This window comes from Exiguobacterium sp. SH5S13 (assembly GCF_004337085.1).
Taxonomy (GTDB): domain Bacteria; phylum Bacillota; class Bacilli; order Exiguobacteriales; family Exiguobacteriaceae; genus Exiguobacterium; species Exiguobacterium aurantiacum_A.
Genome location: NZ_SJUS01000004.1, coordinates 1 through 56,674, shown reverse-complemented (window position 1 = coordinate 56,674; position 56,674 = coordinate 1). Strand labels below are relative to the sequence as shown.

Here is a 56,674-nt window from a genome sequence, read left to right as displayed (position 1 = left end):
CGTACTCGAACGCCCCGACACCGAGCGTCCCGAGAATGAACACCCCGCACGTGTTCCACGGGATGAACACTGACGTCAGCGTGCCGCCGTCCTCGAGCGCCCGGGACAAGTTCTTCGAGTGGAGCCCCATCTTCTCATAGGCCCCGGCAAACATGCGTGCCGGCACGACGATCGATATGTATTGCTCGGAACACGTCGCGTTCGTCGCAATCCCGGCGAGAATCGTCGATGCGATCATCGATCCGGCCGTCTTCGCCAGTTTGACGATCTGGTTCATGATTGATTGCAGCATCCCCGAATACTCCAAAATCCCCCCGAACGTCATCGCGACGATCGTCATCGAGACGGTATACATCATCGCGTCGAGCCCACCCCGACTGAATAAGTTATCGACGAGCTCATTGCCGGTGTCGATCACATAGCCGCTTTGAAGCGCACCGACGCTATCCGAGAGCGATCCGCCTTGAATGACGACTTGGGCCAGGAAGCCGAGCGCGATCCCGACGACGAGTGCCGGGATAGCCGGTACTTTTTTCGTGACGAGCACGATGACCGCGAGCGGAATCAGTAGCAACCAAGGCGAGATGACGAAACTGTCCTCCAAAATGCCGAGCGTCTGCACGATGTCTGAAGGATTCGTCGCCGTATCATTGAAACGCGTCCCGAGCCACCAATAGACGCCAAGCGCGATGATGAGTCCCGGAATCGTCGTATAAAGCATATGACGGATGTGGACGAACAAATTCGTATGCGTCAAACCGGCCGCAAGGTTCGTCGTATCCGACAGCGGCGACATCTTATCGCCGAAGTAGGCGCCCGAGATGACGGCACCTGCGACCATCGGCGCCGGAATCCCCATGCTGAGCCCAATGCCCATCCCGGCGACACCGATCGTCCCCATCGTCGACCACGAACTGCCGATCGACAAAGCAACGACCGCACAGATGAGACAGATCGTCACGAGGAAGTAGGCCGGCGAGATGATCTTCAACCCAAAATATATCATTGTGGCGACGACGCCTCCCCCGATCCAGGCGCCAATCGTCAAACCGACCAAGATGATGATGACGACCGCCGGCAAGGCGAGCCGTATCCCCTTGTACATCATCTCCTCGATGTCTTTCCATTTGTAGCCGTGACGCCACGCGACAAGCGAAGCGGTCGCCGTCCCGACGATGAGCGGGATGTGTGGCCCTTGCTCGAGTTTGACGATGGCGACGAGCATGACCCCGATCATGACAAGTAGCGGTAAGAGCGCCCAACCAAGCTTCATGTCTTGCCTGTTCCCCTGCAGTTCCATGTAAATTCCTCCCCGTTAGCGAAAATTCAGAATTGTCGTTATATTGTCGCTAATGAAATTATGATAACGCTTACATGAGAAGTTGGCAACAAAAAAATGGACGGCAAGCTCACGCCCCGTCCATTTCGTTTCACTTTGTCATAGCGTTGCTGCTCGTCTTAACGTCTCAGCGAGCAGAGCCGCCCCTTCAGGCAAGACGTCGCGGTCGAACGTCATCTGCGGGTGATGCAGTCCCGGCGTCAAATTTGCCCCGATCCCGATCATTGTGGCATCGAGTCCCGGTTTCTCGACCGTGTAAAAATGAAAATCGTCACTTCCTGACGTCACGATGCGATTGACGAGCGCGTCCTCGCCATGGAGTGCGATGATCGCTTCCGCTGCGATCCGGCTCGAGTGTTTCCCGATCTCGGCACCCGGCGTGAAGTCTTGCCATTCCAACTCGATCTCGACGCCATGCAGCACGCTAATTTGATGCAACATCGTCTCGAGACGGTCACGAAGCTCGAGCAGTTCTTTATTTTGCTGGGCCCGCACGTCAATCGAGAACGTGGCGTTGCCCGGAATGATATTTATGTTGTCACTTCCTGCCTGGACACCGGTCAGCTTGATCGAATGCGGCTCAAACGGCGACAGATAGATGCTTTTCAACATCTGTTGGATCGTGAAGACAACGTCGAGCGCATTCTGACCTTGGTGTGGCCTCGCACCGTGGGCATCGTCTCCGATGATTCGTCCTTTCAAGAACAAAGCGGCGCCGTGTTGAATCGCAGCGGCGTATTGGCCGCGCTTCAGCTCTTCGAGTGGGCGCAAATGAATGCCGTATAAGTGGCTGACATCGTCAAGTGCCCCTTTATTGATCATCGCGAGCGAGCCGTTACCTTGTTCTTCCGCCGGTTGGAAGATAATGCGGATCCGTTTCGAGAGCGCCTCGTCCTTCAACAGCTCGAGCGCGCCGAGCACCATGCTTATGTTGGCGTCGTGGCCGCACGAATGGTTGGCCCGGAACTCTCCGTCGACTTGTTGCCATAAGGCATCGATATCGGCTCGGACGGCGATAACGTCGGCACCGGTGCCGATTTCAGCGATGACACCCGTCACGTCGTCAAACGTCTCGTGACGCACGTTCCATGACGCCAAGATGTCCGCAATCGTCTTCGTCGTCTTTTTTTCTTTCCAACTCACTTCCGGATGAGCATGAAAATGCTCGAACCAGCTCAGTACGTTCATAGTCATGATTGATTCCCCCGTTATGTAGTCACAGTTTCTTGACACCTTTGATCAACACCCATTGCAGCGGCAGTCGACCCCATGTCACCCATTTTGGTAACGTCTTGCCACCGATCCGAGACGGTTTGAGTGCCATATTGATGTTTGCTGGGAACACGGCAATCAAAAAAGCTGGCAACGTCTTCTTGACGAAGCCGGTCCCTTTGTCCAAGAGCAACAACACGCCATAGACGACTTCAATCACACCGCTAGCCTGTACCATGAAGCGCTTAAACGGCCATGATTTCGGAATAATCGATATGAAGGCGCGCTCTTGAACGAAATGCATGATGCCGGCCCCTAAAAATAACACACCGTATAACTTACGAATCACGTTATCCCCTCCTTTTTCTAAGCATAACAAAAAAGATGGGCATCGTGCCCATCTTTACAACGCGTCTCCGTTCGCATTTTGAATCTCGACATCGACCGTTTCGGTCTTGCCGTCCCGGACGTACTCGATCATGACGACGCCGTCCGTGTCACGAATCAATTCGCTCCGCAAATCGATGAACGAGGACACGGGTTGATCGTTGATTTTGACGATGACGTCACGAGCCTCAAGGCCCGCTGCCGCCGCCGAACTGTTCGCCTGCACGTCGACGATAATCGTCCCGGCCGTCACCGACTCCGGTAGGTTGATCTGTTCAGTCAAATAACCAGGCGGGAACTCATTAACGTCACGCAATGAGACACCGAGCGACGGATGGTTCACTTCGCCGGTCTGCTCAATTTGATTGATGAGCGGCAACGCGATGTCGACCGGAATCGAGAAGCCGACCCCTTCGACAGAATCGGTCGCGATTTTCATCGAGTTGATCCCGATCAACTGACCGGATTCATTGATCAACGCCCCACCAGAGTTACCGGGGTTGATGGCCGCATCCGTTTGGATGACTTCGGCATTGAAGTCGGCTTGTCCGTTCTCGTCCGTATCGACCGGTACGAGGCGCGACGTCGAAGAGACAATCCCTCGTGTGACCGAGTTCTCAAACTGTCCGAGCGGGTTACCGATGGCGATGACCGTCTGCCCTGGTTTCAATTCGCTCGATTTTCCGATTTTAATCACAGATGGTACGTTGTCCGCATCGACTTCGAGCACGGCCAAATCGTACGTCGCATCGCTTCCCATGAGCTTCGCCTCAGCAGTTGAGCCGTCGTTGAACGTGACGGTCAGACGGTCGGCGCCATTGACGACGTGATGGTTCGTGACGATGTAAGCCGAGCCATTTTCTTTTTTATAGATGACCCCTGATCCGACCCCCGCTTCGACCGCTTCGTTCGAGAATCCGCTCGCCGCGAAGTTGTTCACGGTCACGACTGCCGGTTGTGCCACCGCGACCGCATTGGTGACCGATGTGTCTTTGATGTTCGATGAGGTTTGGACAGGTGTCCCGTCTGGCGTCACATTCGTATTCGACGTAACGTCAGGTGCTTGATCAATAAACGGTAACGCAATCGCACCGGTCAACAACGCCCCGGCGACGCCGCCGATGAACCCTGGGAACATCCGGCTCATGAAAGAGGGCCGAGTGACTTGTTCCGCTTGCGGAGGCTCAGTCGCCCGCTTTGACGAACCTAGCTCTGTATCTAACCAATCTTCATGTCGATTTTGTTCATTTGGCCGATCATTTCGTTCCATAACATGTCATCTCCTCAATGATGTTTCCTCTAACTTCTACCCTGAGTATAATAGAAGCCGGCACCGTTTCATGGAATTGACGGAACGATTACAAGATTCTTCACAATTTGCGTCAATTTCGTCAGACGATGTCGTTCCGTAACGTGCCAAGCCCGGAAATCGTCACTTCGACCCGGTCTCCGGACTGGAGGTAGACTGGTGGCTTCATCCCATGTCCGACCCCGGCTGGCGTCCCGGTCGCAATGATGTCACCCGCTTCGAGCGTCATCCCTGTTGAGAGCGTCCGAATCAGTTCATCGATCGGCCGGATCATGTCATCCGTCGATCCGAGCTGACGGTTTTCGCCGTTCACGTCTGTGCGGATTGACAGTGGAAACTCGAGTTCTTCCGGCGTGACGATAAATGGTCCGAACGGACAGAACGTGTCGAACGACTTGCCGCGGAAAAACTGGACGTGCTGTTTTTGCACGTCTCGTGCCGTAATATCGTTAATGATGGTATACCCAAAAATGTGGTCCTCGACGTCTTGAATGTCGCGTCCTGACTTTCCGATGATGACGGCGAGCTCGCCCTCATAGTCAAGTTGGTCGGTAAGCGCTGCATGACGCTCGACGATGGCGTCAGGACCGACGACCGAGGTCGGTGCTTTCGTGAAGATGACGAGCTTACCGGCTCCCGCCGTATCCATCTCTTTCACGTGCTCCTCGTAGTTTTTCCCGATGCAGATGACATTTTTCAGCGGTCGGTAAGGTGCGAGCAGTTTGACGTCTTCGAGCAATCGTACGCTTGCGACGTCTAAATCGATATCTGGCTCGAATTCGCGAGCAATCACTTCTAACAATGAGTTCGTATGTAGTTGATCACTGACGTCATATACTCGGTCCCCTTCGACCACCCCGACTCTTGTCTCCCCTTCGACTTCATAGCTACACCATTTCATAATGATTTCCCCCTTTTTTGTTAGTATACAAAAAATCGGGGCGTTGTCGCCCCGATCATGCTTTGTTCAGAAAAATGATCCGCTGGTTGCTCGACCCCCGGAAACGGAGCGAGCGGTCCATGAGCGGCTGCTCGAAACGCCCGTCGACGAGGACGTCGGCGTGGTCAAGGACGGTGTCGATGTCCTCATTTTCTAGCTGTTGTAGCGCCTCGAACGTGTAGCCAGTATAGATCCAGACGTTCTTCCCGAGTGTCTTGCAACCGCGCACGACCTCCGACAGCTCAGCCGGTTGCAGGAACGGTTCACCGCCCGATATCGTCACACCTTCCCATGCGGCCGTCTCGACACGGTCTAACAACTCTTCGACCGAGATGTCGCGACCGCCTCGCGGATTCCACGATTCAGGGTTGTGACAGCCCAGGCAACGATGCGGACAGCCCGCTGTAAAAATCACGGTTCGAATGCCCGGACCATCTACGACCGATTCTTCAAGTACGGATAGGACGCGCATGATGTTTCACCCTCGCTCGTTCTTCTTCTCGTTTTGCCGAGTTCCATCGATCCATCGTCCCGACCAAATAACCGGTGATACGACGGATCCGCTCGATCTGATCTCGTTCCCCGCACGTCGGACACGACTCGTCGATGATCCCTTCTAGACCGCAACTCCCGCAACGATCGACCGGATGATTGATCGATCCATAGCCGACGTCATGCGCCCGCATGAGCCGCACGATCGATTCAACCGCTTCCGGGTTATGGGCGAGCGAACCGTCGACCTCGACGTACGTAATATGTCCGGCGTCACATAAGGCGTGGTATGGCGCCTCGATTCGAACCTTGTCCCGGATTGAGACGTGTTGATAAACCGGGACGTGGAACGAATTCGTGTAAAACGCGCGATCGGTCACACCGGCGATCATCCCGAAATCGTGTTGATCGTTTAACACGAACTTCCCGGACAATCCTTCGGCCGGCGTCGCCAGTAGCGAAAAGTTTAAATCATGATCGTCCGCCGCCTGCCTCATCCGGTTCGCGAGATGGGTCACGATATCAAGCCCGAGACGTTCTGCTTCTCTTGATTCAACGTGCGTCCCGCCAACGAGGACACGTAGCGCTTCGGCGAGACCGATGAATCCGAGCGACAACGTCCCTTGTTTTAACACGTCTCGTAATTCCGATTCAGGCAAAAGCGTCTCACTCCCCCGCCAGACATGCTGCGCATAAAGAAAGCGGAATTCGTCCGCATGTCGCTTACATTGATAGTCGAAGCGCTCGAGCAATTGCTCGATGGCGATGTCAACGAATCCATCCAACGTCTTATAAAATGACTCGATATCGGATGACACGAGTGCCATCTTCACTAAATTCAACGTCGAGAACGATAAATTACCTCTTCCGATCGACGTCTCTGCCCCATGACGGTTTCCCATCACCCGCGTCCGGCAGCCCATGTAGGCAACTTCCGAAGCATGTGTCCCGTCATAGTACTGAAGGTTGAACGGCGCATCGACGAACGAGAAGTTCGGGAACAACCGCTTACCCGTCACGCGGCATGCGTGGCGGAACAAATCGACGTTCGGGTCCCCGTCATTGAAATTGACGCCTTCCTTTACTTTGAAGATTTGAATCGGGAAAATCGGCGTCTCCCCGTTGCCTAACCCTCGCTCTGTCGCTTTTAACAACTCGCGGATAAACACTCGTCCCCACCGACTCGTGTCGGTGCCGTAGTTGATCGACACGAACGGAACTTGACCACCGCCGCGCGAGTGCATCGAGTTGGCGTTATGGATGAACGCCTCGCACGCCTGGTACGTCGCCGAGACGGTTTCCTCTTCAGCGATCTGCTGTTTTTGCTCCAACGTCAGCTCAATCGGTAATCCGTTCAACCGCTCGAGTTGACGTTCATACGTCTTCTCGACGTAAGGAGCGAGATCGACGTCAAACATCGGGAACGCCTGTCCCCCGTGCTGCATGTTCTGATTCGCTTGAAGAATGATCGAGGCGAGCGCCAGCGCCGAACGAATGTCCTGCGGGGGACGAATCGTCCCGTGTCCGGTGTGGAACCCGTTCGCGAGTAACTCTCCGAGCGGGATTTGACAACACGTCGTCGATCCGGTCACATAGTAATCGGCATCATGCACATACAAGTAGTTATCACGGATCGCTAGACGTGACCGTTCCGACAATAGGTACGTGGTCGATAATTGTTTTGACACTTCTGAAGATAAGCGCGCTAGTTTGCCGAGTGGCGACTTCCCGTCGACGTTGGCGTTCTCTTGGATCAAATCTTGATCTGGTAGCACACAGACATCATTATAAAGCTGGAGCATGTTCACTCCGCATCACCTCGCTATATATTGATTATTTAACGGCTGATAACCGATAAAAATTCTATATATAGATTATGTCACGTTTTATCGATTTGAGGCACGTCGATATTGTGACAGTTGCAACCTATCCCGAACGCAAAAAAACAGCCGAATCCCTGATGCGGGCTCGACTGCTCGTTTCGTGATGTATGTCATACTTCTTTGGCTGGCTTGACGATTTTTAATTCGACTTCTTCTTGCTCTGACTCTTGTGCTTCACGCAATCCTTTCGCGTTCAACCATGTATAGATTGCTCCCATGAATAACGCGCCTCCGATAATGTTTCCGAACGTAGCCGGAATCAAGTTGTGGATGGCTCCAGCAAAGCTGATTGCTTCTGGATGCGGGACAACGAGTGTGAGTGCGAACAAAACGAAGTTGGCGATGACGTGATCAAACCCTGAAGCGAAGAAGACGGCCACTAGGAAGATCATCGAGAAGATTTGGGCAAATTCATTTTTCATCTGTTTCGGCAAGAAGATGGCGAGACAGACCATCCAGTTACAGAAGATGGCTCTAAAAAAGATTTCGACTGTCGTATGGTGCATCTTGCTCTCGACGATGGAAAATAACCAGTTGTTCATGCCGAGCTCTTGAATGACCCCGGTCGGCGCGAGCAACAAGGCGAAAAGAATGCCGCCGAGCGCGTTCCCGATGAAGCAAAGCAACCAGACGAGCATCGTATCACTTAGCGTCGTATAGCCACGCATCGTTGAAGTCGTAAAATACATCGTATTCCCGGTAAATAGTTCAGCGCCTCCGTAGATGATCATGACGAGCGCGATCCCGAACGAGAATCCCCCGATGAGCGTCGTAAATGGTGAATCTACAAGATACATGCCATTGACGACTTTTAATGTGAAGATTGATGCGAACCCGATAAAAATCCCCGCGAGCATTGCCCGTAAAAAATATTCCATCGGCCGATAGTGAATCATCGCTGAGGAAGCTTGTGCTTTCTTCCGTAATGATTCGAGTGCATGGATTTCCATTGATGCCATGTCACAAACCCTTCTTTCTGTTTAAATGAACCATATAATAAGAACAAACATGTGAAATCATTAACAATATAAGCCCGGAGCGACATTTTTGCAACTGCCCATTCGAACTGTTGACATACTTTTCACATCGTAATCGGTTACATTTGTCGGATTTGTGACTAAAAAAAGCGACCCTTCGTAAAGGGCCGCATGAAACCAATTATTCTTTCTCAGAAGACTCTGTCGTCTCATCAGTCGATGCTTTAGTCGATTTTTCTGGAGCTGAAGCTTCTTCACCTTCAGTTTCCTCTTCTTCGACTGCTACCGGCTCGTTCACTGATGCGATTTGAAGATCGCCTTCAGATAAGATTTCGTAATCTTTATTCTTCGGAATATCAGCAACTGTGAGTGAGTCACCGATCCCTAGCTCGCTGACGTCGAGCTCGATCCGCTCTGGGATGTTAGCAGGTGTTGCCGAAACAGTGACTTTATAGAGTGCTTGCGACAAGAAGCCGCCTTCTTTGACACCTTTCGCGTCGCCGACGAGTGTGACGTCTGCTTCAACTTCAGTTGCCTCATCCATTTTGACTGCCATGAACTCGACGTGCTTGTATGTGTTCGTGAACGGGTCAACTTCCGTCCCGTGAACGAGTGTGTTTACTTTCTTGCCGTCGATGTTGAGTTCGATCAAGGCGTTGTCACCGTGTTCCCGGAGAATCTTGCGCAATGCCATTTCTTCAAACGCGACTGGTGTGCTTTCGACTTTGTAGCCGTAAACGACACCAAGTACTTTTCCTTCTTTACGTAAGTTTGTTCGAACCGAACGTGGTCGTAATTCTCGTGTCGTTACTTTAAGCGTGTCTGTCATAATCATTTCCCCCTACTGGTTTATGAATCATGTCTACATCTTGAGGGTGAGGCAGTGTGAACTCCACCTCTCAACCTCGATGCGTTTGACGACATGTGTATATTGTTCCCATAGCTAAGCATCCATAAACGTTACAGTCGGTTAAATTAAGATTACAATGTTTGTCACATGACACGTTTGAACAACTTCTCGAGTTCATACGTACTCCACTTCACTAAAATCGGACGTCCGTGTGGACACGTATACGGAGACGTCGTCTCGCCAAGGTCGCGGATCAACTGTCGCATCATCTCGAGGTTTAACGGATGGTTCGCTTTGATCGATCGTTTGCACGCCATCAGGATCGACGCCTGTTCGCGATATTTAGCGATATCGATTGATCGGTCCCGAATCGCCATCTCGATCAAATCACGGACTGTCCCTTCGAGATCGTGCTGCGGGTACCATGTCGGGATTTCCCGGACGAGAAACGTATTGCCTCCGAACGCCTCTAAATCGAGGCCCGCTTCTTTAAGAAGCGGGGCGACTTCTTCGATCGCAAGCGTCTCTTGTTGGGTGAACTCGAGCGTGAGCGGCAACAGCAACAATTGATACTCTTTTTCCGGCTGGCCGAGTTGGTCATAAAATAACTCGTACTTGATGCGTTCTTGGGCGGCGTGCTGGTCGATGATGTACATGCCATCGTCTGCGCCGCAGACGATGTAACTCGCATGGAGCTGGCCAATGACATCGAGCGCCGGTAGCCGCTGTCTCGTCTTTTCAACCCCCGGTTCTTCTGGCAGCACTGTTTCGACCGGTGTTTCTTGAACGAGTGGTGTCGGTGACCAGCGACTCGGTGACGTGACCGGCTCGCGTGGGATCGGATAGTTCCATGCGTTCGGCTCAACTGCTGTGTCTGAGCGTTCGACGGTGAGATCAAGCTTCGATTGCGCTGTCTGAACGGACGGCTGTCTTGGTTTGACCGACGGGATCAACCGTTGCTCCCGAAGTGTCAGCTGAACCGTCTCCCGGATCAGTTGGCAAAGTTCTTTCTCTTTTGACAGCCGCACTTCCCGCTTCGTCGGATGGACGTTGACATCAATCAGCATCGGGTCCATGTTCACTTCGAGCACGGCGATCGGGTAACGTCCGATCGGCAGGAGCGTATGATAGCCTTCGAGCACGCTTTGCGTGAGCGCGAAATTTTTGATGCTCCGCCCGTTCAAGATCAGGGTCACGTACTGTTTATTTGAACGCGTCACTTCGGGCCGCACGAGGTGAGCACTCAAGCTGTAGTCATTCGTCTTGCTCGACGCCGTCACGATTTGGGCGGCGACTTGCCGACCGTAGATCGCGAGCATGACTTGCTTGATGTCCCCGTTCCCGTTCGTTCGGAGTAGCTCCTTGTCTTCATGGAAAGCCGTCAATCGAACTTCTGGGTGTGACAAGGCGATCCGGTTCAACGTGTCGGTGATGCTCGCGAGCTCGGTCGCAGACGTTTTCAAGTATTTCAAACGGGCTGGCGTATTATAGAACAATTGACTGACCGTGATCTCTGTCCCGACGTTAGCAGCAGTCGGTGTTTGCTCGATCACGACGCCGCCATGTAGCGTCATCTCAAAGCCGGCCTCATCAGCCCGGCGCGACTTTAACGTGACGTGACTGACCGATGCGATCGAGGCGAGCGCCTCGCCCCGGAATCCGAGCGTCCGAATCCGGAACAAATCATGTTCGTCTCGTATCTTGCTCGTCGCATGTCTTAAAAAAGCACGGGCCGCGTCATCCTCGTAAAAGCCGTGGCCGTTATCCCGCACTTTGATGAGCCGGATCCCGGCCTCTTCTAGCTCGACTTCCACTTTCGTCGCGCCGGCATCAATCGCGTTTTCGACGAGTTCTTTCACGACCGATGCCGGTCGTTCGACAACTTCCCCGGCCGCAATCCGGTTGGCTAACTGTTCTGGCAACTCTTGAATGATTCCCATCGACTCACCCTTTCTTCGCAGACTGTTGGAGCGCATAGAGCGCCTGCATCGCCTCGATCGGGTTCATCGCTAAAAGATCGAGCTCGAGCAATTGTTGTTTTAACTCATCTTTCGTCTCGAACAAAGAGAGCTGAGCGGTTTCATCGCTCGACTTCTTCGTTGTCGGGGCAGCGATCGGCTCTTTCTCTTGTTCGAGCTCTGTTAAGATCGTCCGGGCTCGTTCGATGAGCGATTGCGGCAAGTCGGCCAGTTCCGCGACGTGGATGCCGTAAGACTTGTCGGCCTTGCCTGGATGAACTTCATGCAAGAAGACGACGCGTCCGTCGCGTTCGATGGCGCGGACGTGGACGTTCTCGAGCGTCGGGATCGTCGTTTCGAGGACGGTCAGCTCATGATAATGCGTCGAGAACAGTGTCTTCGCGCCGATTGAGGCGGCGATATATTCGACGATTGCTTGCGCAAGCGCCATCCCATCATACGTCGACGTCCCGCGCCCGATTTCATCTAGCAAGATCAGGCTGTTCGCCGTCGCCTCGGTCACGGCCTGGCGCGTCTCGGTCATTTCGACCATAAACGTGGACTGACCGCTCACGAGGTCGTCCGCTGCCCCGATGCGAGTGAAGATGCGGTCAAACAGCGGCAGTTCGGCCGCCTCGGCCGGGACGAACGATCCGATTTGGTGCATGATCGCGATCAACGCGAACTGGCGCATGTACGTCGATTTACCGGACATGTTCGGTCCGGTGATCAACAGCATCTGACGCGAGTCGTCAAGCGTCAAGTCGTTGGCGACATAGTCACCGCGTGGCAGAACCGTCTCGATGACCGGGTGCCGGCCGCGATCGATTTGAACGTTTGCGGACGCTGTCGGACGCACGTAGTCCCGCTTTTCGGCGACGATCGCCAAAGCGAGCAGGACGTCAAGTTCACTGAGCGACCGTGCGAGCTGTTGCAACCGTTTCGTCTCAAGTTTGACTCGGTCGCGCAGTGTGACGAACAAGTCATACTCGAGCGTGCAGCTCTTCTCTTCCGCACCGAGGATGAGCGCTTCTTTCTCTTTCAGCTCGGGCGTGACGTAGCGTTCGGCGTTCGCGAGCGTCTGTTTCCGCTCGTACCGACCTTCTTCGAGTAAACGGGCGTTCGCTTTCGTCACTTCGAGATAATACCCGAAGACACGGTTGTAGCCGATCTTTAATGACTTGATTCCGGTCGCGATCCGCTCTTGTTGCTCCAGGTTCGCGATCCACGACTTCCCGTTCGCTTTCGCTTCAAGTAACTGATCGAGCTCTTCTGAATAGCCTTTACGAATCATTCCGCCTTCTTTCGTCGAGATCGGTGGAGATTCGACGAGCGCCGCTTCAAGGAGCGCCGCCAAGTCTTCGAACGTGTCCAAGTCCTCATGGATATGATGCAACCGGCTTGATGCGACCGCTTCGAGCATCACGCTCAAAGCCGGGATGCGTGCTAGTGTGTCGCGCAATTGTACGAGATCGCGCGCGTTCGCCGTCCCGTAGCCGACTTTCGCGACGAGCCGCTCAATATCATAGACGTGTTTCAATTCGTCCCGGAGTTGGTCGCGCAGCATGAAATCGTCAAGTAAGTTCTCGACCGCGTCTTGACGCTCATGAATCGCTTGCTCTGTATAGAGCGGTTGTTCGAGCCAACGCTTTAAAAGACGTCCACCCATGGCGGTCGTCGTCTCGTCGAGCAGTGATAAGAGTGAGCCTTTCCGTTCTCCGGACCGGGCCGAGCGGAACAGTTCTAAATTGCGTGCCGTATTCGGGTCGAGCTGCATGTGGGCTTCGACCTCATAGGCGATCGCCGGCTGCAAGTGGTCGAGCGCCCGCTTTTGCGTCCGTGTCAAATAGGCGTACAGCAAATCAAACGCGCTCACTTGGGCGTCGTCTTTCGCCGATGCGGACAGTTCGCTCGACCGGCGTTCGACTTGAATCGACAGCGGGATCCCGAGCGGCTGCAACATGTCCGCGAGCTGATCGTCATCGACTAATATCTCACTCGGGATCAATCCTTCGACTTCACGGAGGACCGCTTCTTTCGTCGGCAACGTCGTCAGCCAAGATTCACCTGTCGTCACGTCACCACGGGCGACCCCGTAGGTTTCACCAACTTTGGCGACGGCGACCAAATAACGGTTGTCTTTGTCTCCGAGCGCGGCCATGTAAGTACCTGGCGTAATGACTTGGATGACTTCCCGCTTCACAAGGCCTTTTGTCGCTTTCGGATCTTCCATCTGCTCACAGATTGCGACGTTGAATCCTTTTTCGATCAACTGCTCGATGTAGACGGCTGCCGAGTGATGCGGGACTCCACACATCGGGATCGGATGCTCGGCGTTTTTGCCGTTTTTCGCGGTGAGCGTCAATTCGAGTTCTTTCGCCACGATTTGGGCGTCTTCAAAAAAGAGCTCGTAAAAGTCACCGAGCCGGTAAAATACAAAGGCGTCAGGATAATCCGCCTTGATTGAAAAATATTGCTTCATCATCGGTGTCTGATGTATCGCTTCCATTTCGTCTCACCTCTATAAAGTAGAACAGCTGACCAAAGGCCAGCTGTTGTTTTTTAGTATCCGCAACCGCCGCGTGATTTCTCCGCTGCCATGCCGCTTCCTGTTTTACCTGCGAGTACGTCGCCTTCCGTCGCTTCGATGATTCGGTCCGTCACCGAGTTGGCGAGCGTCACCGTCACGTATTGAAGGAGGTCGTTCACTTCGACTTGTGTCTCTTGGAACGCCTGGACGACCGGAATCGAATCGAGTTCGTCCATTGCCTTGTCGATTTTTAGTTCGACTTTGGCAAGCGCTTCGGTCTTCCCGTAATGTTTGCAGTTGACCGCTTCTTTTTGTAAATATTTGATCCGTTTGATCAACGTTTGGACGCGTTCACTTTCGTTCACTTTCGTTTCCGCTTCTTTGAAGCGGGCCACTTCTGGAGTCTTTGCCAAAAGGTCGGCTAATTCTTTCGCTTTTTCAATCACTTGTTGGTCAGTCACCATCGTAAACCCCTTTGCACGCTATAATGTTATCGCACGTTTTCATGTGCGCATGTATTCCTCAACATTCTACCATGAACTTCTGGCGAACGGTACCGCACTGCTTTAGGAAGATTTTGTTCTTTCCCGCGTCATATCGACATGCGGGATACCGTCTTCTAAGTATTCTTCACTCGTTCGCGAAAAGCCGAAACTCGCATAGAACGGTTCGACGTATGTCTGGGCTTGTAAGTAGAGCTCGTCATTTCCAAAATCAGCGACTGCCGCATCCATCAACCTGCGAGAATAGCCTTTCCCCCGATGAGTTTGTCTCGTAACGACACGACCAATCGCGATCGGCGTTTCTTCGGCGAGCACCCGAAGTGCGGCGACAATCACACCGTTTTCTTCGATCCAGTAATGATGCGCCGTGACATCTTTCCCGTCGACTTCCTGATACGGACAATCTTGCTCGACGACGAACACCTCGGTCCGCAGCGCCAACAGATCATACAGTTCTTTCGTCGTCAGCTCATTAAATGTTTTCTTATGCATGACACCGTCTCCTTCATTATAGCTTTGCACCGAGCGCACGTCCGACGTGCAACCCGCTCGTCATTGCCCCGATCGTCCCCGCTCCCGGGAACACCGTATCCCCGCACACGAAAAAGTTCGGTAGCGTCGTCCGATAGCTCGCGGCATGGAACAGAGCCTGACGCGATGTTTGCGCATAGCCGCCGACAGCACCGTGCGGTCGTCTCGTATATTTCACCCACGCTCCTGGACCCCCGGGAAGGAGGACCGCTGATTCGCCCGTCCAGTCCGGAAACGCCCGCTTCACGGCCGAGATGAGACGCTCGGTCCATATTACTTCTAGTTTCTCATAGGTGGCCCTGTCTTTCCAATCGTCCCACTCTGATAAATCGATATGCGTCGAGACCGTCACGGTCCGTTCGGGGAGAGACGTCCGTAACACGTCGTCCGGAGCCGACATCGAGATGAAGGCATGGCCGGACGGCAAGTCGTCCGTATACACTTGTTGGAATAAGGGCCGGTCCAGACAGACGCGCTCGGGCAACGTCACGTATAGACTGAACGTGCCCCATTGCGATTGCTTCAACTGACGTCGATATTGCCCGGCAAATCGACGCTCGTCAGCACCGTTGAGCAAGCGATGTGTCGCCTCGAGCGGGATTGCGGCAACGACGATGTCGACGATCTCAAGCCGGCCCCGGCGATCGGTCAATAACCAGCCGTCGGCGACGCGCTCGATTTTCATGATTTGACGACCGAGCAGCGTCGTGCCTCCGCTATGTCGAATCGAGCGTTCCAAGGCGTGAGCGAGTGTGTACAATCCACCTTCGACGTAAAATGCTCCTTCATGATAAATCGATAGCGCGACGGTCGCGAGCAAGTGACTCGCCTCGCGTGCTCCCGTCTGTAAACTATCGAGTAAAATGCCATCGATGAATTGCTCGAACGGTGTCCCACCCAACCGATGACGTCGCAACGTTTCATGTAGCGGACGATATAATTTTACGAGTGCCGCTACTTGATTCGGCTGAAATCCGCGTAATGCGGTCAGCGCATCGTCTATCGTCCGGAGCGGTAAAGCCGGCAATCGCTCAAACAGCGGTCGGATTCTATCAAAATCCGTCCATACTTCTCGAAAGAATGACCGGATATCCGACTGCAGTTCCGGAAACTTTACGCTCAGTTCATCGAGAAACGCTTGGCGCGCTTGATAATAAACGACCGTTCGATCGTTCAAGTGGACGTGCATCACTTCGTCGAGCTTCTCGACTGCGACCGACTCGTTCAAATAGTCGAGCACGCGCTGATGGAGACCGCCTCGTTCGAAGCCCATCCCGAGCGTCGCCCCGGCCGGGAAGCGGTAGTCCCCGCGGTCGAACTTGCCGGCACATCCACCCCATTCGCGCGATGACTCAAAAACAATCACGTCATGTCCCGATCGACTAGCGAGAGCCGCCGCCGTCAACCCGGCGATCCCCCCGCCGATAACCCCGATTTTCATCTCCATCCCCTCCTGACTTCATCATACATCCGGTCGTCCTATTTTTGACGATTGAACGTGCTGCTCGTGACATTTTTCAAGTGTTAGGCAGGGTTCTGACAAACTATGGCGAAAAAACTCGATAAAGGACAGGTGAAGCCATATGCAAAGTCGGGTCATCATTTATTTGCTCATCCCTATCTTGATCTTTATCGGGATTCTCATCACGCCGCCGTCGGAAGAATCGCAAAAACTCGCGACGATGACGGCCGTCAACATTCAAGAGATGATTCCATATGAACGAGAATACACGGCGCAAGAAGTTTTATTCGAAGCGAATCAAAACGATCATGAAGCCGTGATTGAGGAATGGCGGCTCGAACGTGGGGCCCGAACGACGTACAGTTACGTGCTTCGGCTGCAAGGTTTCGAAACGGTGCTCCAAATCGACGCCGGTGCGGCTAATACCCGGTCTGACGGCTATTACGCGATGCAGGCCCACAGTCCGATTTATGAGGCTGACGAGCCGTTGTCGATCGGCTATCCGCTCGTCCTTTTTGCCTCGGAGCAACGGCTCGTACTGAGTCAGATGGAAGTCCGAGTCATTTACGAAGAAGACGGAGCGTTGAAAAAATGGAACATCACCGCAAAAGAAGACATGAACAAATGAATGAGATTGACGACCTCGTCCGCTTCGTTGACGAGGCGTTGCTCCCGTTCGGTGGCAGGTTATTCGCCGGTTTCAGCCGTGGTAAATCAAACGAAAAGTGAGGTGAAACAATGTTCTTTTTACAAATGTCCGGATTTCCGGGTTCCGGCAAATCGACGCTGGCCCGTGCCATCGCGCCTCAGCTCGATGCGATCATCGTCGACCATGACGTGACGAAGACAGCGTTGCTCGAATCAATGGTGGATCATCCGCCCGACCCGGCACTGGCCGGAAAAGTCGCCTATGACATCGATTAGGCGCTTATTTCGTTCAATTTGTCACTAAGGCGGAACGTCATTCTGGACAGCCCTTGCCTGTATGATGTGATGCTTGAACGCGGATTGCCACTCGCCGAAAACTATGGCGCCACTTATCGCTACGTCGAGTGTGTCGTCGACGACGTCGATGAAATCAATCGCCGACTTTCCGAGCGCTAACAAACGATTAGTCAAATCGAATCCGTTTCCCCGAACGACTTTCACCGAAGCATCGCCGACAGTAAAAAACCACCTTCCATAAAAACATTGACCATCGACACGAGTCAGCCGCTCCATAGTTATATAGAGAACGTCGTCGATTACGTCAAAATGGAAGAGTAACTGCTCCATGAGTCGACGATCTCACAACCGTGGATTCATTTTTTTTGCGAAGATTGTATTTTTATGCTTTACAATTAATAATTATGCAATTACACTTAGTCTCATATCTTGAAGGAGGAATTTATACATGAAAAAGTGGATCGTTACTGGGGGACTAGTCGCAAGCGCATTATTAGCGGGATGCAGCCAAGAGACAACGGGAGAAGAAAAAAAGACACTCGTCATGGGCACAAGTGCTGATTACTTCCCGTATGAGTTCGTTGATACGGCGAACGGGGATGAGATTGTCGGCTTCGACATCGAGATTGCCGAAACCGTCACAGAGCGTCTCGGCTATGAGTTAAAGATTGAGGACATGGACTTCGGCAGTTTGCTCGGAGCCTTGAACGCTGGACGGATCGACTTCGTCATGGCCGGCATGACACCGACCGAAGAGCGGAAAGAAAACGCGTCGTTCTCGGACATCTATTTGTCGGCGACGAACTTGATTATGACAAAAGATGAATCGTTAAAAGAAATCGAAGCGCTAGCCGGTAAGAAGATCGGTGTCCAGACCGCTTCAATTCAAGAGAATATCGCTAAAGACCAAGCGCCAGACGCTGAACTCGTGTCGTTGAACAAGATTCCAGAAATCGTTCAAGAGTTGAACACGGGCCGCATCGACGCGATGGTCATCGAAGACACGGTCGCTCAAAAATACTTAGACCAAGACGCGGGTTTTTATACGTTCGCGCTTAAAGAAGACGGCGAGAAAGGATCGGCGGCCGCTTTCAAATTGGAAGACGATTTGCGTGATCAGTTCAACGACGAGTTGAACAAGATGATCGACTCAGGGGAGATCGATGAGCTCGCTAAAAAATGGTTCTCGATGGAGCCGACGGAATGAGGCAAGTCGACCTCCCAATCTATCCCGTCACTTACCCGGAAGGATATCGATTGAATCAAAACGAAAGCCAGTTCCCGGCGCCGAAGCGGTTGCATGAACAGCTGGCAACGATCTCTTTCCATGACTTGCACGAATATCCGGTCCAACCGATCGATGAACTGTTCACCCGCTACGCGGCCTATGCTGGCGTCGAACCGAACCAGTTGCTCGTCGGCTGTGGCAGTGACGAAATGATTCACGTCGTCACGCAGGCGCTCTTGTCACCAGAAGACGTCGTCTTGTCACCGAGTCCTGACTTCTCGCTGTACCCGATCTTCACGACGATTGCGCACGGTCGGCATGTTCAGGCGGACGATTTATCGTATGAGGCGCTCGCCCTGGCGATTCAGCAACATGCACCGAAGCTGTTACTGTTGTCGAACCCGAACAATCCGACCGGTAAGTTGTGGACGGTCGGTGAGTTGACCGAACTGGCAGGCCTCGTCCCTTATTTAATCGTCGACGAGGCGTATATCGATTTCACGCCTGCATCGAGTATCGTCAAGCACTTGAATGAACTGACGAACGTGATCGTCTTACGGACGCTATCAAAGGCGTTCGGCTTAGCCAACGCCCGTCTCGGGTTTATGATCACGACGACCGAACTCGCTCAGTATTTCCGGCAATTCGTCCCTCCGTTCAATATAAGCGGTGTGAGCGCGAAAATTGCCAACGTCTTTTTGGCTGATGCGACCTACTTGAACGAGTCAATCGCTTGGCATCACGATATGCGGGTCAAGTGGTCGGAGTTACTCGGGACGATCGGTCAAGTCCAGCCAGCTGAGGCGAATTTTTTATACGTCACACTCGACCAGCCCGAAGCGGTTTGGTCTCACTTAGCCGAACACGGCATCCATACGTCGCGTCAACCGGACGGGATCCGCGTCACGCTCGGTAACGAGCAAGCACTTGCCCTTGCTCGACAAACATTGATTGCTTGGGCGCACACATCAGAAACAATTTCATAGCTAAAACTAAAAACAGGACCCAGGTCCTGTTTTTAATTTGGGTCAATATTTTTTATGCACGACGCATCATTTGTTGACTTTATAAGCATTCCCCATCAAAATTCAATTTGCTGTCTGTATATCTAACTTGAACGATAAATTTTCAATATTAGACAAGCTCGTTTCCATTGAAACAGAATTGAGGACATCACATGATTTCACGAAATGAACCGGTCGAATCGAGATGGGGACGCAATCGCATCGGGAATCGTTGGTATTGGACGATTTTGACTCGCTTTTGGTTGGCGCACGGTTTTTCATGGCTCTGGTTATTGTTTTCTATCTACATTTCTTTACCTTGGTTGACCGATTTGGCTGCACTGACGAATTGGGTGCTCGCCTTGTTCATCATCGGTGGTATCGCTTACGTCCCGGGCTATTTGATGGCATTCTTGCTCGCGAGTCTCGTTCTCGATCGGCAGCCGCCGTTCACAAACGAACATCCGGACGAAGCCGTGACGGTCATGATTGCCGCCTACAACGAACAATCATCCATCTACGAGACGATTCGTTACGTGACACTGCAAGACTACACGGGACCGCTCCAAGTATTCGTCATTGATAACAACTCAAGCGATGCCACGTCGGCCGAAGTGATACGGGCGCAAGAAGATTTCGCCTTACAAATCGAGCTATTGCATGAACCGAGAGCCGGGAAGTTCCAAGCGCTCAATTACGGTTTAACGAAAGTGACTACCCAATACATCATCACGCTCGATGCCGATACGTTGATTCATCCGTCCGCGATTCGCTATTTGGTCGCACGGCTCGTGTCGAGTCCGAAAGACGTCTGTGCCGTCGCCGGCAGCATGCTCGTTCGCAATAGCCGCAGTTCGTTTTGGACACGGCTTCAAGAGTGGGATTATTTTCTCGGCATCGCATCAATCAAGCGGCTTCAAGGGCTTTACCAAGGGACACTCGTCGCTCAAGGTGCGTTCAGTTTGTACGAGACCGATGCCGTCAAACGAGTCGGTGGTTGGCCAGATGCGATCGGGGAAGACATCGTTCTCACGTGGCGACTCCTTGAAATGAAGCGTCGCGTCTATTTCGAACCGCTCGCCGTCGCGTTCACGGACGCACCTGAATCGTTCCGCCACTTTGCGCGTCAACGGTCGCGTTGGGCCCGTGGGATGATCGAGGGATTGCAAGAAGTGAAACCGTGGCGTCAGCCCCAGCTTTATACGAAGTACTTGACCGGGGTCAATTTGATCATGCCGTATCTCGATATCGCCTTCACGTTCTTCTGGATCCCAGGTCTCGTTCTCGCTCTGTTCGGTCATTATTGGATCGTTGGACCGATGACGCTCCTCGTCCTGCCATTGACCGTCCTTAGCTATGGACTGCTCTACTTCTACCAACGGGACTATGTATTCAAGAACTTGAACTTACGGGTACGTAAAAACTTCTTCGGATTCATCTTTTTCGTACTGAGCTATCAATTGTTCATGTCCCCGATTTCCGTTTGGGGTTATGCCCAAGAAACGCTCAACGTAAAACGAGTCTGGAAATGAACAATGACCTTTCCGAACGAGTTCGGAAAGGTCATTTTAAGATTCATGGAATTAGCTTGATCACTCGGGCCGGATTGCCTCCGACGACGGCACGGGCCGGCACGTCTTTCGTCACAACCGCACCTGAGGCGATGACTGTGTCATCCCCAATCGTCACGCCCGGATTGATGATGGCCCCGCCACCGATCCAGACGCGATGGCCGACCGTAACCGGCTTACCGTACTCGAGGCCAGAAATTCGTTCTGTCGGGTCGAGCGGATGGGTCGCCGTGTAGACGTGGACACCGGGACCGAGCATACAGTCATCCCCGAACCGGATCGGACAGATATCTAAAAACACGCAGTCGAAGTTCGCAAAAAAACGGTCCCCGAGATGAATATTGTATCCGTAGTCACACTTGAACGTCGGTTCTAGGTAGAACGATGCCCCGGTCGAACCGAACAGTTCACCGAGTACTTGCTTGCGGACGTCGAGCTCATCGATCCCGGACTGATTGAACCGCTCTGTCAGACGTCGCGCCTGTCGCCGGTCAGCGACGAGTTCCGAATCAGCGGCCAGATAAAGTTCACCTTGAATCATCTTTTCTTTTTCTGTCATGTTTTCGCCTCCATTCTGTTTTATTATAGAGGGATATTGGCACGAATAGGGAATAGGAAAATGGACGAATCTGAGGAGGTAGTTGACTATGAAACGCATTCTTGATTGCAAAGCGAGTGATTTCTTGACGTTCAACCGTAACGATTTGATTGAGTCGATCCGAAAAGCCGAAGGCCGGACCGTGCTCGCCGAGGTCATTCCGACCGTGCAGCCGCTCTATCCCGAAGTGACGAACGCCGAGCTCGCCCGGGCGTTCGGCGCCGACATGATCTTGCTCAACATGCTTGACGTGTTCCATCCGTACATAAAGGGACTTGAAAGCCACGCCTTATTCGGCGACATCCCGGGTGAGACGATGTCCGACAATCCGATCACGGAATTAAAACGGCTGATCGGACTGCCGGTCGGTGTCAATCTCGAGCCTGTCGACTTCAGCGAGAAGTCCTCGGACATGTTCGACGTGAAACAAGGCCGACTGGCGACGCAGGAAGCGTTCACCCGCGCTTCCGAACTCGGAATCGACTTCGTCTGTTTGACCGGTAATCCGAACACCGGTGTCACGAACGAGGCCATCGAAAAAGCGATCATCACGGCCCGGTCTGAATTTGCCGGCGTCATCATTGCCGGGAAGATGCATCAAGCGGGTGTCGGTAACGTGATCGACCGTGATGCGTACGTCCGCTTTGCCGAAGCTGGTGCCGACATCATCTTGATTCCCGCGCCAGGAACCGTCCCAGGTGTCCGTGAAGACGAGTTCTATCACGTGACGCAAGAAATCCAAGCACTGAACAAGCTCGTCTTGGCCGCCATCGGAACGTCACAAGAAGGCGCCGACGAAGGGACGATCCGCGACATCGCCTTATCATCAAAACGCGGCGGTACCGACATCTTCCATATCGGCGACGCCGGTCTGTCCGGAATCGCCACACCTGAGAATATTCAGGCGTTGTCGATCGCCATCCGCGGACGCCGTCATACGTACATCCGTATGGCCGCTTCCGTCAATCGTTAACCACAAAGGGAAGGAAGCCGCGGCTTCCTTCCCTTTGTCTGTCACCATTCCGTGACGTCGCGGCGCGGTTTCGCCGGTGTCGTCGTCCCATGCCGTTCGGCGAGCAACGTCTCGACGTCGTGTAAGGAGACGCCTTTGGCTGCGAGCAAGACGAGCAAGTGGTACAACAAATCAGCCGTCTCTTCGACCAAGTCTTCATCGTTCAATGCCGCAATGACGACCTCGAACGACTCTTCCCCAAACTTTTTCGCGATTTTGTCTAACCCTTCATCAAACAAGTACGACGTATAAGAACCTTCCTTCGGCTCTGTCTTTCGTTCTTGAATCAGTTTTTCGAGTTCGTGGATCATATGTTCACCTCCGTAAAAAAGCAACTGCGATTTCCAGTATGACACGTCGGTCCGTTCGCATGGACGCGGACTAACAGCGCGTCTTGATCGCAATCGACATGGATGCTCTCAAGGTCGAGCGTGTTGCCGCTCGATTCACCTTTCATCCAAAGCCGCCCTTTCGAACGTGACCAGAACGTGACTTTGTTCGTCTGGAGCGTCGCTTCGATCGCCTCGTGATTCATATATCCTAACATGAGGACGGTCTCGTCATCCGTCGACACGATAATCGCCGGGATTAGTCCGTTTGCGTCGTAACGAACCGCATCGGCAAGTTGTTCGCGCTGCATACGTGCTTCACCTCTTCTACTGTCGTTTTTCGGTCGTGCAAGATCGAAGCGAGTAAGGCGGCGTCGACTGTTTCAAGTGCCTCGACGACGTGTTCAGCGTTCCCGGCCCCGCCTGAGGCGATGATCGGGATATCGACCGCTGCCCGTAGCAATTCGAGAATTTTTAAATCATAGCCACTCTGTTTCCCGTCTTGGTTCATCGACGTGACGAGCAACTCCCCGGCCCCGAGTTCAGCGACGCGCTTAGCCCAATCGACCGCCGTCAGCTCGGTCCGGTGTTTCCCGCCGTACGTGTATACGTAATAGTCACCTTCTTCGAAACGGACGTCGATGGCGACGACGATACACTGGGAACCGAAACGTTCGGCTGCCCGCTTGATCAAGTCAGGTGACTCGACGGCGAGCGTGTTGAGCGACACTTTGTCGGCTCCTGCTTTGAGCAGGGACGAGATGTCTTCAAGGGAACGGATGCCGCCCCCGACCGTGAGCGGGATGAACACTTTCCGGGCGACGGCACTGACGACGTCAAGCATCGTCTGTCTTCGTTCCGTGCTTGCCGTAATGTCTAGAAAGACAAGTTCATCCGCACCTGAGGCGTCATAGTACTTGGCAATCTCGACAGGGTCACCGATGTCACGCAGTTCGACAAACTCGATGCCTTTGACGACACGTCCGTCTTTCACGTCTAAACATGGGATGATTCTACGCTTTAGCATGTCGCGCCTCCCATTCGATCAAGTCGTCAAGACTGACTTTGCCAGACAAGAGCGCTTTCCCGACGACCGCCTCATCAATTCCGGCCTCACTCAGTGCCTTGACGTCGGCTTCGGTCGTGACACCGCCCGAGGCGATGAGCGTGACCGAGACAGCTTCCCGGAGCGCCTTCATGCGCTCTAAGTTCGGTCCGTTCAGTTTCCCGTCCGAACCGATGTCCGTGTAAAGAATCGTCTCGACCCCGCGGCTGGCAAGATCGATGGCCACATCGATGTCTTTTAGTTCGGTCGCGTCTTGCCAGCCGTTGATGGCGACGATGCCGTCGTAGGCGTCAAGGGCGACGGCGACACGACTCCCGTACTTGGCGAGTGCCCGGTCTAGGAAATCAGGATCGGTGAACGCTTTCGTACCGAGCAGGACACGGTCCACCCCAGTTGCCATGACAGCATCAAGCGCTGCTTCGGAGCGAATCCCTCCGCCCGTCTGGACGAAAAAGCCGCACGATTTGGCGAAACGGACGACATCGAGATGTTTCGGCTCACCAGCTTTCGCACCTTCTAAATCGATCAAGTGGAGCATCGGGACGCGCCCGGTCCATTCTTTTAACTTCTCATACGGGTCGCCGTATTGCTCTTCCGTGTTGAAATCTCCTTCAGTCAGGCGGACAATCTTGCCGCCGATTAAGTCAATTGCCGGTAGCAGTTTCACGTTCGACCGCCTCCTTCCATTCTTTTAATAAGCTGAGTCCGAACGCGCCGCTCTTCTCCGGGTGAAATTGCATCCCGGTCACGAGACCTGATCGGACGATGGCCGGTACGCGCTCTCCCATATAGTCAGCTGAGGCGACGATATTGTCGTCAGCGGTCACGACGTGATACGAGTGGACGAAATAGACGTCCTCGTCGCGTAAAATCGAGTTCCAGCCGACGTGAGGCAACCGTTTGGCCCGCATCCGTTCGACTCGTCCTTCAATCAAACCGAGTCCTGGCGTCGGCATGCCTTCCGTGCTCGACTCGAATAACAGTTGCATCCCGAGACAAATCCCAAGCAACGGCTTCTCGGTCGCCACTCGCTTGAGCAACGGAATGAGTCCCGTGTCCTCAAGCGACTGCATCGCTTGCGGGAACGCACCGACGCCAGGCAAGAGGATGGCGTCGGCCGCTTCGATTTCAGCCGGATCGTTCGTGATCGTGACGTAACAACCGATCGCTTGTAGCGCCCGTTCGACGTTGAAGACGTTTCCCATGCCGTAGTCAATCACCGCGACGTTCATCCTTCGATCCGTCCTTTCGTCGAAGGGAGGCGGTCGAGCCCGTCTTTCCCGATCGCTTCGGCAAGGGCGCGGCCGAACGCTTTAAACAGCCCTTCGATCATATGGTGCGAGTTCGAGCCGTATAACACGTCAAGATGGAGCGTCAACCGCGCGTTCATCGCGACGGCGCGGAAGAACTCTTCCGCGAGTTCCGTGTCGAAGTCACCGAGCTTCGGATTGTTGATTTCAGCTCGGTAGACGAGGAACGGGCGTCCCGAGACGTCGATGACGGCCCGGGCGAGTGTCTCGTCCATCGGTAAGTAGCTCGTCCCGTAGCGACGGATCCCGACTTTGTCCCCGAGCGCTTCTAAGATCATCTGCCCGAGGGCGATGCCGACGTCTTCGACCGTGTGGTGCGCATCGACCCACGTGTCCCCTTCGACTTGCACCGTTAAGTCGATGCGGCTATGGAAGGCGAACAGCGTCAACATATGGTCGAAAAAGCCGACGCCTGTCTTAATGTCACTTTGACCTGTACCGTCTAAATCGAGACGAAGCTCGATGTTCGTTTCTTTCGTCTCACGTTTAATTTCAGCTGTTCTCAAAAGAAGTCACCTCTTCTAACATTTGTTTGATGAATCGATACGCCTCGTCCGTTCCCGCACTGACGCGCAGTCCGGTCGGAAACGCACGGACGTGGACACCGTAAGCGAGGAACCGCTCGACCCACATCTCACTATTGGGCGTCTCGACGTATAGGAAGTTGGCCCGGCTCGGCAAGACGTTGCCGATTGGCGCGAGCAGTTGTTCGAGCTTTTGACGTTGACCGTTATGGAAGGCGACGGACTGAGCGATATAATCCGGGTCGTCAAGGACGACGGTCGCAACAGCCGCGCTCAATCCACTGACGTTGAACGGCGAGCGGAACCGGTCGATCTTCTCGATCAAATCGGGATGGGCGATCATGAAGCCGATCCGTAAGTTCGCGAGTCCGAACGCTTTCGATAACGTCCGCAAAATGATGACGTTCGGGTAATCCGCGAGTCGCGACTTGAAGGAATCACTCATCGTGAAGTCGATATACGCCTCGTCGACGACGAGGTACGGGACTTTTTTCGCGATCGTCTCTAATTGGTCGAGCGTCCACATCTTCCCGGTCGGATTGTTCGGGTTCGACACGAGCACGAGTTTCGGTTCGTTCGCTTCAATCAATCGAAGCAATGAATCGATCGTGAGGCCGTCTGCCTCAGGTTGGAAGAACTGGCCCCGGGCGATGTGCGCGTAAATGCCGTACATCGAAAAGTCGGGTGCCGGTGCCAAGACGACGTCTTCTGTGTCGAGAATGGCTTGGCAAAGTATGGCGAGCAGCTCATCGCTGCCGCTCCCGACCATCAATTGGTCAGGTTGTACACCCGCATAAGTCGCATAGCTAGTTTTAAGGGCCGTCAGCTCATCGACCGGATAACGGCTGAGTGAGCGGAGCGTCACGAGCTGAATCGCTCGTTGCAGGCGCTCTGGCAGCTCGAATTGACTCTCGTTTTGATTTAGCGCGTATCCGCTCACCGCATGTGGGACATAGCGCGGGATCGCTGTATAGTTACGTCTCATACGTCCTCCAATCGGACCGCCATCGCTCGGGCGTGTCCTTCAAGCTGCTCTTGTCTCGCGATTCGGATCGCGGCGCGTGTGACCGCTTCGTCGATCGCTGTCATCTCGAGAAACGTCTGTCTGCGGTAAAAATCATCGACCGACAGTCCGCTCGAGAAGCGGGCCGTCCCGCTCGTCGGCAAGACGTGGTTCGGTCCGGCAATATAGTCACCGAACGCCTCGGCCGCCTCATGGCCGAGGAAGAACGAGCCGCCGTGGCGAATCTGTGCCATATAATCGGCTGGATCTGTCACCGCAAGTTGCACGTGTTCGGCCGCCATATCGTTCGCGTAGCGAATTGCTGCTGCTTTCGTTTTGACGAGGACGCCTCCGCGCTTGAGCGCTTCGACTGCGATGTCGCGACGTGGCAGATCGAGCAGTTGCTTGTCCAGCTCAGACCGAATCGCTTCGGCCTGTTCACTTGTCGTCACGAGGGCGAGTGCTGTCGCTTCAACGTCATGCTCGGCTTGCGCGAGCAGGTCGGCTGCGACCCATCTAGGATTGGCCGTTTCGTCGGCGATGATCAACACCTCGGACGGACCGGCGACGGAATCGATCCCGACGAAATGCGAGACGAGTGATTTCGCGGTCGCCACATAAGCGTTGCCCGGCCCGACGATCTTATCGACGGCCGAAATCGTCTCGGTGCCGAACGCGAGTGCGGCGACAGCTTGGGCGCCACCGACGAGATAACATTCGTCGGCACCGGCAATCTTCGCGGCAATCAACAGCGATAAGTCGATCCCGCCTTGTTTCGGTGGCGTCACCATGACGACCCGCTTCACTCCGGCCACTTTCGCTGGGATGATGTTCATCAACACACTCGACGGGTAGACCGCCGTCCCGCCAGGCACATAGACGCCGACCGAATCGAGCGGCATGAACCGACGACCGAGCCGGAACATCTCATCTTCAAAGACGTCGTCTTGACGCTGTTGCCGCGCATGAAACGTACGGATCCGTTTGGCCGCGAGCGTTAGCGCCTCGGTCAATTCCCGATACGCCTCCGGCGGTTCAAACGTCTCAAGGTCGACCGTTTCAATCACATCGACCCCGTCAAATTGCTTCGTCCATTCGAGGAGCGCCGCGTCACCTCTCGCCTCAACCGATTCTAAAATCGGTTTGACGGCTTCTGCCCACTGTTCTCGGCGCGTCCGATTCGTTTGTCCGTTCATCTGTCTCCCTCCTTGCTTAACCGGCGAATCCACGCTTTCAATTCGTCCGGGTCGTTCGCGAGCGCTGTCTCGCTCGTGATGAATTTCGCGTTAACCGTGAAAATCGTCTCATATTCTTCTAAATCGTTCGCGCGAAGCGTCGCCCCCGTCTCGACGATATCGACGATGCAGTCGGCGAGACCGGTCAACGGCGCGAGTTCGACCGAACCGTTCAAAGCGATCACTTCGACGTTTTGACGTTTCGAGGCAAAGTGCGAGATGGCGATATTCGGATACTTGCTGGCAACTTTCAGTTTCTTCGTACCGTTTCTCCGTTCTCTCGGACCACATACCGCCATGCGGCAACGGCCGAATGGTAAATCGACGACTTCGAGGACGCCTGGTGTCTTCTCGCGTAAAATGTCGCCGCCGACGACTCCGACGTCCGCTGCGCCATGCATGACGTATTTATAGACGTCATCGCCTTTGACGAAGATGAATTCATGACCGTCTACTTCGACGGTCAACTCACGGCCCCGCTTTTCCGGCCAAACGGTGAGACCGACTTGTTCAAAATACTCACGGGCCGCTGTTTCGATGCGCCCTTTCGCGATTGCGACTTTCATTTGATCACCTCACCTAACTGTTCTAAATCGAGCGATAGTCCGAAGGCACGTCGCGACTGTCCGAAGTGCCCGTATAACGAGTCGTAACGGCCACCTGAGAGGACGCGTCTGCCGTCGATACTGCCGGTCACGGTCAAACCTGAATAATAATCAAAGTCGCCGGTCTGTCCGAAGTCGTACGAGACGTTCAATCCGATCGCACGTAGATGTTCGACCGCATGCTCCACTTCGTCGATGGCCGGTTTTAAGCCCGGTTCCGCGAGGTCGCGTAACTCTGCTAGCGCCGAGTCACCGATCAAGAACGGCAGCTTGGCGATCAACGGGTATTGATACGATTCCGCGAGGTCGCGAAGTGACTCCAAATTACGGAGTGCTAAGTATTGACGCAACGTCCGTTCCGGGATACCGGCCTCGTTCGCCACTAACGCGATCAATGCAGCGGATCCGACTTGGATGCGTAAACTTCCTTTCGGCAGGACCCGTTCCGTCATACTAAGGAACGATTCAATCAACTCCATATCTTTTGAATCCCCATCGATCCATTCAAGACCGAGTTGCTGACGTTCATGCGGTTGTCCCGAATGCTTCGGCGTGCGTCGGTAGACGGCACCGGCGTAAGCGACGCGCATCGGTTCATGTCCGTCGGCGAGCTTCCTTGCGATCTGGAGCGTGTAGTCCGGTCGCATGACGAGCAACTCCCCATCGTTGCCGAACAAGCGATAATACGCCGACTCATCGAAGAGTGCGAGATCTTGATAATGGGAATAGTATTCAACGAGCGGCGGCTCGATCACACTATAGCCGTCCCCCTCGGCCCGCTCTAAAAATGATTTTATCCATTGCTTCGGACGCAGCACGTCCTCACCTTGCAATTCGTGCCATCCTTCCGGGATGGATCCTTTTTTATTGAACCAAATCATCAGTATCACCCTTTACCTTATTATCACTTTACCAAACTAAAGTAGTGTGTTAAATTTATCAAATCAAGCCAATGCTGTCAACCGGCGAACTCGAAAGGAACGATGTTTGATGATTGATTACACCCATGATGGCCACGTCCATACCCCATTTTGTCCGCACGGATCGACCGATTCACTCAACGCGTACGTCGAACAAGCACTTGCTCAAGGCGTTCGGACGCTGACGTTCACCGAGCACGCCCCGCTGCCGGCACGTTTCATTGATCCGACGCCAGAACAAGACTCGGCGATGGCGCTCGACTTATTGCCCCCTTATATAGAAGAGGTCGGACAGTTGAAACGAGATTACGCCGGAAGACTCGAGATTCGGGTCGGTCTCGAGATCGACTATTTGCCGGGATATGTCGATGAGACGCTCGCCTTGCTCGAGCCCTATCGCTCATACCTCGACGAGACGATCTTGTCTCAACACTTTCTACAAGTCGAAGGCGAGCTCCTGCCCGTCGACTTCTCACCGGAGACGTTTGATGCGCTCGTCAGCCGAATCGGGTCGTTCGAAGAAGTGCTACGCCGGTATTACGAAGCGCTCGGGACCGGGTTACAGTTCCCGTGGGAGCGACTGAACGTCGCGCGCATCGGGCATATCGATTTACCGATTAAATATCAGACGAACTACTCATGGAACCGTGCGAACGTCAAAGATGCCGAGTCGCGACTGTTGCGTGCAATCGCCTCACGCGGGTTCGGACTAGACTTCAACACTGCCGGTCTCCGTAAAGCCGCCTGCGGACAGCCATACGCCATGGCCGTCGCCGCTGAAGCGACCCGGCTCGGCATCCCACTCGTACTCGGTTCGGACGCCCATATCGCGGCAGATGTCGGTGCCGACTTTAAAAATATGCAAAAAAAAGCCACGTTCCTATGAACGTGGCTCCTTAACAGCGATCTAGCTATCTAGATCCCCATGTTTGGTTTGTCGACAACGATATGGCGTTCCATTTCTTCATCTACTATCTATATTACCATACTCGTCACGAGTTACAAGACAAAAGTGAACTACTCACCACTTATTTGCTTCGCAACTTGAAGTGGGAGCTTCTTGGGAAGACCGTGCTTTGACCAGCCACGGTTGTGGACCAAGCTCGTCGGGCAGTCCCTGCCCTGGAGTGTTTCAGTCGGCGAGACCCAACAGGTTGAGGCTCGCGTTGACGTCGCGGTCATGGTGCGTGCCGCATACGGCGCATGTCCACTCGCGGACGTGCAGGTCCTTCTTGCCGCCGTTCTCGCCACAGGCCGAACAAACCTGGGTCGAGGCGAACCACGGGTCGGCCTGGATCAGTGTGCGGCCGTGGAACCTGCATTTGTAGGCGAGCTGGCGGACGAACTCGCCCCACCCGGCGTCCCCGATCGATTTTGCCAGGCGGCGGTCCTGCATCATCTCCCTCGGCTTCAGCGTCTCGACCACGACGACTTGGTTCTCGTCGACGATGCGTCGCGACAGCTTGTGGAGGAAGTCATGTCGGCGGTTCCGTACCTTTTCATGCTTTTTGGCCAATAGGAGCCGCGCCTTCTCGCGGTTCCGGCTGCCGGGCTTCTTGCGGGAGAGCGCGCGCTGCGCCCGTCTCAGCCGTTCCTCGGCCTCGCGCAGGTTGCGCGGGTTCGGGACCTTCTCCGTCACGAGCGCGTCGTTCGTCATGACGGCGAAGTGCCCGAGGCCGAGGTCGATCCCGATTTTGTGCTCGGCCGGGACCCAGGGCTCGTCGGGCTGCTCGACGAGGAGCGACACGAAGAACTTGCCCGTCTTCGTCATCGACACGGTCGCCGAGCGGATGGCCCCGTCGAAGATTCGGTGCTGTGTGAAGCGGATGAACCCGACCTTCGGGAGCCGGACCCGGTCCCCCTCGATGCGGATCGTGCCGTGCTGGTTGTTCGTCGTGTAGGAGGCGCGCGCCTTCCGTCTCGACTTGAACACCGGGAAGCCGGCCGTCCCGGCGAAGAACTTCGCGAACGCCGCGTCGAGGTGAAGCTTCGCATTCGCGAGCGCGAGGCTGTCCGCCTCGGCGAGGAACGGGAACAGGGGCTTGTACGAGGCGGGTGTCGGCAGCTTGCGCTTCGGGCCGGTCCCAGCCTTCGCCTCCTCGTGGATGGCGATGCGGTCCTCGAGCAGCTTGTTGTAGATGAACCGGGCACAGCCGATCGTCCTGACCAGGAACTCGGCCTGTGCCGACGTCGGGTGGAGCCGGTATTTGTAGCCCTTCAGCATGTCTCCGCCTCCTCCCGGCCGATGGTCGTGATGAACGCCTTCCTCATCCGATACCCGCGGCGGGGGAAGGGAAATCTGACGGAATCACGAACTTATGTTCGTCATATCTGTCACAGGGGTGGCCAAGAAGTTTATGTACGGGCGATTCATCTCCCACCTACGCTGGGCTTCGCCCCAGACGCTTAGAGGTGGGAGAATTCTCGCTTAATTATGTTAAAAAGGATGACCCGAAAGTCATCCTAACTTTTAAACTGCCATTTCGGCATACATGTCTTTCAACTGTTTCGTCGCGGCTTCATCCATCTGAAGGGCGACGAGCTCGACGAAGCGCAGGGCTGGATCGGTATCACCTGACAAGGCGACGATTTCAGCAGCCGCGCCGTCAAGGGCGAGTAGAATTCCTGAAACACCTAGCGTCGGATAGTAACGGAGCAACGCCCGAACATGCTTCATCTCGGAGACGTCATTCCCATTAATTTTGAGTGATTTAACGGCAAGCTCTTTGTGCGTGCCGATGGCAAATTTATCTTCCCATACCTCTTCAAGTGTGATCAACGCTTCCACATCATAGGCACCATCTGTGAAACGAACTAGTTTTTCCATGTGACATATCCCCTCTCGTTTATCTACTCTTATTATAAAAAAGATTCAGCGGAATAGTTTGTGAAATATTGAACATTATGTGTAAACTTTGTCTCACCTCACGATTAGACATAAAAAAAGGCCCCTCCGAGGAGGGGCAAATAATGGAAGAGTAAAACACCATTGGCAGTACATTAATAATATAACATCGAATGTAAACGTTTACAATGTGTTTCTGAAACTTTTTTCAAGCGGCATATGTAAGACGTCAATCCCACTTTCCCGCATCAAATCAAGTCCATCCCCGTGCTCATAGCCGACAGCGTACACGACTCGGGCCACGCGCGCAGCGATGAGCGCGAGCGAGCAAGAATGGCATGGTGAATGGGTCACATAGGCGGTAGCGCCGAATGCGTTCGTCGAATCAGCGGCCAATTTCCCGATCGCATTGATTTCGGCATGGATCTCGTGTTGTTTTGACCAATTGTGATGTTCGAACGGGTCGCTACATTTAACAAATGTCACACCTTGCTCGATGATGCGCACAGACGGCTCGGTCAAGTCGACCGTATCATCCGTCACATATTCGGCTCGTTGGTAAAATCCGTCATCACGTTTTAGAAAGATTTCATTACAGTTCGTATGTCCCGGCGGTGTCCCGTTCAATCCGATCGAGATCGGTTTCTCATCTTTGACGATGACACAGGCGACACTCTTCGAGGCACATTTCGAGTGCCGTTCCGCCATCATGTCGGCGAACTGTAACCACGTCTCGTCCCACAATCGTTGTTTCTCCATCCTGATCCTCCTCATGGAAAAAGAAAGTCTGAATGCTCAGACTTTCTTTTTAGTATCCAGTCTCTTTTGGCAACTCTTTATTCTTTGAGGCAATTTCGATGACTTTTTCTTTCAGTTCGTGCTCCATCCGATCGAGCTCACGTTCGGCCTCACGACGCTTCTGCTTGCCTTCCTGTTGGATACGCAGCGTTTCGTCGAGCGTTGACAATAGATTCTCGTGCGCGACTTTGAGCGATTCGACCGAAACGATCCCTTTTTCGTTCTCGGTTGCGATCTCGATCGACGAATCTTTCAACATTTTCGAGTTTTGTTCGAGCAGTTGGTTCGTCGTCTTCGTGACGTCTTGTTGCATCCGGAGTGCCGTTTTCTGGCGCGTCAAGCTGAGGGCGAGGACGACTTGGTTTTTCCAAAGCGGAATCGTGTTGACGACAGCCGACTCGATTTTCTCGGCTAAGATTTGGTTATTTTGTTGGATGACACGGATTTGCGGCGCCATCTGCAGACTGATCGTCCGACTCAACTTCAAATCATGCAACTTCTTCTCGAACCGGTCTGTCAATTGGATCATATCGTTTAGCTGTTGCAGCTTCACTTGATCTCTCGTCGTTTCGACTTCTTGACGGAGCGGCGCGATCTCGTGATCGCGGACGTGGTCGAGCTTCGTCTCACCGGCTGCGATATAGACGTTCAATTCTTCGAAGTAGCGCTTGTTCTTATCATACATTTGATCGAGCATCGTAATGTCCTTCATCAGACCGAACTTAGCTCGGTCGAGATTGTGAATGACTTCTTCCAAATAGACGTTCATTTTTTCAAATTGAAGCTTATAGTTTTCAGCTTTCTTTTTCGCTCGTCCGATGAGCGGTAAGTTGTCTATAAAACTCTTCTTCTCCGGTTGAAGCATATCCGGGTCCATCTTCCGAACGTTTTGCATCAAATCGGACAACAACTTACCTGCGTCGCCACCGTCTTTCATGCGGACCTCGGTCAAGATTTGGTCAGAGAATTGAGACAGTTCCCGTTGGACGTTCGATCCGAATAACATGACGGAGTCTGTTTTTTTAATATCGATCGACTCGGCGATCCGGGTGATTCGTTCCCGGTGTTGTTGCGGCACGTCGGCTTTCGGTTGGATGGCCGGCACCTCATGTTTTTCTGTCATCGAGGACCAATCCACAGACGGGTCAGAGATTTCCTCTGTCTCGGTCTTTGTTTTCGTCTGTGAAGTGAGCTCTTCTTCTGGCCATGACTGCCAGTTCGTTTCATTCGATGAAGTCATGTTTTTTTCTCCCTTCCGGTTGATCTGCCAATACCCGTTCCATCATGATCAATTCGCGTTCGAAGTCGACAGCGTCGTCTTCGAGCAGACGGCTCCGTTGTTCTTTGAACTTATCGACGATGAGCCGCATATTGGTGATCAGTTGCTCTCGTGTCTCTTCTTGAATGACGACACGTTTTCCTTCTAGTTCTTTAAATTTCAAGACGACGGACACGAGCGAGTCCAAATAAAACGTGAACAGATCTCTGACGTGCTTCGCATCTTGGGGGTTCTCGAACAATTCGGCAAACAGTTCGTGTGCCTCTCTCGAGACCGCCTTCATTTCACGACGAACTTCGACATCTTTTATTTCAGGCAAGATACGATCGATCTGCTGGAGTTTTTCGTACCCTTGCTCGATCGTCCGTTGTAAAAATTGCAGTTCCAAGTCGTCTGTCGCTTCGAACTGACGGACCGGTGCCACATCTTCCATCGGTTTAAGGATGCGGGAACCGACGAACGGTTCTTCTTCATCGAGCAACAGTTTTTTCTTCGCCCGTTTCGCTACCGGTGCGGGTGCCCGCTTACGTCGTTTGTTACTCGACCACACCTCATTCAATACGAGCGCCCCGACGATGATAAACAGCCAGGAGAAATCAAACACACTTATGGCAAAATATAGGATTGCCCCGGTCAGGGCCCATTTCATCCATGTCTTCATCCTTGTCACCTCGTCTCATGATACTTCTATTGTACCTTACGTGAACCGTCAACAAAAGTTTCGTCATCTTTATAAGCTTAGCATAATGAAGCCGTTCGCTCTCTCGGTCGCAAGTACGAAAAAAAGCAAGGGGAAGTTCCCCTTGCTTAGCTGATTAACCATGTCGAGACCATAACGATTGCGACCGTCACCGGGATGACGTAACGAATGAGGAAACGCCATACCGGATACAATTTAGCGCCCGTCCCGGACGTTTTAATCTCGTCTTGCAAAATACGCTCATCGACGACATGGCCGACAAAGATTGACGTGAGTAACGCCCCTGTCGGCATGAGGATGTAACTGACGACATAGTCCATCGAGTCAAAGAACGTACGGCCGTTCAAGAACTGCAACTCACTCATCAGTCCGAACGATAAGGCCGAGGGGATCCCGACGGCGAACACGATGGCCGCTGAGAGGAGTGTGACGTTACGCTTCGACATCGTTTGTTTCTTCTCGTTCAATTTATCGGTCACACCGGCGACGACGACTTCGAGCATCGCGATCGAAGACGTGATCGAGGCAAACGTGAACAATAAGAAGAACAATACCATGAAGAAGCCGCCGAGTGGGACTTGGTTAAATACGGCCGGCAACACGACGAACAGGAGCGCCGGGCCTTCTGCCGGATCGAGCCCCGAGGCGAAGACGGCCGGGAAGATGGCGAGTCCCGCCAAAATTGAAACAGTGACGTTCAACAAGACGATCATATTTGCCGAGCGGTTGAGCGTCCCTTTCGTTTGAATGTACGAGGCGTATGTGAGCATCGCCGCCACCCCGAGCGACAGCGAGAAGAACGCTTGCCCGAGCGCGAACAAGACCGACTCGCCGGTCAGTGCCGAGAAGTCAGGCTGCAAGAAGAAGCGGACCCCTTCCATGGCACCGTCAAGTGTCAACGAGCGGATGACGAGCACGATGAAACTGACGAACAGGAGCGGCATTAAAATCTTGCTCATCCGCTCGATTCCGCCTTCTACCCCTTTCAAGACGATGAGTAGCGTGATCAATAAGAACAAAAATTGTCCGAAGATGGCAATCCCAGGAGATGCGGCGACGTCCGCGAACACGGTCCCGAACTCGTCAGGTGACCGGCCACTGAGCGTCCCGCTCAAGCCGAGCCCGACATAGATCAACACCCATCCACCGATGACACTGTAGAATGATAGCAGTAAGAAGCAAGCGATTACGCCGAGGTAACCGACCAATGTCCAATGGCGATGGCCGAGTTTTTTAAAGGCAAGGAGCGCCGTCTTTTGCGTCGAGCGCCCGACGATGAACTCTCCGATGAGAAGCGGCAGACCGAGTAAGAATGTGAATGCTAAAAACATGAGCAAAAAGGCGCCGCCCCCACTTGTTCCCGTGACATATGGAAATTTCCAGATGGCACCGAGACCGATTGCGGACCCTGCGGCCGCTAAAATGAATCCAATTTTTGAGGCGAACGAATTTTGCGCCATTACTATCCCTACTTCCTAATTTCATTTCATTTTCATAATAATAGTGAAATACTAACACGGTTCAGAAACGAGAACAACAAAAAACAGAGAAAAGTCTGAATTCTTTCCTCTGCCTTCGTAAACGATTATGGGACGAGAAATGTCAGTTCATTCGGTAACACTTTAATCTGTAAATGATCCGTTTCAAAGTGTTCACCATCCACATCGATGACTTGTGGCTCACGCAAAAACACATCAAGTTGCTCCATTTGGAGATGGACCCATTCTGGCGACGACTGTTCGAGTCCGAGCTGTTGCGTCAATAGCTGACGAATCATCGGGAAGCCGATGGCCGAGCTATGGACGACTTCGACGAGACCGTCCGTGAACGATTGCGTCGCGATCTTCGTCGGGACCGTGCCGAGATAGGCACCGTTGCCGACGTATAGAAAGCTGACGGCCCCATCATGGATGACCTCGCCCGCCCGCTCGATACGGACCTTGAACGGATCGAGTTCACGAAACTGACGAATCGTCGCTAAAAAGTAACCGATCGAGCCGAGCGTTTCTTTTTGGAGCGGGTCGATTTGTCGGGAAGCGTCCGCGATCAATCCGACCCCGACAAAGTTGAGGGCGAACCGGTCGTTGACACGCATCACATCGACCGATTGCTGCTCGCTCATTTTAAACAGGCGAGCCGCCTCAATCGGTTCAACAGGCAGTTCAATCGCCCTCGCGAAGTCGTTGCACGTCCCCGCTGGCACGAGACCGACGCTCGGACGTTCGTCACGAGGCAACGCCATCAATCCGTTGACGACTTCATGAAGCGTCCCGTCCCCACCGATGAGGATCAAATGATCGAATCCACTGCTCGTTCGAGCAAGGTGCGCTGCATCCCCTTCAGCTAGCGTCTTTTGGATGAGGATCTCTTGATACATCGACTCGACTGTCCCGACCACTTCGCCGAGCATCGTCTCGCTCGCACCCGACTTCGGGTTCGAAATGATCATCGCTTTCATAGTAGACCAGCTTGTTCCAAGAAGTCTTGGGCTACGTCGTAGGCCCGTTCTTTCCCGTAAGCGACCCGACGGTTCAATTCAGACATCTCTTCGTCAGTGATGAGTCCGCCCAACTGGTTGAGCGCGTCCTCGATCTCCGGATGTTCTTCAAGCGTTTCTGCTTTCAAGAGTGGAGCACCTTGATAAGGCGGGAAGAACTGTTGATCGTCTTCTAACACGAGCAGGTCGTTTTCGGCGATATCCGCGTCGGTCGAATACGCATCGATAAGATTGACGTCGCCCCGTGCGATGGCGCTGTAACGAAGTTTCTGCTCCATCGAAACGACAGAAGGGAAATCAAGTCCGTACGCTTGCTGGAGTCCTGGATATCCGTCTTCACGGTCCGTGAACTCGAGCGTGAATCCGGCCTGGATGTCATTTTGCACGCTACGTAAATCTGAAATCGTCGTGACGCCTTCAGTTTCCGCATAGTCACGCGGGATCGCGATGGCGTACGTGTTATTGAATTGCATCGGTTCAAGTAAAGCGAAGCCGTCATCTGCTAGCGCATCCCGTGCTTGTTCGTACACTTCACGGGCATCGTTTGAATTCGGTGTTTCTTTCACCAGACTCGCGAGTACCGTCCCGGTGAATTCAGGATAAATATCGACATCACCGGATTTCAACGCTCCCCAGACGAACGTCGTCTCTCCGAAGTTCGGACGGACCGATACGGTCAGATCCGTCTCTTCTTCGATCAACAGTTTGTACATGTTCATCAAGATCTCCGGTTCAGGACCGAGCTTCCCGGCGACGACGAGGTCGGTCTGTTGGGTACGGCCCAATGCGAGTGGTGCCGCGACAATTATCGCCAAGACGGTCGATACGGCGATCAGCTTCGTCTTGTTGCGGGTCGCCGTCGCACCTTCCATTTGACGGAGCAAGAAGTCGAACAATAATGCGAGAATGGCTGCTGGGATCGCACCGAGCAAAATCAAATAGTTGTCGTTTCGGTTAATTCCAAGCAAGATCAACGTCCCGAGTCCGCCTGCTCCGACGAGTGCCGCCAGCGTGGCTGTACCGACAATTAACACCATCGCTGTTCGAATCCCGGCCATGATGACCGGTAGCGCGAGCGGTAGTTCGACTCTCATCAAACTTTGGTTCGGTCTCATGCCGCAACCTTGCGCGGCTTCGATCAGTGACTTATCGACTTCGTTCAACCCCGTGAACGTATTGCGAAGGATTGGCAACAACGCGTACAGAACGAGCGCAATCGTGGCAGGAAGTGCACCGATCCCAACGAGCGGAATCATAAGACCGAGTAGAGCCAAAGAAGGAATCGTTTGGATGATGGCGGTGAAGCCGATTGCTGTTTCGGCCACTTTTTTACGCCGCGTCAGCCAGATACCTAACGGGACCGCAATTAACACCGCAATCAAAAGGGAGACAACAGAAAGTTGTAAATGCTCGATTAGCGCTTCGACCAATTCCCCGCGTCGATTTTGGAACGTTTCAAGCATCTGCCTCACCTCTTCCGTGTTGTGTAAAGTTGAGCACGAACGGATCATCACTCGCCCGAATCTCGTCAGGCGTACCGACGACGACCAGTTTCCCGTCACGCATGAGAGCGATCCGGTCCCCGAGTTTCATCGCCTCCTCAATGTCATGAGTGACGAACAGAATCGTCTTCCCTAACTCATCGTTCAACCGTTTGATGTCATCTTGGAGCTGGGCCCGACTGATCGGATCGAGCGCCGAGAACGGTTCATCCATTAAAATGACTTCCGGGTCGGCCGCAAGCGCTCGCAAGACGCCGACTCGTTGTTGTTGACCACCCGACAGTTCAGGCGGTTTTTTAGAACGGAGGACAGGGTCGAGACCGGCGATTTTCATCAGTTCGGTCACACGGTCTTTCGTCTTCGTCTTCGGCCATTTCAATAGGTCCGGAACGACGGCGATGTTCTCTTCGACCGTCAAATGCGGGAACAATGCGATTTGTTGGAGCACGTAGCCGATGTTGCGTCGCAGTTCATAAATGTCGAACTGATAGATTTCGCGCTCATCAATCAGGATTTTCCCGTCAGTGTGGTCAATCAGACGATTCACCATCTTCATCGTCGTCGTCTTGCCACAACCCGATGGCCCAATCAATACGAAAATCTCTCCTTTTCGTACCGTCAAACTCAAGTTTGCAACAGCCAATGTCCCATCATCGTAACGCTTGGAAACATTTTGAAATTCAATCAACACAATCCCTCCTCGGCTTTTCACATTATATGAAAGTCAAATATTAGTTTGCCCGTTTCCAGCGATTGTTAAACAATAAAAGGTTCTCCCGCGGGAGAACCTTTTCGTTATGGAAGTGTGATGGTAACGTGGCGACGACCCCAATTGATTGCCTCGCTCTTCGTATCGACGAGTAAATCGACGATGTTGCCTTTAATGCGTCCCCCCGTATCGAGAGCGATCGCTTGACCGATCCCTTCGATCTGTACGACCGTACCGAGCGGGATGACGACCGGATCGACGGCGATGATGCGCATGCCGTTATAAAAAATCGAATCCGTCACGTCGTGTCCCGTCGCCGTCAACACCCGGCCCCCGTATGAGCCGTTGTCTGCCGCATCATTCGTATAAGCTGTCGACTCAGCTTGAATGACGCGCCCGCTGTTTGTCGAGACAGGTTTCGCCACAGCGTTTGTCGTGGCTTGCTCTGCTTTCGCTTCTGCCTGGCGCTTCGCTGCTTCTGCAAGTCGCGCTTTCTCAGCCGCGACCCGCTTTGCTTCCGCCAACCGTTTCGCTTCCCGCTCTGCCTGCTGCTTGGCTTTTTCTTCTGCCACTCGTTTCTCTTCCGCGAGTCGCTTCTCTTCCGCGAGTCGCTTTTCGCGCTCGATTTTTTGTTGGCGCTCAAGCTCGATCGCAATCCGTTCCAACTCCAGCGGGTTTTGTACGATTTTCTGTTCTGTTCCGATTCCAATTTGAGCGGCGTCGGCAGTCGTAGCAACTACGAACGTACCGGCGACGACAAACAGAAGCGTCATCATATATTTTAAATATTTCATAGTGATTAGGTCAGCCCTTTCTCGTCTTCTAACGAACAGGAGTAAATTTACCATGCCGTCTCGAACCCGAGAAGTGGTTTTGACGAAGTGAAATATTGCTGACATATGAACGAACGTTTAGTTACAGATTGTAACAATTGCCGAAAACGTTGCTATACAAGCGACCTAACAAAAAAATTACAGATCGGTTACAAACGTCCTCGTAACAAATCTGTAATCTGTTTGTCATTCTGTTTCAGCTGTAATCGGGCGTAAATCATGGGCCCGGACCATCCCCCAAGGCGCCACATCGACTTCAACTTCGAACGTTTTCGCACCTTCGATCACAGCTTTCTCGTCCTCGGCGACACGGTATGAACTCATGTCGGTGATGAAGACTTGGCGATCGTAATATTCAGCCCGCGTCCCACCAAAGAACGGTCGGGAGCTGACCCGGTCGATTGTGGCAAAACCAGCGTCATCCGTTTTGAATGAGACGTAGACCGTCCCGGAATCGACATCTTGTCGCCCTTGCAACGAATCAAACTCGAGATAGACGTAATCCCCAAAAAATGGGTCATACGGCTCGTACGACGTCGCTTTGAACGTATACGACTGGCCGAACCAAGAGACCGCATAAACGAGCAAGATAAAACCGATGGCAATCAATACTTGTACGATCGGTACAAGCCAAGGAGTGATTCGTTTCATGTCCGAGCATCCCCTCTCGTACGGCTACGCCACCACAACGCGAGCGACAACGCGAATACGATCAACGCCCCGATCAAGAAGAAGAGCGAGATGTCGAGCCGATCCCAAACATAAATGAAATAAATCGTCATTTGGACAAGTAAGAAATAGATGAACGCCAAAACGATCGGTTTCCGCTCATGGTCTTGCATGATCAAGTAAGCGAGCGCCACCACTTCAAGCAAGATCGCGAGTAAGATACCTGAATCTTCGAATAGCGAGAACGGGATGACCGCGAGTAGGCTCACCCACAGCAAATCGGGGCGACGATGTGTCAAGTACACAGCCACGAGGACGACGGAAAGCAGCGTGGCCTCGATGACGGACGGCTGACGTTGAGACAACCAACCCTCGGTCGCATTGACCAAGTAACCGATGGACAAGATGGCAGCGACGAACAAGAAGAGATACTGCCACTGAGCCCGCTCCCGGTAGACGAGGAACAGGATATGCAGTGCTGCGAGTGCCCAAAGCGGCCAAAACCGTCCCTCGTAATCGATATACTGACCGATCGTGAGCAACAGTCCGTAAAAGCTGAACCAGGCGAAAATCCGGTCAAGCTCGTTATCACCGTAATGGAACCAAACCCACGTCACGAGCAGGCCGAACAGGATGAGTGTGATCCCGATTCCTTGAAAGCTGTTCGTGACCGCTAAAAAAGCGGCTAGCGCTGCGATGAACGTGAAGATCGGGTGCTTATAGATCAGTTTGTGCAGGACGGCGACAGCAAAGAATAGCCAAAACAGAAGCGGTAGTTGCGAGGAAAGATTATACGTTGTGAAGATGACAATCATCGTGGCGACGAAGAAAACGACGCCGAGGACGCGGAACAACGTCACATACCGAGGGGCTTTCACTTGAAGCCGCTCCGCTGCTACGTACATCCCGAGCATGAAGACAAGGAATATGGATACTTTGACGAGGTCTGGGATCGCTTGCCAGTTGGCGGCGACAAAACTGAATAGACTAAGGGCGAGCAGGATTGATCCGATAATGACAAGAATTGGCGGTTTGTGCTCACGTTTGTCACTAACCGCCAATTTCTTATATTCAAAATCAATCAACCGTTGACCGGTCGTTTCATCTAGCAAACCCGCCTCTTTCCATTCACGAACTTTTTTGTCAATGGACACCTGAATCATCCCTTTCGGTTAAAAGGTCAGCTGGCGCGTTCGATCAATTCCAATTCTTTTTTCAACAAAACTTGTTTCTCAAACTCGAGGCCGAGCTGTTGATATTCCTCCATGATGGAAACGTCCCCGATGACCGTATTCGTTAATACGGCAGTCACTTCTGCGACCCATCCTTCACGAGTTGACTTGACGATATCACCCACAGCGAATTCTAAAGACACACCCATTCACTTCCAATCTTAAATTTGTTTTTATCATTATAACTAAATTATATAGGTTTGAATACGTTTTCTTTTGTACATTTGATGAATTGTGACAAAATTTTTCCAGTCAATCCCCAAATAATGTAGTCTTCATGTTCGTAAAAAGGTTCTCTCATTTTAATTACCCGTTTTTCATACGCTTTAGCGTTCGCCATTCGGTCAAACGGAATATTTTGATCCGGATTCATCGTCCATTCCATCTCGCCGTGAAACGGATCAATTAACAGTAACGTTTCGACAGGAACGGTGAACAGATGATCGACTTCATCCGTTTGACGTACGTCCGAAACTGTCGGAATCATCCCGACGAACGGATAGATGAGTTGACGGTGCGGCGTGGCGAGCGGCTGTAAGCGACCGATGACCTCGATCGTCTCGAGCGGTACCTCGAGTTCTTCACTCGTCTCTCGGACCGCGGCCTCGACAGGTGTCTCCCCTCGCTCGAGCCGACCTCCCGGGAACGAGATCTCTCCAGGTTGGCGGCGCATCGTATGGGCCCGGACTTCAAAGACGACGTGCCAGACGTCATCGATTCGCGTCAACGGGATCAAGACGGCGGCGGTCTGTTCATAATTCTCTTCCATCGAGAAACTTTCTCGTAATTTCGCTTCAGTAACCCATGATTGTTTCATGATTTTCAACCTCGCTCTCTCTGTTTTACAGTTCCACCAGCGTCTCCTCGTTTAAACGTGGCAAATGTCGGAAATATCATTATTAATGATAGGAGATGGTGGAATTGGTTCAACAAGTTGATATATTGATCGTCGGGGCGGGGCCGACAGGACTCACACTCGCTTTGACATTAGCCAGATATGGAATCTCTTTTGAAATCATCGATCGAAAAACGACGCCTTCGAACAACTCACGGGCCATCGGGATTCAGCCACGAACGATCGAAGTGTTTTCACGCCTTGATGTCGCCAAAGAAGTACTCAGTCGCGCCAGAACAATCGAAAAAGGAAACTTATACTTTTCTGGGCAGTGGACGGCCAAACTCGAGTTCTCACGTCTCGTCACGCCTTACCCGTTCGTCACGCTATTGCGACAAAACGAGACCGAGGCCATCTTAGAACAGGCGTTGAACGACCACGGGCACTACGTTCAACGCGGCGAGTCACTCGTCTCGTTGACCCACTATCCGACACGTGTGCTCGCCCATCTCGAATCCGACTCGAACCGTACGATCGAAGCCAAGTATATCGTTGCGGCCGATGGCGCCAACAGTTCGATTCGCCGTATGCTCGCGCTCCCGTTCAGCGGGAAGTCGTTCAAAGAGTCTTGGGTATTGGCCGATATGAAGGCGAAATGGAACATCTCCCGTGAAGAAGTACACATCTTTTTCTCGGACCGTGGCGTGTTAGAAGTGTTCCCGCTGACGGATGACACGATCCGGATTACCGGTAACCTCGCGAGCGACGAATCATTCAGCGAGGCCGAGTTGCACGAATTGGTCGAACAACGGAGCCACATGCCGGTAGAGATCGACGAGGTCGAATGGTTTTCGCTGTTTAGGGTGCACAATCGCATGGTCGACTCGTTCATCCATAACCGTGTCATCTTAATGGGCGACGCGGCGCATATCAATTCGCCCGTCGGCGGCCAAGGGATGAATACGGGCATCGCCGACTCGTTCAACCTCGGCTGGAAGCTTTGGCTTCATCTGAAAGCAGGGGCGCCGTTCAGTGTCGTCGACACGTACCGGGACGAGCGTGAACACGTCGCCAGAAACGTCTTGCAGACGACGAACGTCGCGACCGAAGTGCTCCAAACGACGCTCCCGATCTTATTGCCGTTTCAAGCAGTCGGAGCGGACGTGTTCACCCGCGTCAATTTGATTAATGAAAAGATCACCGAACGGATCGCCCAGCTCCACTTGTCTTACCCTGGACACTCACGTGTACCGTTCATCCGGGTCGCCGAAGGAAAGATCTTTCCCGAGATCGAGATGATCCGATCCGATGATGGCCTTCGTCAAAAGATCTCTGAAGTCGCCGATGGCCGCTTCCAAGTGCTCGTCCTCGATGACGGCAAACGTGACCCAAGTGAGTTATATGAGTACTTGAACGCTCATCAATCATTCTTCCAAATCATCACGTTGTCTAAAACAAGCCGTCCTTTCTTTGACCAAGGCAACGAACTAGCGAAATCCTTGTTCATGCGTCGGGGCGTCCTCGTCATTCGACCGGACGGATACCTGCTGCATAAACAGCGTCATATGCGACCTGAACCGCTACGTGACAAACTGTCGGTCTGGTTACCGTCTTAAGTCAAAAGCTCCACTCGTGAGAGTGGAGCTTTTGTCAGGATGGTGCATTGTAATAAAGTGTCCCCGGTTTCGATAGGGTCAAGTCATAAAACGCCTCGAACGCTTCCACGTCCTCTAATTTCCGAAAATCGACTTTGTCCGTCTGTTCGTTCGGAATCGCAACGATGATGCCATCGACCGTCGATTTGATCATGCCCGTCTGTCCGTTATGGATTCGAATGTAGAGCACGTGCTCACTTTGCAGTAATTTTACGGCTTCACGCCGTGATTGTATCGTCGTTTTCACAGTCATCCCTCTCTTCTTTTCGAGTATACGGTCCGCCGCTGTTGCTTTCAACCGTTTCCCCCTTTAAAATTGTGTAAAGAAGGGGTTGAATGTGTTGGAAACTATATTGATTATCGCGCTTGGCGCGCTGTTCGTCATCCTCGTGACAATCCGGACGATTCGTAACTTGCAATGGGTCCGCTTTGGTGAGGCGTTCGGGAAGCAAGGTGAGGAGTTACTCGAGGATTACACCTACTTGACGGAAAAAGGCGTCACGTGCCGAATCGAACAAGGCTTGCCGACCGGGCGCTTGTTTAAACCGCTCGCCAAAAACCTTGATGACCGGGTCGCTTTGTTCGTGCACCGAAATGATGAAAAAAAAGCAAAAGAGCTACTAAAGTAAAAAAGGTGCCGCGGCACCTTTTTTACTTATTTTACTTATGTAACTGGCGCTCTGAACAATAATAAGCGATTTGCTTGATTGTCGCCTCTGATAGGAGCTCGAGTTTCGTCTTGGCGATGACTTTGTCGATCGCTTCGAACGAGTCTTCGCAGTTCGCTTTAACACGTTCGACTTTAAGACGTGACGCTTCTGGAAAAATTAAAAATGACGTGACCGGTACGGCCTTGCCGCATTCTTTTTTTAATAGGCTCCGAACTTGTTTCGTCATCTGCTCGAGTCCTTCGACTGGATGCGGATAGATGTTTTTCCACCCGAGTGAGGTTTCTAACCGACACTCTCGGTTCGTCACATGGACGGCCGTCGTCGTCCGATTGATTTGGACTAAAAAGACGCCTTTCGGTCCGACGAGCACGTAGTCGAGCACGTTGTCACCGATTTCGACCCGTTCAATCATCATCCAATCGAAGCGACACGTGTGCCGAATGATTTCTACGATCTCATCCGTATACGATTTCGGCGGCAAGATGACCTCTTCTTTCGTTCGGAACAATCCTTTCGTCTGTCGTTTCACCGGCTCTTTCTTGACGGCCGTCAACACTTGTAACATCTATTCCACCTCCTCTCGTTATTCGCTAGGTCCGACTTGTTTTCCGAAGACGGCCTTTTCTAAGTTTGAAATCCGACGCAACATATCGTAGTTCGAGGCGACAGGTTGGGCTGGTTTCACCGGCTCGGTCGGTTCGCTTGAACCGCGGCGCAACGATTCGTTTTCTTGTCGCAAACGTTCGATCTCTTTCGCCATCTTCTCATAGTCCCGGATGACGACGTCTAAAAATTGGTCGACTTCTTCTTGCGAGTAGCCGCGGAGGGCCGTCTTGAATTCTTGTTTATAGATTGCTTCGGCTGTTAATTCGGTTTGCATAGTCTTCACTCCCACTGTTGTTCCCACTGTTTTTCTTCCTCGATCACACGCAGGTCGTCTTGTGTGATCATGAATAGTTCCATCTGGTGTTTTCGTTTAGCCCCTTCAACGAGGAAACGGGGGCTTCCTCCCGTCTCTTCGTCATACAACGTAATTAATCCTGCTGCCTTGTCTAAAAAGAACCCCGTTTTTGCGCGCAGCTGACTCGGGTCTTCATAAGGACGTTGCGTGAGCGGTTCAAAAAAATCGGCTTCGAGCCGCAACTGGCTGAATAACTCTTGTTCATACGGCTTATACCGTTCTTCCATCTCTAAAAATGGCGGAAACACCGCGATTTTAATCGGGTGTGTTTCTCTTAACTCTAACAATACTTGTCCTGCCCACAATTCACAACCGTTCGTTCCACTGAAGATGAACCATTCGGCCCCGAGTTCGATTGCTTCTGTGATCTTTCGGCGGTACGCTTCTTGGATGATCTCGATGCCGGGATGGTCAGCTTTGAAGATCCCAAGCTCATGGGGCCGATACCCGGTAATCGCAACAACTTTCATAACCTCTTCCTTTCTAACCGAGCTAGACGATGGTTGAGCGCGTGTTGCTGTTTTTGGACGGTCTGTTTCAAGACCGTCTTTTGCTGTTCCACGATCGCAATCGCCTGCTCGGTATATCGAATGGCTGACACGACATCTTTTTGCTGATGTTCTGCATACTTGGCTAGCTCGACCAAAGCCTCGGTCGTCCCGACTTCTTTGAAAAGAGGAAGCGCTTCGACGATGCGGCCGGTCCGCTTTAACAGCAGCGCTTGACGCATTTTCGCCCGTTTTGTCGGTTGCTCGATCCGTTCATACTGTTTGAGTGCCTCGTCCGTACTCCCTAGATCGTTCAACCAATGGGCCCGCTCTTCTCCAAATGTCGGCTCGTCTGCTTCGACGAGGTGACAGAGCCGCTTATAAAGCGACACGAGGCTCAAGCAATCGGCGTGATGGTGCTCGATGACCGGTTGTAAAATATCAGGGTCCCGCTCTTTGACGTATTGAAAGTAATGCATCGGGGCGAGAAAACCTGGCAGATCGTCCGTTCGAGCATGTCCAAAATGGGCCTCGACCGCTTTTAACGAGACCGACTCGAGTGTCGGCTTCAACAGACGCCTTGACGCATGCAACAGATCGACATGACCGATGGCGGGCAACGCCTTCACTTTCGTCCGGACGAACGTATGACGCGTCTTGATTTGCGGCCAATCGAACGATTTTCCATTGTACGTCACGAACCGGACCTCGTCGCCGATGTCATTGAGAAAGTGATAGTAGAACGCGGTCTCAAACGCCGGGTGCGGCAATACGTACTGAATCATCTCGAGATGGTCTGGCTTGAAGCGGGCGAACCCAATCAAAAAGATGGACGTCCCGGCACCACGGAGCCCGGTCGTCTCCGTATCCATGAACAACACTTGGTCATACGGCACGTCGACCGTGAAGAACGGATGGTCTGCCGTCCCGAGGGCCCGTTTCGCCGCGTCGAACGTAAAGTCGTGATACGTCGCTTCAAGCGGGTAAATCTCTTTCAAGCGCACGCACCACTCGCTTTCAAACGTCAGGATCTCGCCACCTCGCGCAATCCACTTGGCTTGCTCCGCGTCATCTGGTGTGACCGTCGCTTGTTTCGGTTCATTTGTTTTGATGAGTCGTGATAGCTTCGCTTTCATATCGTTCCTTTCAATGCGGTCAACTGATTGACAACTTGGTCTTTAAAGTCACCGTAGCCGATCATCCCGACGCAACGTGGGCATCCGCTCACACACGGACAATCCTCGACCGTGCGGATTGCTGCGTCTAAAATTTCAGCGGCGTCTCGGAAGAGCGCTTCACTCAAGCCGATACCGCCCGGATAGCGGTCGTACAAGTAGACGGTCGGTTTATTCGTATGGGTCGCTTTCATTTGAATCGTCGTGAACAAGTCGAGCGTGTCGCACATCAAGTAGAGCGGGGCGAGCCGGCGCAACAAGTCGCTGACGGCCTCGAGCTGATCTTCCATATCGGCTTCCGAGTAAGCGAACCGGTCATCGAGCGTGAACCAAGTCGACGTCGTATGCAGCTCCCGTTCCGGCAAGTGGATCGGACCAGATCCGATATTCTCATGCGTCCCGAACTTGATCTTCTTGAACAGCGTCGCCATCGCGATGACCGACACTTCACCGAACGTCTTGGCACCGCTCGTCTTATTTTCTTCTAGCACCTTTAACTCCACGGCCAAGTTCGCGTCTGTGTAGTAATCGACATCGACGCGCCGCACGTACGCTTTCTTTTCTTCAAAATCGAGTTTCTCGACTTGATATTGCTCGGCCCCGTGCAAATAGATCGCCTCGTCGTGAAGCAGCGTCATCGCGCTGAACGTGTCCATCTCGCCGATGACTTGATGTTTCGCCGTCTGGTCGACGATGACGACGTTCTCTTGATCGCTCGTCCGCAGCGAGATATCGTGGGCCGGGAAGGCGTCCGTCATCCAATAGTATTTATTGGCGCGCTCATGCAAGATTTGCGCGTCCGTCAAGAAATCAAGGATATCCTCGGTCTCGACCGTACCGAAGCGTTCCCCTTTTTGGAACGGGAGTTCGAAGGCGGCGCACTTCATATGATCGACTAAAATGATCAAGTTGTTCGGGTCAAGACGGGCCGCCTCAGGAGATCGCTCTAAAATCAGGTCTGGTTGCTCGACGACGAGTTGGTCGAGTGATGACGACGAGGCGACGAAGATGACGAGTGATTCCGACTGGCGACGGCCGGCTCTTCCTGCTTGCTGCCAGAGCGAGGCGACGGTGCCGGGATATCCGTTCAATACGCACGCCTCGAGTTGACCGATGTCAACACCGAGTTCGAGCGCGTTCGTCGAAACGACGGCTTTGATTTCACCGTTCCGGAGCCTGCGTTCAATCTCACGCCGCTCTGACGGAAGATAACCGCCCCGATAACCGACGATCGACTTCGGTCCAAGTTCACGTCTCGTCAATTCTTGCAAATACGTCAATAGCACCTCGACACGGACCCGTGACCGAGCGAAGACGATCGTTTGAATATCGGCCTCGACAAGTTTTGATGCGATCCGCTTCGTTTCGAGCGTGGCACTCCGACGAATCCCGAGCGCTTCATTGACGACCGGAGGGTTATAGAAAATAAGGTGTTTTCTCCCTTGCGGAGCTCCATTATTGTTGACGAGCGTCACTTCTTCCTCGGTCAACAGCTCGGCCAGCTCGACCGGGTTCGCGATTGTCGCGGACGTCATGATCCATTTCGGATAACTTCCATAGTAAGCACAGATTCGTTTGAGCCGCCGAAAGACGTTGGCGACATGGCTCCCGAATACGCCGCGATACGTATGCAGTTCATCGACAACGATATATTCGAGGTTTTCAAACAATCGGATCCATTTCGTGTGATGCGGCAAAATCCCTGAGTGAAGCATATCCGGGTTCGTGATGACGATGTTCCCGGCGTCCCGTACTTTCGTCCGCGCTGCCGGCGACGTGTCCCCATCATACGTGAAGCATCGGAGGTCGCCTTCGAGCGCCTCGACCATCTCCATCAAATCGCTATTCTGGTCTTGCGCGAGCGCTTTCGTCGGATACAGATAGAGGGCTCGTGCCGTCGGTTTCTCAATCATTCTAGACAGCACGGGCAAGTTATAGCAGAGCGTTTTACCAGAAGCTGTCGGCGTCACGATGACAGTCGAGTTCCCACGTGACGTCTGTTCGACCGCTTCGGCCTGATGCGTGTACAATTGCTCGATGCCGCGACTGTTTAACACCCGGACAAGATCGTCTGGGACGCTCGACGGGATGGCCGCGTATCTTGCAGGTTGTGCCTCGACCGTATGCCAGTGTGTGACATTGGCGGAAAAACTCGGGTCGGTCTTTAATGTCTTAATCATCTCTTCGACGGAACGTTTTTTCCGCATAGTGCTCACCAACTTATTTCATGATTTTGAAGGTGCAAGTCGTTCCACGATCGTCTTCACTTGACTGATTCGTTCGTCACGCAACAGACGATGAACCGCAGGCAAGTGTAGCACCTCCATCGCTTTGAACGCCTCGGCGACATGCTCATTTTCTTCTTCAAGCCGCTCCATCGCATCGTTGTATAACAGGTGCGTCGAACGGCCGAACAAGACGATGGTATGTAACTTCGTGCATTTCGAATGGACTGCTTGCAAATGTTTCGTGTAACGTTGCACCGCTTTATGATAATCCTCGTGCGTCGTCAGCGCTTGGCGCTTGCCGCGAAGAAGTTCTGGATAAAAAGATTCATCGCCGAGAAACATCGTCTCGACGCCGATCCGTTTCAAATAAGGATGGCCGATCGCCTCTGCCACGGCCGAATCATCGATCAATCGTCCGAACGGGATCGATTCTTCTAACAGAATGCGTCCCATCTTCAATCCGTTGACGCCGTGAAGGGGTAGGCCAAGATCATCGTCTTGCAGTCGATCGATTACAAACAACACTTTCATCTTTCGCTTAAGAGAGAGTTGAACCATATGTCACCATCCTATTCGCTTTCTTTTCATTATAACAAACCACACAGAAAAACAGGGCGTTGATGTCGCCCTGTTTGAAGTAAGTCAATTTATTCGCGATTGTCATTTTCACGGTCTTGGTTTGATTCAGACGTGTCTGAGTTGGACTGTGATTCGAGCTCGGTCGAAGATTCTTCTTCCGGAGGGGTCTCTTCCGTCGCCGGCTCTTCCGTCGTCTCTCCTTCACCGCCTTCATTGTTCCCATTTCCGTTTCCGTTGTTACCATTCCCGTTATTGTTGTCAGTCTCATTCGGTGGCGTTTCTTCAGCCGGCTCTTCTTCTGGAGGCGTCTCTTCCGTTGCCGGTTCTTCCTCTTCTTCAGCCGGTTCTTGACTGCGTTCGACCGTGTATTGCGTTTGGGCCGGACTCGACTGTTGCTCCCCTACGAGTTGGTTCGAAGCGGTCGCGACGATGGTGAACGTCGTCGTCCCGTTCCGGAGACCCGAAATAGCGATGCTCGTGTCTTCCGTCGTTCCGACGACACGTTCACTGCCGTCCGGACGTTTCTCCGTCACGGTGAACGAGAGACCTTGATAACCGTCCGCTTCGACCGCTTGACGATTATATGACCACGTCAACGTCCCGCTGTCGGACGGAATGTCATAATTGATCGACGCGCCGGTCGGTGCCGGAAGATTTTTTGGTTCTAAGTCTTTTGGTTTCGTCCCTTTGACGTATAGTTCATTGCCGAGCGATAGCACCGAATCTGGTTGCTGGAAGCGATCCGGACTTCCCGTCGCCTTCGTCACTTCTTGCATCATATAGTCGAAGTAGTACTGGGCGTGGTCCTCAGCAAGCGCATCCTTATCAGCTCCGGGTGCTTTCCCGGTCCAAACCGAGATCGAGTAGTCGGTCGTATAACCCGTGAACCACTTATCGTTTGGATTTTTATCTTTATCGTTCGTCGTCCCGGTCTTCCCGGCGACGTCGTATTGGAAGGGATCAGGCGCATACGTACCAGTTGGTGTGTTGACCACGTCACGGAGCATATCGGTCAACATATACGCGGTATAGTCTTCCATCGCCTGCTTCGCTTTGATCGGCGAGTTGATCGTCGATCCGTCGTTGAACTCAATCTTTTGAATCAAGTGCGGCTTCGTGTACATCCCGTTCGCACCGAGCGCCGCATAAGCGGCCGCCATTTGCGTCGTGCTCGCCTCGGCTGTACCGAGAGTGTTCGAAAGCAACAACTCGTCACCCGAGCGGGCCGGCTCGATGCCGACGTTCTCGACGAACGACTCGATCGCCTCTGGACCGAACTCGTCCTGTACTTCCTGGAAAGCGCGGACGGCCGGCGTGTTCCCGGAAATCGTCAAGTAGTAACGCATCGTGTTGGCGCCGCGATACCCCGTGTAATAGTTCTTCGGATTGAATTCGCCTTCATCAAACGGCGCATCCATCAAGATTTTTCCAGTCGACCATTGGGCTTTCTCGATCCCTGGACCGTAATCGAAGAACGGCTTCGCCGTCGACCCGATTTGGCGTTTCTCCCGCGAATAGTCGCGGTAGTTCTTGTCGCCTTGTTCCGCCTGTTGGCTGTCGATGACAGCGACGATTTCACCCGTCTTCGTGTTCAACACGGTCGCTCCCATGCGGAGATCTTTCGGGAACTCACCGTTTGGAATGTTCACGTTATCTGTCTTAATATCTTTATTGAATTTCGCGTGCAGCTCTTTATTGATCGACGTATATACTTTCAAACCCGTCCCGTAAATATCAGACTGCTCTAAGCCGTAGTCTTCTTCGAGCTCCGCTTGCACACGAGCGTAAATCGAACGGGTGTAAGACTCTTCTTCTGTCTGCGCACCCGGCGAGATGACGTCGGCAATCTCGACGTCGAGCGCCTCGTTATACTGTTGTTCTGTGATATGACCGTCCCGCTTCATTGCCGACAGCACTTGCTCTTGACGGTAACGCGTGAGTTCTTGGTCGCCAGCGATCGGATCATAAGCGCTCGGTCGTTGCGGGAGTCCCGCTAAGATAGCCGCTTCTTGATAGTTCACTTCTGACACCGGCTTGTTGAAGTACGTCTTCGAGGCCGCTTGCACACCCCACGCCCCTGAACCGTAGTAGTTCTTGTTCAAGTACATCTCAAGAATCTGTTCTTTCGTGTACTCGCGCTCGAGTTTCACGGCGAGCCACTGCTCTTGCAATTTACGTTTTAATTTCTTGTCGGTCGACAAGAACGACTGTTTGACAAGTTGTTGCGTGATCGTCGAGCCACCTTCAGACCCGAAACCGTCGGTCACGTTCGCGAGCACGGCACCGCCGATGCGGCGCACGTCGATTCCGTTATGCTCATAGAAGCGACGGTCCTCGATCGAGATGACCGCTTGCTGCATCACTTCTGAAATATCGTCGATGGACACGTACTCACGGATCTGGCCGCTTTCTTCAAGCGGTTCACCTTCAGCCGACAGTAGCTGAATCGGATACGTATCGACTAATTTCTCCTCATCGAGCGGCGGTGCGGTCGCAATCGCGTAGGCTGTATAAGCTCCTCCGACGACCACTCCGACGATCAACAACAATCCTATAATAAGTAGGATGCGTCTCCACATCGGTTTCTTTGTTTGTTGTTTTAGTTTTTTCGTTTGTTGCTTTGGCTTTTTCGTCGTATCTTGTCGACGCGCCATCCGACTTCGTTCCATTCACGCTTCACTCCTTCTATTCAATCGAGCCACGCTTCAATCGCCGTCAAATAATCGATGGCTGGAAGGGCTCGTGTTGGAACTTCGATTGCCTCTTGTTCAATATATGCGAGCGGGATCGACTTACGTCCCGTCTCTCGCTGCTCCCACCAGTGTAATAATTGCTCCGTTGATAACACATATTGCGTATTATAGCGGCTAAACCGGATGATGACAAAACAAATCCCTCCGTGACGCTCACACTCGCGCATGTGATTGATTTGATGGTCATGAAAGTTTCCGAGCGGGAACGACGTTTTATTGTTCGTCTCTTTCGCTTCAAAATCAATGTATTTCCCGCGATAGACCCCGTTGTAGTCGGTCGTCGAGGCTTGCTTAAAATACGCCTCGGTCACTTTGGCCGCGCTCCGTTTCGGGTAATCGACTTTGACGATTTGAAGTGGAGTCGGTTTTTTATGGATGACCGCTTTTCCGTGGAGTCGATAAAACTCGTTCGTATCGTTCAGAAGCGTCTCTAAATTCATGCCTCGATTCGCATACGTTGGCGGACTGGACTTTGCCGGCATCTCGGCCGCTCTCGGTTTCTTCCCGTTTGGATAATGGAACAATGTCGTCACCCCTAATTACTAGTTTAACAGGTTGATCCACTCGTTCCTTCCGTCTGAAGTCTGATTGTCGAGTTATGTCGCTCGACTCCTCCGTGGATTTTCCGCAATCCATATCGTACCAAACTCCCGTATGTTAAACTAGTGTGTAGTGCATTGTGTATTCAAATTGACACGACCTTGTTACGGTGTCATTGAATACTTTTCTACAATAGGTCCTCTATTTATTAACCGAAATGTGAACAGGCTAAACGCTGATTGACGAGACTTTAAAAAAGTAAGCGATCGAGAGCGTTTCGCGAGGACTGGAAATAAACTAGGCGGCTTAGAATCTACATCCCTAAGCCCTGTTGGAGGAGTAAGATGGAGACACAAAAGAAATATGTCATGTTCGTCGACGAGACAGGTACACCAAAAGGCAACACCCAGTTCAACTTGACCGGGGTATTGATGGAATACAAGTATGCGATTGACGCCGATGAGGCCGGAATGCCGTGCGAATTGAAGCGACGCTTACAAGCGTTCAAACGAGATGTCTTCAAAACGGAAAATATCCCACTGCATTTAAAAGAAATTTTAAAGGCCGAGCATCCATATGGAAAAGACGATGGGATCACAATCGATATGCTCCGTGATTTTTGGAACAAACTCCCAGACTTCTTGCGCGATATCAATTGCACGATCGTCAGTGTCGAGGTCGATAAACAGAAGCTTCACGATTTCTACTCGACACCGAAAGACCCTTATGTCGTCGCTTTCGCCCATTTGATGAAATCGTTTTATGCGTTTTTGGAAGAGACGGAAGCTGTCAGCGCCCGTGTCGTCCTCGAGTCGCGCGACGATTATCAGAACCTGCTCATTCAAAAAGCATTTTTCGATATCTTCAATTCCGGGACGGTCCATCTCGACGTCGAGAAGAGCCGACAAAAAATCAAAGGGTTCATCTTCTCAGAGAAACAAAGCACGATTTATCAATCTGGTCTTGAAATCGCTGACCTCGTCTGCCTGCCGCTCTCGCGCGTGCGCCGCGGCGTGATCGAAGTGAAACCACGGTTCGTCCATTATGGGGATGAAAACCGAATCTTCAAAGCCATCAAGGACAAGATTTACATTCGTAAAGACAGTCCAGACCAAGATTTCCGCAACTGGGGCTTCAAAAAAGTCCCGATCACGAAAAAACGTCGCGAATGGAGCGACCATCCCTGGAACCATTAAAAATCGCCTCGTAGCCATCTAGAGGGCACTGAAAAACCTCCGCTCTATCCGAGCGTGAACAGAAAAAAGGGCGATTGGACCGACTCAAGTCGGGACAATCGCTCTTTTTCCTTGCCCTTATCCTGTTTTTTCTTTTGAGAGGGTGATGATCCGCTTCAGGTTTACCGCGATGATCGCCATCACGCTCTGTAACGTCATGCCTTTCAGGTCTGACGTTTTGTTTCGCGCCAGACCTTGCGGGTTCTTCAGTTGGCTGTTCTTCGGCTCAATCGCGAAGCGCTTCCGGTGATGGTCCTTGAACTCATCGGTCTGCTCGTATTCGAGCTGTTCGCTATGTTCCCTCGATTTCAATGACACACTGTACGTTTTCGAATTGGCGCCATCCTTGTAACAACCTTCACGCAATGGGCATCGTTTACACAGCTCAATATCAAAATAATGCGTCTCTTTTTGATTCTTACCGATGTTCTTCGTGCCTGTCCGGGCCTTACGGATGGCCATGTGCCCGGCGGGGCAGACGTAGCGTTCCGCATCTTTATTGTAAGTGAACCCCTCGCCGCGGTTCTCTGCAGGGGAATAGACACGGGGGTTCAATGGGGCGACGAGCTTACATCCTTGTGAGGCGGCATAGATCAGGTTGTCTCGGCCCGAATAGGCCGCATCGCCCACGATGTGGTCGAACTCGGCGCCGGCGGCGTGGCTCTTCTCGATGAGGCGAGTCAACTGCTTCCCGTCCGCCGCCTCGCCTGACGTGACGACGACGGCCGTGATGATGCCTTCTTCCGTCATCGCGAGGTGATGCTTGT

General features: G+C 52.8%; 58 protein-coding genes and 1 pseudogene (1 of these 59 cut by a window edge). 10 read left to right on the top strand and 49 right to left on the bottom strand.

What is annotated here, in order from left to right; all coding sequences use genetic code 11:
• The 14 genes from nhaC to EVJ30_RS03755 form a co-directional block, all read right to left on the bottom strand.
• Positions 1–1,273: the 5' portion of a Na+/H+ antiporter NhaC gene (nhaC, locus tag EVJ30_RS03820; protein WP_370246370.1), read on the bottom strand. Its footprint begins 128 nt before the window's first position; the window shows 1,273 of its 1,401 coding nt (coding positions 1–1,273); the start codon lies at positions 1,271–1,273; the stop codon falls past the left edge of the window.
• Positions 1,274–1,438: 165 nt separating this feature from the next.
• Positions 1,439–2,533, bottom strand: coding sequence for an amidohydrolase (locus EVJ30_RS03815; protein ID WP_131468053.1), 1,095 nt, complete (start codon positions 2,531–2,533; stop codon positions 1,439–1,441).
• Positions 2,534–2,555: 22 nt separating this feature from the next.
• Positions 2,556–2,900, bottom strand: coding sequence for a DoxX family protein (locus EVJ30_RS03810; protein WP_201739060.1), 345 nt, complete (start codon positions 2,898–2,900; stop codon positions 2,556–2,558).
• 54 nt (positions 2,901–2,954) lie between these two features.
• Positions 2,955–4,208, bottom strand: a complete 1,254-nt coding sequence (locus EVJ30_RS03805) for a S1C family serine protease (protein ID WP_131468051.1) — start codon at positions 4,206–4,208, stop codon at positions 2,955–2,957.
• 121 nt (positions 4,209–4,329) lie between these two features.
• Positions 4,330–5,148, bottom strand: a complete 819-nt coding sequence (locus EVJ30_RS03800) for a fumarylacetoacetate hydrolase family protein (RefSeq protein ID WP_131458623.1) — start codon at positions 5,146–5,148, stop codon at positions 4,330–4,332.
• Positions 5,149–5,203: 55 nt separating this feature from the next.
• The gene (gene nrdG / locus EVJ30_RS03795) at positions 5,204–5,659 is read right to left on the bottom strand and encodes an anaerobic ribonucleoside-triphosphate reductase activating protein (protein WP_131458622.1); all 456 of its coding nucleotides are present in this window, start codon (positions 5,657–5,659) and stop codon (positions 5,204–5,206) included.
• Positions 5,637–7,481, bottom strand: a complete 1,845-nt coding sequence (locus tag EVJ30_RS03790; RefSeq protein WP_131468049.1) for an anaerobic ribonucleoside triphosphate reductase — start codon at positions 7,479–7,481, stop codon at positions 5,637–5,639. The genes nrdG and EVJ30_RS03790 overlap by 23 nt, the downstream gene beginning before the upstream one ends.
• Positions 7,482–7,672: 191 nt before the next feature.
• Positions 7,673–8,512: a formate/nitrite transporter family protein gene (locus EVJ30_RS03785; protein ID WP_131468125.1), complete on the bottom strand. Its 840-nt coding sequence runs from the start codon at positions 8,510–8,512 to the stop codon at positions 7,673–7,675.
• A 208-nt stretch (positions 8,513–8,720) separates the two neighbouring features.
• On the bottom strand, positions 8,721–9,368 hold the full coding sequence (locus tag EVJ30_RS03780) for a 50S ribosomal protein L25/general stress protein Ctc (RefSeq protein ID WP_131458620.1): 648 nt from the start codon (positions 9,366–9,368) through the stop codon (positions 8,721–8,723).
• A gap of 164 nt (positions 9,369–9,532) precedes the next feature.
• Entirely contained in the window at positions 9,533–11,329 is a 1,797-nt protein-coding gene (gene mutL, locus EVJ30_RS03775) for a DNA mismatch repair endonuclease MutL (protein WP_131468047.1), read from the bottom strand.
• A gap of 4 nt (positions 11,330–11,333) precedes the next feature.
• Positions 11,334–13,856, bottom strand: a complete 2,523-nt coding sequence (mutS, locus tag EVJ30_RS03770; protein WP_131468045.1) for a DNA mismatch repair protein MutS — start codon at positions 13,854–13,856, stop codon at positions 11,334–11,336.
• Positions 13,857–13,909: 53 nt separating this feature from the next.
• The gene (locus EVJ30_RS03765; RefSeq protein ID WP_070327373.1) at positions 13,910–14,341 is read right to left on the bottom strand and encodes a YlbF/YmcA family competence regulator; all 432 of its coding nucleotides are present in this window, start codon (positions 14,339–14,341) and stop codon (positions 13,910–13,912) included.
• A gap of 102 nt (positions 14,342–14,443) precedes the next feature.
• Positions 14,444–14,872: a GNAT family N-acetyltransferase gene (locus tag EVJ30_RS03760; RefSeq protein ID WP_201738300.1), complete on the bottom strand. Its 429-nt coding sequence runs from the start codon at positions 14,870–14,872 to the stop codon at positions 14,444–14,446.
• Between the two features lie 16 nt (positions 14,873–14,888).
• Positions 14,889–16,352: a phytoene desaturase family protein gene (locus EVJ30_RS03755; RefSeq protein ID WP_131468041.1), complete on the bottom strand. Its 1,464-nt coding sequence runs from the start codon at positions 16,350–16,352 to the stop codon at positions 14,889–14,891.
• A gap of 142 nt (positions 16,353–16,494) precedes the next feature.
• Between EVJ30_RS03755 and EVJ30_RS03750 the strand changes: the two genes are divergently transcribed.
• The 5 genes from EVJ30_RS03750 to EVJ30_RS03725 all read left to right on the top strand — a co-directional run bounded on the left by EVJ30_RS03750 (position 16,495) and on the right by EVJ30_RS03725 (position 21,082).
• Positions 16,495–17,001 (top strand): hypothetical protein, encoded by a 507-nt coding sequence (locus EVJ30_RS03750; protein WP_131468039.1) that lies wholly within the window; start codon positions 16,495–16,497, stop codon positions 16,999–17,001.
• 110 nt (positions 17,002–17,111) lie between these two features.
• Positions 17,112–17,297, top strand: coding sequence for a P-loop nucleotide/nucleoside kinase family protein (locus EVJ30_RS15325; protein ID WP_236634079.1), 186 nt, complete (start codon positions 17,112–17,114; stop codon positions 17,295–17,297).
• Positions 17,298–17,766: 469 nt separating this feature from the next.
• On the top strand, positions 17,767–18,525 hold the full coding sequence (locus EVJ30_RS03735; RefSeq protein ID WP_131458613.1) for a transporter substrate-binding domain-containing protein: 759 nt from the start codon (positions 17,767–17,769) through the stop codon (positions 18,523–18,525).
• Positions 18,522–19,532: a pyridoxal phosphate-dependent aminotransferase gene (locus EVJ30_RS03730; protein WP_131458612.1), complete on the top strand. Its 1,011-nt coding sequence runs from the start codon at positions 18,522–18,524 to the stop codon at positions 19,530–19,532. Before EVJ30_RS03735 ends, EVJ30_RS03730 begins: the two co-directional genes overlap by 4 nt.
• A 191-nt stretch (positions 19,533–19,723) precedes the next feature.
• The gene (locus EVJ30_RS03725) at positions 19,724–21,082 is read left to right on the top strand and encodes a glycosyltransferase family 2 protein (RefSeq protein ID WP_131468037.1); all 1,359 of its coding nucleotides are present in this window, start codon (positions 19,724–19,726) and stop codon (positions 21,080–21,082) included.
• A 43-nt stretch (positions 21,083–21,125) separates the two neighbouring features.
• On the opposite strand, the gene EVJ30_RS03720 is transcribed toward EVJ30_RS03725, so the two are convergent.
• Positions 21,126–21,680 carry a maltose acetyltransferase domain-containing protein gene (locus tag EVJ30_RS03720; protein WP_131458610.1) on the bottom strand — a complete coding sequence of 185 codons (555 nt, stop codon included), beginning with the start codon at positions 21,678–21,680 and terminating at the stop codon, positions 21,126–21,128.
• A gap of 88 nt (positions 21,681–21,768) precedes the next feature.
• Here EVJ30_RS03720 and EVJ30_RS03715 point away from each other — a divergent pair, with 88 nt between their 5' ends.
• The gene (locus EVJ30_RS03715) at positions 21,769–22,692 is read left to right on the top strand and encodes a DUF7916 family protein (RefSeq protein WP_131458609.1); all 924 of its coding nucleotides are present in this window, start codon (positions 21,769–21,771) and stop codon (positions 22,690–22,692) included.
• Positions 22,693–22,733: 41 nt separating this feature from the next.
• Here EVJ30_RS03715 and hisE read toward each other — a convergent pair whose 3' ends face one another.
• Genes hisE through EVJ30_RS03665 form a run of 10 tightly spaced genes read right to left on the bottom strand, consistent with a single transcriptional unit; the run spans position 22,734 to position 29,684 of the window.
• Complete coding sequence (gene hisE / locus EVJ30_RS03710) at positions 22,734–23,042, bottom strand: phosphoribosyl-ATP diphosphatase (protein WP_070327382.1); 309 nt, start codon at positions 23,040–23,042, stop codon at positions 22,734–22,736.
• The gene (gene hisI / locus EVJ30_RS03705) at positions 23,039–23,371 is read right to left on the bottom strand and encodes a phosphoribosyl-AMP cyclohydrolase (RefSeq protein WP_131458608.1); all 333 of its coding nucleotides are present in this window, start codon (positions 23,369–23,371) and stop codon (positions 23,039–23,041) included. The genes hisE and hisI overlap by 4 nt, the downstream gene beginning before the upstream one ends.
• Entirely contained in the window at positions 23,320–24,087 is a 768-nt protein-coding gene (gene hisF / locus EVJ30_RS03700; RefSeq protein WP_070327383.1) for an imidazole glycerol phosphate synthase subunit HisF, read from the bottom strand. The genes hisI and hisF overlap by 52 nt, the downstream gene beginning before the upstream one ends.
• Positions 24,074–24,793 carry a 1-(5-phosphoribosyl)-5-[(5-phosphoribosylamino)methylideneamino]imidazole-4-carboxamide isomerase gene (locus tag EVJ30_RS03695; RefSeq protein WP_071397366.1) on the bottom strand — a complete coding sequence of 240 codons (720 nt, stop codon included), beginning with the start codon at positions 24,791–24,793 and terminating at the stop codon, positions 24,074–24,076. The genes hisF and EVJ30_RS03695 overlap by 14 nt, the downstream gene beginning before the upstream one ends.
• Complete coding sequence (hisH, locus tag EVJ30_RS03690) at positions 24,771–25,358, bottom strand: imidazole glycerol phosphate synthase subunit HisH (protein WP_071397365.1); 588 nt, start codon at positions 25,356–25,358, stop codon at positions 24,771–24,773. The genes EVJ30_RS03695 and hisH overlap by 23 nt, the downstream gene beginning before the upstream one ends.
• Positions 25,355–25,942 (bottom strand): imidazoleglycerol-phosphate dehydratase HisB, encoded by a 588-nt coding sequence (gene hisB, locus EVJ30_RS03685; RefSeq protein WP_070327386.1) that lies wholly within the window; start codon positions 25,940–25,942, stop codon positions 25,355–25,357. The genes hisH and hisB overlap by 4 nt, the downstream gene beginning before the upstream one ends.
• Positions 25,929–26,945 carry a pyridoxal phosphate-dependent aminotransferase gene (locus EVJ30_RS03680; protein ID WP_131458607.1) on the bottom strand — a complete coding sequence of 339 codons (1,017 nt, stop codon included), beginning with the start codon at positions 26,943–26,945 and terminating at the stop codon, positions 25,929–25,931. Before EVJ30_RS03680 ends, hisB begins: the two co-directional genes overlap by 14 nt.
• Complete coding sequence (hisD, locus tag EVJ30_RS03675) at positions 26,942–28,159, bottom strand: histidinol dehydrogenase (RefSeq protein WP_131458606.1); 1,218 nt, start codon at positions 28,157–28,159, stop codon at positions 26,942–26,944. The genes EVJ30_RS03680 and hisD overlap by 4 nt, the downstream gene beginning before the upstream one ends.
• Positions 28,156–28,764, bottom strand: coding sequence for an ATP phosphoribosyltransferase (hisG, locus tag EVJ30_RS03670; RefSeq protein ID WP_131458605.1), 609 nt, complete (start codon positions 28,762–28,764; stop codon positions 28,156–28,158). The genes hisD and hisG overlap by 4 nt, the downstream gene beginning before the upstream one ends.
• Positions 28,761–29,684 (bottom strand): ATP phosphoribosyltransferase regulatory subunit, encoded by a 924-nt coding sequence (locus EVJ30_RS03665; RefSeq protein ID WP_070327390.1) that lies wholly within the window; start codon positions 29,682–29,684, stop codon positions 28,761–28,763. Before EVJ30_RS03665 ends, hisG begins: the two co-directional genes overlap by 4 nt.
• Before the next feature lie 109 nt (positions 29,685–29,793).
• On the opposite strand from EVJ30_RS03665, the gene hisJ reads away from it, so the two are divergent.
• Positions 29,794–30,609: a histidinol-phosphatase HisJ gene (hisJ, locus tag EVJ30_RS03660; protein WP_131458604.1), complete on the top strand. Its 816-nt coding sequence runs from the start codon at positions 29,794–29,796 to the stop codon at positions 30,607–30,609.
• A gap of 246 nt (positions 30,610–30,855) precedes the next feature.
• Here the strand turns inward: hisJ and EVJ30_RS03655 are convergent, their stop codons facing one another.
• From EVJ30_RS03655 to EVJ30_RS03590, 14 genes and pseudogenes are all read right to left on the bottom strand, one after another.
• On the bottom strand, positions 30,856–31,947 hold the full coding sequence (locus EVJ30_RS03655; RefSeq protein ID WP_131468036.1) for an RNA-guided endonuclease TnpB family protein: 1,092 nt from the start codon (positions 31,945–31,947) through the stop codon (positions 30,856–30,858).
• Positions 31,948–32,193: 246 nt separating this feature from the next.
• A complete protein-coding gene (locus EVJ30_RS03650) occupies positions 32,194–32,550 on the bottom strand; it encodes a hypothetical protein (protein ID WP_016509485.1) in 357 nt (118 codons plus the stop codon).
• 201 nt (positions 32,551–32,751) lie between these two features.
• On the bottom strand, positions 32,752–33,327 hold the full coding sequence (locus EVJ30_RS03645; RefSeq protein WP_131458602.1) for a deoxycytidylate deaminase: 576 nt from the start codon (positions 33,325–33,327) through the stop codon (positions 32,752–32,754).
• Between the two features lie 49 nt (positions 33,328–33,376).
• Positions 33,377–34,606: a toxic anion resistance protein gene (locus EVJ30_RS03640; protein ID WP_131458601.1), complete on the bottom strand. Its 1,230-nt coding sequence runs from the start codon at positions 34,604–34,606 to the stop codon at positions 33,377–33,379.
• Positions 34,590–35,306, bottom strand: a complete 717-nt coding sequence (locus tag EVJ30_RS03635) for a 5-bromo-4-chloroindolyl phosphate hydrolysis family protein (protein ID WP_016509957.1) — start codon at positions 35,304–35,306, stop codon at positions 34,590–34,592. The genes EVJ30_RS03640 and EVJ30_RS03635 overlap by 17 nt, the downstream gene beginning before the upstream one ends.
• A gap of 146 nt (positions 35,307–35,452) precedes the next feature.
• The gene (locus EVJ30_RS03630) at positions 35,453–36,805 is read right to left on the bottom strand and encodes a sodium-dependent transporter (RefSeq protein ID WP_131468034.1); all 1,353 of its coding nucleotides are present in this window, start codon (positions 36,803–36,805) and stop codon (positions 35,453–35,455) included.
• A 125-nt stretch (positions 36,806–36,930) separates the two neighbouring features.
• A complete protein-coding gene (locus EVJ30_RS03625; RefSeq protein WP_131468032.1) occupies positions 36,931–37,803 on the bottom strand; it encodes a diacylglycerol/lipid kinase family protein in 873 nt (290 codons plus the stop codon).
• Positions 37,800–39,305, bottom strand: coding sequence for an ABC transporter permease/substrate-binding protein (locus EVJ30_RS03620; RefSeq protein WP_131468030.1), 1,506 nt, complete (start codon positions 39,303–39,305; stop codon positions 37,800–37,802). Before EVJ30_RS03620 ends, EVJ30_RS03625 begins: the two co-directional genes overlap by 4 nt.
• Before the next feature lie 58 nt (positions 39,306–39,363).
• A pseudogene (locus tag EVJ30_RS03615) lies at positions 39,364–40,032 on the bottom strand (ABC transporter ATP-binding protein); the annotation flags it as partial.
• Between the two features lie 107 nt (positions 40,033–40,139).
• Positions 40,140–40,847, bottom strand: coding sequence for a 3D domain-containing protein (locus EVJ30_RS03610; protein WP_131458596.1), 708 nt, complete (start codon positions 40,845–40,847; stop codon positions 40,140–40,142).
• A 225-nt stretch (positions 40,848–41,072) separates the two neighbouring features.
• Positions 41,073–41,537, bottom strand: a complete 465-nt coding sequence (locus EVJ30_RS03605; RefSeq protein WP_131458595.1) for a GDYXXLXY domain-containing protein — start codon at positions 41,535–41,537, stop codon at positions 41,073–41,075.
• Complete coding sequence (locus EVJ30_RS03600) at positions 41,534–42,718, bottom strand: DUF2157 domain-containing protein (protein WP_131458594.1); 1,185 nt, start codon at positions 42,716–42,718, stop codon at positions 41,534–41,536. Before EVJ30_RS03600 ends, EVJ30_RS03605 begins: the two co-directional genes overlap by 4 nt.
• Before the next feature lie 17 nt (positions 42,719–42,735).
• Positions 42,736–42,912: a DUF2187 family protein gene (locus EVJ30_RS03595; RefSeq protein ID WP_016509936.1), complete on the bottom strand. Its 177-nt coding sequence runs from the start codon at positions 42,910–42,912 to the stop codon at positions 42,736–42,738.
• Positions 42,913–42,977: 65 nt separating this feature from the next.
• Entirely contained in the window at positions 42,978–43,604 is a 627-nt protein-coding gene (locus EVJ30_RS03590; protein ID WP_131468028.1) for an NUDIX hydrolase, read from the bottom strand.
• Between the two features lie 95 nt (positions 43,605–43,699).
• Between EVJ30_RS03590 and EVJ30_RS03585 the strand changes: the two genes are divergently transcribed.
• Complete coding sequence (locus EVJ30_RS03585; protein ID WP_131468026.1) at positions 43,700–45,238, top strand: FAD-dependent monooxygenase; 1,539 nt, start codon at positions 43,700–43,702, stop codon at positions 45,236–45,238.
• A 34-nt stretch (positions 45,239–45,272) separates the two neighbouring features.
• On the opposite strand, the gene EVJ30_RS03580 is transcribed toward EVJ30_RS03585, so the two are convergent.
• Positions 45,273–45,524, bottom strand: coding sequence for a hypothetical protein (locus EVJ30_RS03580; protein ID WP_236633386.1), 252 nt, complete (start codon positions 45,522–45,524; stop codon positions 45,273–45,275).
• 94 nt (positions 45,525–45,618) lie between these two features.
• On the opposite strand from EVJ30_RS03580, the gene EVJ30_RS03575 reads away from it, so the two are divergent.
• Complete coding sequence (locus EVJ30_RS03575) at positions 45,619–45,906, top strand: hypothetical protein (protein ID WP_236634006.1); 288 nt, start codon at positions 45,619–45,621, stop codon at positions 45,904–45,906.
• A gap of 31 nt (positions 45,907–45,937) precedes the next feature.
• Here EVJ30_RS03575 and EVJ30_RS03570 read toward each other — a convergent pair whose 3' ends face one another.
• From EVJ30_RS03570 to recU, 8 genes are all read right to left on the bottom strand, one after another.
• Positions 45,938–46,513 carry a nuclease-related domain-containing protein gene (locus EVJ30_RS03570; RefSeq protein WP_070327404.1) on the bottom strand — a complete coding sequence of 192 codons (576 nt, stop codon included), beginning with the start codon at positions 46,511–46,513 and terminating at the stop codon, positions 45,938–45,940.
• An 18-nt stretch (positions 46,514–46,531) separates the two neighbouring features.
• Complete coding sequence (gene gpsB, locus EVJ30_RS03565; protein WP_051121542.1) at positions 46,532–46,828, bottom strand: cell division regulator GpsB; 297 nt, start codon at positions 46,826–46,828, stop codon at positions 46,532–46,534.
• A gap of 5 nt (positions 46,829–46,833) precedes the next feature.
• Complete coding sequence (locus tag EVJ30_RS03560) at positions 46,834–47,379, bottom strand: SLOG family protein (RefSeq protein ID WP_131468024.1); 546 nt, start codon at positions 47,377–47,379, stop codon at positions 46,834–46,836.
• Complete coding sequence (locus EVJ30_RS03555; RefSeq protein ID WP_131468022.1) at positions 47,376–48,533, bottom strand: ribonuclease H-like domain-containing protein; 1,158 nt, start codon at positions 48,531–48,533, stop codon at positions 47,376–47,378. The genes EVJ30_RS03560 and EVJ30_RS03555 overlap by 4 nt, the downstream gene beginning before the upstream one ends.
• Positions 48,530–50,779: a DEAD/DEAH box helicase gene (locus tag EVJ30_RS03550; protein ID WP_070327406.1), complete on the bottom strand. Its 2,250-nt coding sequence runs from the start codon at positions 50,777–50,779 to the stop codon at positions 48,530–48,532. The genes EVJ30_RS03555 and EVJ30_RS03550 overlap by 4 nt, the downstream gene beginning before the upstream one ends.
• 18 nt (positions 50,780–50,797) lie before the next feature.
• The gene (locus tag EVJ30_RS03545; RefSeq protein ID WP_233589592.1) at positions 50,798–51,358 is read right to left on the bottom strand and encodes a hypothetical protein; all 561 of its coding nucleotides are present in this window, start codon (positions 51,356–51,358) and stop codon (positions 50,798–50,800) included.
• An 89-nt stretch (positions 51,359–51,447) separates the two neighbouring features.
• Positions 51,448–54,048, bottom strand: a complete 2,601-nt coding sequence (locus EVJ30_RS03540; protein WP_131456093.1) for a transglycosylase domain-containing protein — start codon at positions 54,046–54,048, stop codon at positions 51,448–51,450.
• A gap of 20 nt (positions 54,049–54,068) precedes the next feature.
• Positions 54,069–54,665 carry a Holliday junction resolvase RecU gene (gene recU, locus EVJ30_RS03535; protein WP_083273961.1) on the bottom strand — a complete coding sequence of 199 codons (597 nt, stop codon included), beginning with the start codon at positions 54,663–54,665 and terminating at the stop codon, positions 54,069–54,071.
• 351 nt (positions 54,666–55,016) lie between these two features.
• On the opposite strand from recU, the gene EVJ30_RS03530 reads away from it, so the two are divergent.
• Entirely contained in the window at positions 55,017–55,868 is an 852-nt protein-coding gene (locus EVJ30_RS03530) for a DUF3800 domain-containing protein (RefSeq protein WP_083273962.1), read from the top strand.
• A 117-nt stretch (positions 55,869–55,985) separates the two neighbouring features.
• Here EVJ30_RS03530 and EVJ30_RS03525 read toward each other — a convergent pair.
• Positions 55,986–56,674: transposase (locus EVJ30_RS03525; RefSeq protein ID WP_145963176.1), on the bottom strand; the 689-nt coding region annotated here is incomplete at its 5' end.

Bases quoted from the DNA above. Each gene is read 5' to 3' on its own strand.
- EVJ30_RS03815 (WP_131468053.1), bottom strand. From the start codon at position 2,533: ATGACTATGAACGTACTGAGCTGGTTCGAGCATTTTCATGCTCATCCG.
- EVJ30_RS03805 (WP_131468051.1), bottom strand. From the start codon at position 4,208: ATGGAACGAAATGATCGGCCAAATGAACAAAATCGACATGAAGATTGG.
- EVJ30_RS03800 (WP_131458623.1), bottom strand. From the start codon at position 5,148: ATGAAATGGTGTAGCTATGAAGTCGAAGGGGAGACAAGAGTCGGGGTG.
- nrdG (WP_131458622.1), bottom strand. From the start codon at position 5,659: ATGCGCGTCCTATCCGTACTTGAAGAATCGGTCGTAGATGGTCCGGGC.
- EVJ30_RS03790 (WP_131468049.1), bottom strand. From the start codon at position 7,481: ATGCTCCAGCTTTATAATGATGTCTGTGTGCTACCAGATCAAGATTTG.
- EVJ30_RS03785 (WP_131468125.1), bottom strand. From the start codon at position 8,512: ATGGAAATCCATGCACTCGAATCATTACGGAAGAAAGCACAAGCTTCC.
- EVJ30_RS03780 (WP_131458620.1), bottom strand. From the start codon at position 9,368: ATGACAGACACGCTTAAAGTAACGACACGAGAATTACGACCACGTTCG.
- mutL (WP_131468047.1), bottom strand. From the start codon at position 11,329: ATGGGAATCATTCAAGAGTTGCCAGAACAGTTAGCCAACCGGATTGCG.
- mutS (WP_131468045.1), bottom strand. From the start codon at position 13,856: ATGGAAGCGATACATCAGACACCGATGATGAAGCAATATTTTTCAATC.
- EVJ30_RS03765 (WP_070327373.1), bottom strand. From the start codon at position 14,341: ATGGTGACTGACCAACAAGTGATTGAAAAAGCGAAAGAATTAGCCGAC.
- EVJ30_RS03760 (WP_201738300.1), bottom strand. From the start codon at position 14,872: ATGCATAAGAAAACATTTAATGAGCTGACGACGAAAGAACTGTATGAT.
- EVJ30_RS03755 (WP_131468041.1), bottom strand. From the start codon at position 16,352: ATGAAAATCGGGGTTATCGGCGGGGGGATCGCCGGGTTGACGGCGGCG.
- EVJ30_RS03750 (WP_131468039.1), top strand. From the start codon at position 16,495: ATGCAAAGTCGGGTCATCATTTATTTGCTCATCCCTATCTTGATCTTT.
- EVJ30_RS15325 (WP_236634079.1), top strand. From the start codon at position 17,112: ATGTTCTTTTTACAAATGTCCGGATTTCCGGGTTCCGGCAAATCGACG.
- EVJ30_RS03735 (WP_131458613.1), top strand. From the start codon at position 17,767: ATGAAAAAGTGGATCGTTACTGGGGGACTAGTCGCAAGCGCATTATTA.
- EVJ30_RS03730 (WP_131458612.1), top strand. From the start codon at position 18,522: ATGAGGCAAGTCGACCTCCCAATCTATCCCGTCACTTACCCGGAAGGA.
- EVJ30_RS03725 (WP_131468037.1), top strand. From the start codon at position 19,724: ATGATTTCACGAAATGAACCGGTCGAATCGAGATGGGGACGCAATCGC.
- EVJ30_RS03720 (WP_131458610.1), bottom strand. From the start codon at position 21,680: ATGACAGAAAAAGAAAAGATGATTCAAGGTGAACTTTATCTGGCCGCT.
- EVJ30_RS03715 (WP_131458609.1), top strand. From the start codon at position 21,769: ATGAAACGCATTCTTGATTGCAAAGCGAGTGATTTCTTGACGTTCAAC.
- hisE (WP_070327382.1), bottom strand. From the start codon at position 23,042: ATGATCCACGAACTCGAAAAACTGATTCAAGAACGAAAGACAGAGCCG.
- hisI (WP_131458608.1), bottom strand. From the start codon at position 23,371: ATGCAGCGCGAACAACTTGCCGATGCGGTTCGTTACGACGCAAACGGA.
- hisF (WP_070327383.1), bottom strand. From the start codon at position 24,087: ATGCTAAAGCGTAGAATCATCCCATGTTTAGACGTGAAAGACGGACGT.
- hisH (WP_071397365.1), bottom strand. From the start codon at position 25,358: ATGAACGTCGCGGTGATTGACTACGGCATGGGAAACGTCTTCAACGTC.
- EVJ30_RS03680 (WP_131458607.1), bottom strand. From the start codon at position 26,945: ATGAGACGTAACTATACAGCGATCCCGCGCTATGTCCCACATGCGGTG.
- hisD (WP_131458606.1), bottom strand. From the start codon at position 28,159: ATGAACGGACAAACGAATCGGACGCGCCGAGAACAGTGGGCAGAAGCC.
- hisG (WP_131458605.1), bottom strand. From the start codon at position 28,764: ATGAAAGTCGCAATCGCGAAAGGGCGCATCGAAACAGCGGCCCGTGAG.
- EVJ30_RS03665 (WP_070327390.1), bottom strand. From the start codon at position 29,684: ATGATTTGGTTCAATAAAAAAGGATCCATCCCGGAAGGATGGCACGAA.
- hisJ (WP_131458604.1), top strand. From the start codon at position 29,794: ATGATTGATTACACCCATGATGGCCACGTCCATACCCCATTTTGTCCG.
- EVJ30_RS03655 (WP_131468036.1), bottom strand. From the start codon at position 31,947: ATGCTGAAGGGCTACAAATACCGGCTCCACCCGACGTCGGCACAGGCC.
- EVJ30_RS03650 (WP_016509485.1), bottom strand. From the start codon at position 32,550: ATGGAAAAACTAGTTCGTTTCACAGATGGTGCCTATGATGTGGAAGCG.
- EVJ30_RS03645 (WP_131458602.1), bottom strand. From the start codon at position 33,327: ATGGAGAAACAACGATTGTGGGACGAGACGTGGTTACAGTTCGCCGAC.
- EVJ30_RS03640 (WP_131458601.1), bottom strand. From the start codon at position 34,606: ATGACTTCATCGAATGAAACGAACTGGCAGTCATGGCCAGAAGAAGAG.
- EVJ30_RS03635 (WP_016509957.1), bottom strand. From the start codon at position 35,306: ATGAAGACATGGATGAAATGGGCCCTGACCGGGGCAATCCTATATTTT.
- EVJ30_RS03630 (WP_131468034.1), bottom strand. From the start codon at position 36,805: ATGGCGCAAAATTCGTTCGCCTCAAAAATTGGATTCATTTTAGCGGCC.
- EVJ30_RS03625 (WP_131468032.1), bottom strand. From the start codon at position 37,803: ATGAAAGCGATGATCATTTCGAACCCGAAGTCGGGTGCGAGCGAGACG.
- EVJ30_RS03620 (WP_131468030.1), bottom strand. From the start codon at position 39,305: ATGCTTGAAACGTTCCAAAATCGACGCGGGGAATTGGTCGAAGCGCTA.
- EVJ30_RS03610 (WP_131458596.1), bottom strand. From the start codon at position 40,847: ATGAAATATTTAAAATATATGATGACGCTTCTGTTTGTCGTCGCCGGT.
- EVJ30_RS03605 (WP_131458595.1), bottom strand. From the start codon at position 41,537: ATGAAACGAATCACTCCTTGGCTTGTACCGATCGTACAAGTATTGATT.
- EVJ30_RS03600 (WP_131458594.1), bottom strand. From the start codon at position 42,718: ATGATTCAGGTGTCCATTGACAAAAAAGTTCGTGAATGGAAAGAGGCG.
- EVJ30_RS03590 (WP_131468028.1), bottom strand. From the start codon at position 43,604: ATGAAACAATCATGGGTTACTGAAGCGAAATTACGAGAAAGTTTCTCG.
- EVJ30_RS03585 (WP_131468026.1), top strand. From the start codon at position 43,700: ATGGTGGAATTGGTTCAACAAGTTGATATATTGATCGTCGGGGCGGGG.
- EVJ30_RS03570 (WP_070327404.1), bottom strand. From the start codon at position 46,513: ATGTTACAAGTGTTGACGGCCGTCAAGAAAGAGCCGGTGAAACGACAG.
- gpsB (WP_051121542.1), bottom strand. From the start codon at position 46,828: ATGCAAACCGAATTAACAGCCGAAGCAATCTATAAACAAGAATTCAAG.
- EVJ30_RS03560 (WP_131468024.1), bottom strand. From the start codon at position 47,379: ATGAAAGTTGTTGCGATTACCGGGTATCGGCCCCATGAGCTTGGGATC.
- EVJ30_RS03555 (WP_131468022.1), bottom strand. From the start codon at position 48,533: ATGAAAGCGAAGCTATCACGACTCATCAAAACAAATGAACCGAAACAA.
- EVJ30_RS03550 (WP_070327406.1), bottom strand. From the start codon at position 50,779: ATGCGGAAAAAACGTTCCGTCGAAGAGATGATTAAGACATTAAAGACC.
- EVJ30_RS03545 (WP_233589592.1), bottom strand. From the start codon at position 51,358: ATGGTTCAACTCTCTCTTAAGCGAAAGATGAAAGTGTTGTTTGTAATC.
- EVJ30_RS03540 (WP_131456093.1), bottom strand. From the start codon at position 54,048: ATGGAACGAAGTCGGATGGCGCGTCGACAAGATACGACGAAAAAGCCA.
- EVJ30_RS03530 (WP_083273962.1), top strand. From the start codon at position 55,017: ATGGAGACACAAAAGAAATATGTCATGTTCGTCGACGAGACAGGTACA.